General features: G+C 67.3%; 36 protein-coding genes. 18 read left to right on the top strand and 18 right to left on the bottom strand.

The features are described 5' to 3' along the window. Positions 1-136 precede the first annotated feature (136 nt). Together AB0I51_RS44340 and dnaB are read right to left on the bottom strand one after the other, a co-directional pair. On the bottom strand, positions 137-1522 hold the full coding sequence (locus AB0I51_RS44340; protein ID WP_362984519.1) for a serine hydrolase domain-containing protein: 1386 nt from the start codon (positions 1520-1522) through the stop codon (positions 137-139). Positions 1523-1607: 85 nt separating this feature from the next. Then, a complete protein-coding gene (gene dnaB, locus AB0I51_RS44335) occupies positions 1608-3086 on the bottom strand; it encodes a replicative DNA helicase (protein WP_200713270.1) in 1479 nt (492 codons plus the stop codon). A gap of 460 nt (positions 3087-3546) precedes the next feature. Between dnaB and AB0I51_RS44330 the strand changes: the two genes are divergently transcribed. Continuing rightward, entirely contained in the window at positions 3547-4884 is a 1338-nt protein-coding gene (locus AB0I51_RS44330; protein ID WP_362984517.1) for an MATE family efflux transporter, read from the top strand. A gap of 198 nt (positions 4885-5082) precedes the next feature. Here AB0I51_RS44330 and rplI read toward each other — a convergent pair whose 3' ends face one another. The 4 genes from rplI to rpsF all read right to left on the bottom strand — a co-directional run bounded on the left by rplI (position 5083) and on the right by rpsF (position 6812). Continuing rightward, positions 5083-5529 carry a 50S ribosomal protein L9 gene (rplI, locus tag AB0I51_RS44325; RefSeq protein ID WP_019073380.1) on the bottom strand — a complete coding sequence of 149 codons (447 nt, stop codon included), beginning with the start codon at positions 5527-5529 and terminating at the stop codon, positions 5083-5085. Between the two features lie 18 nt (positions 5530-5547). After that, positions 5548-5784, bottom strand: coding sequence for a 30S ribosomal protein S18 (rpsR, locus tag AB0I51_RS44320; RefSeq protein WP_006381652.1), 237 nt, complete (start codon positions 5782-5784; stop codon positions 5548-5550). A gap of 57 nt (positions 5785-5841) precedes the next feature. Then, the gene (locus tag AB0I51_RS44315; protein WP_362984515.1) at positions 5842-6444 is read right to left on the bottom strand and encodes a single-stranded DNA-binding protein; all 603 of its coding nucleotides are present in this window, start codon (positions 6442-6444) and stop codon (positions 5842-5844) included. Between the two features lie 77 nt (positions 6445-6521). Further along, positions 6522-6812 (bottom strand): 30S ribosomal protein S6, encoded by a 291-nt coding sequence (gene rpsF / locus AB0I51_RS44310; RefSeq protein ID WP_006604399.1) that lies wholly within the window; start codon positions 6810-6812, stop codon positions 6522-6524. A 279-nt stretch (positions 6813-7091) separates the two neighbouring features. Between rpsF and AB0I51_RS44305 the strand changes: the two genes are divergently transcribed. From AB0I51_RS44305 to AB0I51_RS44295, 3 genes are all read left to right on the top strand, one after another. Then, positions 7092-7406 (top strand): hypothetical protein, encoded by a 315-nt coding sequence (locus AB0I51_RS44305; RefSeq protein WP_362984513.1) that lies wholly within the window; start codon positions 7092-7094, stop codon positions 7404-7406. Between the two features lie 178 nt (positions 7407-7584). Further along, positions 7585-8706, top strand: a complete 1122-nt coding sequence (femX, locus tag AB0I51_RS44300) for a peptidoglycan bridge formation glycyltransferase FemX (RefSeq protein WP_362984511.1) — start codon at positions 7585-7587, stop codon at positions 8704-8706. Between the two features lie 90 nt (positions 8707-8796). Then, positions 8797-9828 (top strand): alanine racemase, encoded by a 1032-nt coding sequence (locus tag AB0I51_RS44295; RefSeq protein ID WP_043676063.1) that lies wholly within the window; start codon positions 8797-8799, stop codon positions 9826-9828. Between the two features lie 82 nt (positions 9829-9910). Here AB0I51_RS44295 and AB0I51_RS44290 read toward each other — a convergent pair whose 3' ends face one another. Together AB0I51_RS44290 and AB0I51_RS44285 are read right to left on the bottom strand one after the other, a co-directional pair. Beyond that, on the bottom strand, positions 9911-11410 hold the full coding sequence (locus tag AB0I51_RS44290; protein WP_362984508.1) for a glycosyltransferase 87 family protein: 1500 nt from the start codon (positions 11408-11410) through the stop codon (positions 9911-9913). A gap of 137 nt (positions 11411-11547) precedes the next feature. After that, a complete protein-coding gene (locus AB0I51_RS44285; RefSeq protein WP_362984506.1) occupies positions 11548-13794 on the bottom strand; it encodes a transglycosylase domain-containing protein in 2247 nt (748 codons plus the stop codon). A gap of 741 nt (positions 13795-14535) precedes the next feature. On the opposite strand from AB0I51_RS44285, the gene AB0I51_RS44280 reads away from it, so the two are divergent. The 4 genes from AB0I51_RS44280 to AB0I51_RS44265 all read left to right on the top strand — a co-directional run bounded on the left by AB0I51_RS44280 (position 14536) and on the right by AB0I51_RS44265 (position 18364). Continuing rightward, positions 14536-15222, top strand: coding sequence for a helix-turn-helix transcriptional regulator (locus AB0I51_RS44280; protein WP_362984504.1), 687 nt, complete (start codon positions 14536-14538; stop codon positions 15220-15222). Between the two features lie 44 nt (positions 15223-15266). Beyond that, complete coding sequence (locus AB0I51_RS44275) at positions 15267-16349, top strand: inositol-3-phosphate synthase (RefSeq protein ID WP_093627941.1); 1083 nt, start codon at positions 15267-15269, stop codon at positions 16347-16349. A 75-nt stretch (positions 16350-16424) separates the two neighbouring features. Further along, complete coding sequence (locus AB0I51_RS44270; RefSeq protein WP_362984502.1) at positions 16425-17702, top strand: MFS transporter; 1278 nt, start codon at positions 16425-16427, stop codon at positions 17700-17702. Between the two features lie 119 nt (positions 17703-17821). After that, entirely contained in the window at positions 17822-18364 is a 543-nt protein-coding gene (locus tag AB0I51_RS44265) for a hypothetical protein (RefSeq protein WP_362984500.1), read from the top strand. A 103-nt stretch (positions 18365-18467) separates the two neighbouring features. Here AB0I51_RS44265 and AB0I51_RS44260 read toward each other — a convergent pair whose 3' ends face one another. Next, positions 18468-19934 carry a CCA tRNA nucleotidyltransferase gene (locus AB0I51_RS44260; protein ID WP_362984498.1) on the bottom strand — a complete coding sequence of 489 codons (1467 nt, stop codon included), beginning with the start codon at positions 19932-19934 and terminating at the stop codon, positions 18468-18470. 257 nt (positions 19935-20191) lie between these two features. Here AB0I51_RS44260 and AB0I51_RS44255 point away from each other — a divergent pair, with 257 nt between their 5' ends. The 7 genes from AB0I51_RS44255 (at position 20192) to trxA (ending at position 29942) form a co-directional block, all read left to right on the top strand. Next, the gene (locus AB0I51_RS44255) at positions 20192-22594 is read left to right on the top strand and encodes a DUF6049 family protein (protein WP_362984496.1); all 2403 of its coding nucleotides are present in this window, start codon (positions 20192-20194) and stop codon (positions 22592-22594) included. Between the two features lie 46 nt (positions 22595-22640). Further along, positions 22641-24899, top strand: coding sequence for a murein biosynthesis integral membrane protein MurJ (gene murJ / locus AB0I51_RS44250; protein ID WP_362984494.1), 2259 nt, complete (start codon positions 22641-22643; stop codon positions 24897-24899). A gap of 118 nt (positions 24900-25017) precedes the next feature. After that, positions 25018-26733: a serine/threonine protein kinase gene (locus AB0I51_RS44245; RefSeq protein ID WP_362984492.1), complete on the top strand. Its 1716-nt coding sequence runs from the start codon at positions 25018-25020 to the stop codon at positions 26731-26733. Positions 26734-26760: 27 nt separating this feature from the next. After that, positions 26761-27489: an RNA polymerase sigma factor SigM gene (sigM, locus tag AB0I51_RS44240; protein ID WP_362984491.1), complete on the top strand. Its 729-nt coding sequence runs from the start codon at positions 26761-26763 to the stop codon at positions 27487-27489. Positions 27490-27500: 11 nt separating this feature from the next. Further along, positions 27501-28427 carry a hypothetical protein gene (locus tag AB0I51_RS44235; RefSeq protein WP_362984522.1) on the top strand — a complete coding sequence of 309 codons (927 nt, stop codon included), beginning with the start codon at positions 27501-27503 and terminating at the stop codon, positions 28425-28427. A gap of 171 nt (positions 28428-28598) precedes the next feature. Then, complete coding sequence (gene trxB / locus AB0I51_RS44230) at positions 28599-29567, top strand: thioredoxin-disulfide reductase (RefSeq protein WP_362984490.1); 969 nt, start codon at positions 28599-28601, stop codon at positions 29565-29567. Between the two features lie 42 nt (positions 29568-29609). Beyond that, entirely contained in the window at positions 29610-29942 is a 333-nt protein-coding gene (gene trxA, locus AB0I51_RS44225; protein ID WP_007383275.1) for a thioredoxin, read from the top strand. A gap of 74 nt (positions 29943-30016) precedes the next feature. Here trxA and AB0I51_RS44220 read toward each other — a convergent pair whose 3' ends face one another. The 9 genes from AB0I51_RS44220 to rpmH form a co-directional block, all read right to left on the bottom strand. Further along, positions 30017-30634 (bottom strand): GNAT family N-acetyltransferase, encoded by a 618-nt coding sequence (locus AB0I51_RS44220; RefSeq protein WP_362984489.1) that lies wholly within the window; start codon positions 30632-30634, stop codon positions 30017-30019. A gap of 322 nt (positions 30635-30956) precedes the next feature. Then, a complete protein-coding gene (locus AB0I51_RS44215) occupies positions 30957-32057 on the bottom strand; it encodes a ParB/RepB/Spo0J family partition protein (protein WP_362984488.1) in 1101 nt (366 codons plus the stop codon). Further along, positions 32054-33127, bottom strand: a complete 1074-nt coding sequence (locus AB0I51_RS44210) for a ParA family protein (protein ID WP_078532690.1) — start codon at positions 33125-33127, stop codon at positions 32054-32056. Before AB0I51_RS44210 ends, AB0I51_RS44215 begins: the two co-directional genes overlap by 4 nt. Positions 33128-33390: 263 nt before the next feature. Then, positions 33391-34107 carry a 16S rRNA (guanine(527)-N(7))-methyltransferase RsmG gene (gene rsmG, locus AB0I51_RS44205; protein ID WP_362984486.1) on the bottom strand — a complete coding sequence of 239 codons (717 nt, stop codon included), beginning with the start codon at positions 34105-34107 and terminating at the stop codon, positions 33391-33393. A gap of 135 nt (positions 34108-34242) precedes the next feature. Then, positions 34243-34758, bottom strand: a complete 516-nt coding sequence (locus AB0I51_RS44200; RefSeq protein WP_019073357.1) for a R3H domain-containing nucleic acid-binding protein — start codon at positions 34756-34758, stop codon at positions 34243-34245. A gap of 15 nt (positions 34759-34773) precedes the next feature. Beyond that, positions 34774-36066: a membrane protein insertase YidC gene (gene yidC / locus AB0I51_RS44195; protein ID WP_362984484.1), complete on the bottom strand. Its 1293-nt coding sequence runs from the start codon at positions 36064-36066 to the stop codon at positions 34774-34776. A 3-nt stretch (positions 36067-36069) separates the two neighbouring features. Next, positions 36070-36423: a membrane protein insertion efficiency factor YidD gene (gene yidD, locus AB0I51_RS44190; RefSeq protein ID WP_019073355.1), complete on the bottom strand. Its 354-nt coding sequence runs from the start codon at positions 36421-36423 to the stop codon at positions 36070-36072. Further along, positions 36420-36791, bottom strand: coding sequence for a ribonuclease P protein component (rnpA, locus tag AB0I51_RS44185; RefSeq protein ID WP_078532680.1), 372 nt, complete (start codon positions 36789-36791; stop codon positions 36420-36422). The genes yidD and rnpA overlap by 4 nt, the downstream gene beginning before the upstream one ends. A 21-nt stretch (positions 36792-36812) precedes the next feature. Next, positions 36813-36950, bottom strand: coding sequence for a 50S ribosomal protein L34 (gene rpmH / locus AB0I51_RS44180; protein ID WP_006381191.1), 138 nt, complete (start codon positions 36948-36950; stop codon positions 36813-36815). A gap of 399 nt (positions 36951-37349) precedes the next feature. Here rpmH and dnaA point away from each other — a divergent pair, with 399 nt between their 5' ends. The 3 genes from dnaA to AB0I51_RS44165 all read left to right on the top strand — a co-directional run. After that, positions 37350-39314 carry a chromosomal replication initiator protein DnaA gene (gene dnaA / locus AB0I51_RS44175; RefSeq protein WP_362984481.1) on the top strand — a complete coding sequence of 655 codons (1965 nt, stop codon included), beginning with the start codon at positions 37350-37352 and terminating at the stop codon, positions 39312-39314. Between the two features lie 1108 nt (positions 39315-40422). Further along, a complete protein-coding gene (gene dnaN, locus AB0I51_RS44170) occupies positions 40423-41553 on the top strand; it encodes a DNA polymerase III subunit beta (RefSeq protein ID WP_362984479.1) in 1131 nt (376 codons plus the stop codon). A gap of 149 nt (positions 41554-41702) precedes the next feature. Then, on the top strand, positions 41703-41959 hold a 257-nt coding region (locus AB0I51_RS44165), incomplete at its 3' end, for an NAD(P)-binding domain-containing protein (RefSeq protein WP_362984477.1).

Below are 41959 nucleotides of genomic sequence, written 5' to 3'. Positions count from 1 at the left end.
CCCCACCCTCCCATCTACCTATCCCCCACCATTTTGCCAAAAACCCACCACAAATCAACATAAAACCCCACACCCGCCCCACTCCGGGGGGGCTTCGTGTTTCACGTGAAACACGACGCCTCCCCGAGCATCACGGCTAGCGGATCCCCCGCCACCCCTCCGGGTCCACCCCACCCGGCACAGAAGCGCCCTCGTCGTACGGCTGACGGGTGAAGACGAACGATCCGAGGTCGAGGTGGCTGACAGACCCGTCCGGGCGCCGTACGGGCCGTAGGAGCTCTCCGGCGTAGTAACCCTCTAGTCCGGTCCAGGTGCCGTCACCGTTGGCCCGGAAACGTGAGCGGCGGCCCTTGCCCGCCAATGGCTCCAGCGATGCCCTCCCGTCTGCGGTTAGCCGCAGGGCGAACCCATGCGTACCCCAGTACCACTGCCCGGCCAACTCCAGTGCGGCTGCCTCGACTTCGGGCATCGGGCGCCACGGCTCGGGAATCCTCGGTTCGGCCTCGGCGACGATACGGACGAGGTCGGCGCCCAGCGATGACAGCAGCGGTCCGGACGTGCAGTTGGCCAGTACCACCGCCGAGACGTCGTCCTCCAGGCTGATGGTGAGGTTCGCCAGGAAGCCTGGCAGCGATCCGGAGTGTCCGATGAGCAGGCGGCCGTCGCGGTGCTGAATCTGCAGCCCGAGGCCGTAGGCGGCACCGTCCACGACGTCGGCTGCCTCGGCCGGTGCCGCGGGGGTACGCATCTCGCGCACCGACTCCGCGCTCAGGACCCGGTCGTCCCCGTTGGCCAGGAAGACGGCGAACCGCGCCAAGTCATCGGTGGTGGACCAGAGTTGACCGGCCGGCGCCATGAGACCGAGGTCCACGGCGGGTTCCGGAAGCAACGCGTCGGCCCATGGATGCACCGCCCAGCCACCCGCGTGGGGCGCCTGCGGCTGAGCACTCGTGCGATGGAGGCCCAGAGGTTCGAGCACTTCCCGCCGGAGTACGTCCTCCCAAGGCGCACCGCGCAGTTCCTCGACGAGCGCGCCCAACAGCGTGTATCCGGGGTTCGAATAGTGGAACCGGCGGCCGACCGGATGCAGCAGGGGGTGCTCGCCCAGCACATCGCGGAGTTCGGGGCGCAGGGAACCGGGCGTCCGTTCCCACCAGGGCGCGGGTGACTCGGCTGCCAACCCGCTTGTGTGCGCGAGCAGTTGGGCAATGGTGGACTCCCCCGCGCCGGTGCCCGGCAGATGCTTCTCCAGGGGGTCACCGAGATCGAGGAGGCCTCCGTCGCGCAGCCGCAGTACCAGGACGGCGGTGAACGTCTTGGTGATCGAGCCGATCCTGTACTGCACGTTCTCGTCCGGCCCGTGCCCGTCCACCGAGGTCCGCGCACCGTGCCATACCGCCCGCCCGTCCCGCACCACCGAAGCGACCAACGACGGTGCCCGCCCCTCGGCCTGGGCCACGGCGATCCGATGCAGCAACGCCCGGCGGGTAGCGGGAAGCAGGTCGTCCTGAGATGTCGTCATGCCCCCAGTCCATCCGGCGGGACTGCCCTACGTCGAGCACATTTCCCGGGACACGGAACCGGGTCGGCCGCCTAGGGTCGCCCGGTCACGTCTGCGCCATGTCCACGAAGCGCGAGTAGTGGCCCTGGAAGGCGACGGTGATCGTCGCCGTCGGGCCGTTACGGTGCTTGCCCACGATGATGTCGGCCTCGCCGGCGCGCGGCGACTCCTTCTCGTAGGCGTCCTCGCGGTGCAGCAGGATCACCATGTCGGCGTCCTGCTCGATGGAGCCGGACTCACGCAGGTCGGACACCATCGGCTTCTTGTCCGTGCGCTGCTCGGGACCACGGTTGAGCTGTGAGAGCGCGATCACCGGGACCTCCAGCTCCTTCGCCAGGAGCTTGAGGTTTCGGGACATGTCCGAGACCTCCTGCTGACGGCTCTCTTGGCGCTTGGAGCCACCTGCCTGCATGAGCTGCAGATAGTCGATGATCACCAGCTTGATGTCGCTGCGCTGCTTGAGGCGGCGGCACTTCGCACGGATCTCCATCATCGACAGGTTCGGGGAGTCGTCGATGTAGAGCGGCGCGGACGACACCTCGGGCATCCGACGGGCCAGCCGGGTCCAGTCCTCGTCGGTCATGGTGCCGGAACGCATGTGGTGCAGGGCGACGCGCGCCTCGGCTGACAGCAGGCGCATCGCGATCTCGTTGCGCCCCATTTCGAGGGAGAAGATGACGCTTGGCAGGTTGTGCTTGATCGATGCCGCCCGCGCGAAGTCCAGCGCGAGTGTGGACTTGCCCATGGCGGGACGGGCGGCGATGACGATCATCTGGCCCGGGTGCAGACCGTTGGTGAGGGAGTCGAGGTCCGTGAACCCGGTGGGCACACCTGTCATCTCGCCGCTACGTGAGCCGATCGCCTCGATCTCGTCGAGCGCGCCCTCCATGATGTCGCCGAGCGGGAGGTAGTCCTCGCTGGTCCGCTGCTCGGTGACCGCGTAGATCTCGGCCTGGGCCCGGTTGACGATCTCATCGACGTCGTCGTCGGCCGCGTATCCCATCTGCGTGATGCGCGTACCGGCCTCGACCAGGCGGCGCAGTACGGCACGCTCGTGGACGATTTCGGCGTAGTACTCCGCGTTCGCCGCCGTCGGCACGGTCTGAACGAGCGTGTGCAGATACGATGCGCCGCCGACCTTGTTGATCTCTCCGCGCTTGGTGAGTTCGGCCGCGATGGTGATCGGGTCGGCCGGCTCGCCCTTGGCGTAGACGTCGAGGATCGCCTGATAGATCGTCTCGTGCGCGGGCTTGTAGAAGTCATGGCCCTTGAGGACCTCGACGACGTCGGCGATGGCGTCCTTGGACAGGAGCATGCCGCCGAGTACGGACTGCTCGGCATCAAGATCCTGCGGCGGCACACGCTCGAAGGCCGAGCCCGCGCCCTCCCACTCGCCGCCTTCCCGACCGCGGTCGTGCTGTTCATCGCGGCCCCGGCCTCCGTCACCGCGCCGTCGGGAAGCAGGCAGACGATCACTTGGACCGCTCTCGGCCCACGGGTCGTCCAAGGGCTCGGAAATACTCAACCGAGCCACCTCCTCCCGTCCGCCGAGCGGACCTCGCCGTGCCCCTCATTTCTACGGCACGGCACTGACAAATGAGACGCCCAACTCCGGTACGGGCGCGTCGGTTTTGTGATGGTTTTCAAGCCGACGGACGGAGCGGGCGCCGGTCCACCGTAGGCCCGCGGGCACCGTCAGCCAATCTGGTTATCCACAGGCCATGTGGACGACGGCCCGGATGCTGTGGAGAACCCGCCAAAACCTGTGCACGACCCGGTGGACAGCCCTGTGAACAAGACCCGATTCTTCCAAGCACGACCAGCCTGACCTGCCATTTCCCCATCCGCCGGCTGTGCAGAAGAAAAACTTCTCCAGTCGGGCCACGATCGCTTCGAACAGTGCGCGGGAGGACACGAGGCGACATCGGAGGTAAGGGTCACATGACAATTGCATCTCTTACCTGTGGACGATTAGATTAGTGCTCATGACACAGGCTCCCGCGACCACCAAGGCCACCCGACGCCGACACGACCGCGAGATCGTCATGCTGGCCGTTCCGGCCTTCGGCGCACTCGTCGCCGAGCCCCTCTTCGTCATGGCCGACAGCGCGATCGTGGGCCATCTCGGTACGGCACAACTCGCCGGTCTCGGCGTGGCTTCCGCCCTCCTGACGACAGCCGTGAGCGTCTTCGTCTTCCTCGCCTACGCCACCACGGCTGCCGTCGCCCGACGCGTCGGCGCGGGTGATCTCCAAGCCGCCATCCGCCAGGGCATGGACGGCATCTGGCTCGCCCTGTTGATCGGTTCCACCGTCATCGCTGTCGTTCTCCCGGCGGCACCCGCCCTCGTCGGCCTCTTCGGTTCCTCGAACACGGCGGCCCCCTATGCGACGACCTATCTTCGGATCTCCTCCCTCGGCATCCCGGCCATGCTGATAGTGCTCGCCGCCACCGGAGTCCTGCGCGGACTGCAGAACACAAAGACACCGCTGTACGTCGCCATCACCGGCTTCATCGCCAACGGCGTCCTCAACCTGGGACTCGTCTACGGCGCCGACCTCGGCATCGCCGGTTCCGCCTGGGGCACCGTCATCGCCCAGTGGGGAATGGCTGCCGTCTATCTCGTCGTGGTCGTCCGTGGGGCTCGCCGTCACGGCGCCTCGCTCCGCCCCGACTCGACAGGGATCCGAGCCTCTGCGCAAGCGGGTGCACCTCTCCTGGTGCGCACACTCTCCCTGAGAGCGATCCTCCTGATCGCGACGGCGGTCGCCGCCCGCCTCGGGGATGCCGATATCGCCGCCCACCAGATCATCCTGTCGCTGTGGTCTCTGCTGGCCTTCGCACTCGACGCCATCGCCATCGCGGGCCAAGCCATCATCGGCCGCTACCTCGGTGCCGACGATCCACAAGGTGCCCGAGCCGCCTGCCGCCGCATGGTGCAGTGGGGCATCGCCGTCGGAGTGGTGTTCGGCTTCCTGTTGATCGTGTCCCGGCCACTGTTCCTCCCCTTGTTCACCAGCGACTCCACCGTCAAGGACACCGCCCTGCCCGCCCTGATCATGGTGGCGCTCTCGCAGCCGATCTGCGGTGTCGTCTTCGTCCTGGACGGAGTACTGATGGGGGCGGGAGACGGGCCGTATCTCGCAGGAGCGATGTTGGTGACCCTCGCGGTCTTCGCTCCAGTGGCCCTTCTCGTGCCGGCCCTCGGTGCCGGACTGACCGCTCTCTGGGGAGCGATGACCTTGATGATGACGGTGCGCATGCTGACGCTCCTGCTGCGCACCCGCTCGGGCCACTGGGTCGTCACGGGCGCGACCCGCTGACCGTTTCACGTGAAACATCGCGGCAGCCGCGTTTCACGTGAAACATGCGCGCCGTGGCATCGCCCGAACCGATGCGCGCCCTGCGGTCTGCACACCCCGAGACCGATGTCCGGGCCATGGCCTGCCCATCCCGGGCACGGCGGAGGGGCCGCACCCCAACGGGTACGGCCCCTCTCTCAGCTGTGCCGAGCGCAGCGGTCAGGCCGCGATGACCTCGATGTTGACCTTGGCGGCAACCTCGGGGTGCAGACGCACGGACGTCTCGTGGGCGCCCAGGGTCTTGATCGGGGCAGACAGCTCGATACGACGCTTGTCGACCTCGGGGCCACCGGAAGCCTTGATCGCCGAAGCGATGTCGGCCGGGGTGACGGAACCGAAGAGACGACCGGCGTCGCCGGAGCGGACGGCCAGACGAACCTTGACGCCTTCGAGCTGGGCCTTCACAGAGTTGGCCTGCTCGATGGTCTGGATCTCGTGGATCTTGCGAGCACGGCGGATCTGCTCGACGTCCTTCTCGCCACCCTTGGTCCAGCGGATAGCGAACTTCCGCGGAATCAGGTAGTTGCGAGCGTAACCGTCCTTGACGTCGACGACGTCGCCCGCGGCACCGAGGCCGGAGACCTCGTGGGTGAGGATGATCTTCATTGGTCGGTCACCCTTCCCTTATCGCGCGGTGGAGGTGTAGGGCAGCAGCGCCATCTCACGGCTGTTCTTCACGGCCGTGGCGACGTCACGCTGGTGCTGCGTGCAGTTGCCGGTCACGCGGCGGGCACGGATCTTGCCGCGGTCGGAAATGAACTTCCGCAGCATGTTCGTGTCCTTGTAGTCCACGTACTGGACCTTGTCCTTGCAGAATGCGCAGACCTTCTTCTTCGGCTTGCGCACAGGCGGCTTCGCCATGGTGTATCTCCTGTGTGATCAAGAAGTGTGGGTACGACCCACCCTCGGCCCGAAGGCCTAGAAGGGGGGTTCGTCCGAGTAGCCGCCGCCACCGCCGGCACCGCCGGAGTTTCCACCCCAGCCGCCACCGCCGCCGCCCTGGTTGCCACCGGCGGGAGCGCCGGTTGCCCACGGGTCGTCGGCGGGAGCACCGCCGGCCGGCTGCCCGCCGCCGGAGTTTCCACCCCAGCCGCCGCCACCCTGGCCGCCACCACCGCCGCCGCCGAAGCCGCCGCCCTGGCCACCGCGAGCGCCACCGGCGGTCTTGGTGACCTTGGCCGTGGCACTGCGCAGGCTGGCGCCGACTTCTTCGACGTCCAGTTCGTAGACCGTGCGCTTGACGCCCTCACGGTCCTCGTAGGACCGCTGCTTCAACCGGCCCTGCACGATGACGCGCATGCCTCGCTGGAGCGATTCGGCGACGTTCTCCGCCGCCTGACGCCAGACCGAGCAGGTGAGGAAGAGGCTTTCGCCGTCCTTCCACTCGTTCGTCTGGCGGTCGAAGGTGCGGGGAGTGGACGCGACACGGAACTTCGCGACCGCCGCACCAGAAGGGGTGAAGCGCAGCTCGGGGTCGTCGACAAGATTGCCGACGACCGTGATGACGGTCTCGCCTGCCATGGGGGAACCTCTCGGCGGGTTTGCTGCTGGCTGCTTGGTGCTGCTACTCGAATCCCGAGATCGGCTGAGCTAGATGCTCAGTGGGTCTCGGGGCGGAGGACCTTGGTCCGGAGGACCGACTCGTTCAGGTTCATCTGGCGGTCGAGCTCCTTGACGACCGCAGGCTCGGCCTGCAGGTCGATGACCGAGTAGATGCCCTCGGGCTTCTTCTTGATCTCGTACGAGAGACGACGACGGCCCCAGGTGTCGACCTTCTCGACCTTTCCGTTGCCCTCACGGACGACGGAGAGGAAGTTCTCGATCAGGGGGGAGACAGCGCGCTCCTCCAGATCGGGGTCGAGGATGACCATCACCTCGTAGTGACGCATGTGGAACCCACCTCCTTTGGACTCAGCGGCCACGGTCGATCCGTGGCAGGAGGGTTGTGATGCGTAAGCAACAGTGTGTGCCAGTAAAACAGCCGCCACTGACATCGGGTGCCCCTTGCGGAGATTCCGATCCGTGACGACGTGGACAGACACCAGTGCAGAGGGTACAGAGTACCCGCACACCGGCTTCCGGTTGAAATCCGGTGGCGGAGAGCGCCAATCTGTACACATCGGGTGTGTCCGGCGCGACGACGCGCCGCCTTCCGCAGGAGGTGCCACATGGCACAGGCATTGCGACCCAACACCGCCGGTTCCCTTTTCGCCACGGACGGCAAGCCCCATCCGCTCCAGGACACGCTGCTCGCGGTGACCCTGGTGCTCGGGCTGACCGCGTTCGTCACGGGCTTCTTCCACAACCTGCATCTGCTCAGCTCATGGACCGGCCTGGTGGGGATCCTCACCGGCGCGTACGGCCAGTGGATCTCCGAGACGACAAGGGAGCGCTTCGGGCTGATCCTGGGTCTCGGTGCCGCGGGTGTCGGGTTCTTCCTCGGCATGGCGCACGGCGGACTGTTCGGCGGTGTCATCAGCTGACGCTCCGGCACCACGGTCCGAACACCGCGTAAAACACCACGGAACGCCTCGGCGACCTACAGGCCGAGGCGAAGGTTGCATACGCCCAGTCGGGGCGCTCGCAAGGCGCAGTAGGCTTCGGCGCGAGAGCCGGAGCCCCTGTACCCATGGGGACACACCAGCCCGAGGAGCGCCCCGAATGAGCCTGACCCTGAGGACCATCAGCCGAGAGCAGCATCTGGCATTCATCCAGAGCCTGCCGTCGGCTAGCCACATGCAGGTCCCGGCATGGGCTGATGTGAAGGCGGAGTGGCGCTCCGAGAACCTCGGCTGGTTCGACGAGAAGACCGGCGAGCTGGTCGGTGTGGGCCTGGTCCTCTACCGCCAACTCCCCAAGATCAAGCGCTACTTGGCCTATCTGCCCGAGGGCCCGGTCATCAACTGGTTCGCGCCGAATCTGGACGACTGGATCCAGCCGATGCTGGCCCACCTGAAGCAGCAGGGCGCCTTCTCGGTGAAGATGGGCCCGCCGGTTATCATCCGGCGCTGGGAGGCCACTTCCATCAAGGCGGGCATCCAGAACCCGGATGTGAAGCGGCTGCGTGACATCGAGGCCGACTACATCGAACCGCGCGCCTTCGAGGTGGCCGACAAGCTGCGCCGTATGGGCTGGCAGCAGGGCGAGGACGGCGGCGCCGGCTTCGGCGACGTCCAGCCGCGCTACGTCTACCAGGTGCCGCTGGCGAACCGCTCGCTCGAAGAGGTCCACAAGAACTTCAACCAGCTGTGGCGCCGCAACATCAAGAAGGCCGAGAAGGCCGGTGTCGAGGTCGTGCAGGGCGGCTACCACGACCTTGAGGAGTGGCAGCGGCTGTATGAAATCACGGCCGTGCGCGACCACTTCCGGCCCCGCCCGCTGTCGTACTTCCAACGCATGTGGACGGCCCTCAACACCGAGGACCCCAACCGGATGCGTCTGTACTTCGCCCGGCACGACGGGGTGAACCTGTCGGCGGCGACGATGCTCGTGGTCGGCGGACACGTCTGGTACTCCTATGGTGCCTCCGACAACATCGGGCGTGAGGTCCGGCCCTCGAACGCGATGCAGTGGCGGATGCTGCGCGACGCCTACGCGCTCGGCGCCACTGTCTACGACCTGCGCGGCATCTCCGACTCGCTGGACGAGACCGACCACCTCTTCGGTCTGATCCAGTTCAAGGTGGGCACCGGTGGACAGGCCGCCGAGTACCTGGGCGAGTGGGACTTCCCGCTGAACAAGTTGCTCCACAAGGCGCTCGACATCTACATGTCGCGCCGCTGACCTCACGGTCCTCGCTTCGATAACGTCGACAGCCCTCAGCTCTCATACTCCTGATACACCGCAGCCACCAGAAAGGTTCCAGGTCCGGCCATGGCGCTCACGCTCTACGTCGACACTGCGCGCTGGCGGGCGCATCACAAGCACGTGGCCGAGCAGTTCCCGGGGCTCGTCCCGGTCTGCAAGGGCAACGGCTACGGCTTCGGGCACGAGCGGCTGGCGGAGGAGGCGACGCGTCTCGGCGCGGACGTCCTCGCCGTCGGCACGACGTACGAGGCCGCCCGGATCAAGGACTGGTTCGGGGGCGACCTGCTGGTGCTGACGCCCTACCGCCGCGGCGAGGAGCCCGTTCCGCTGCCGGACCGGGTGATCCGCTCGGTGTCGTCCATCGACGGTGTGTACGGCCTCGTGGGCGCCCGTGTGGTCATCGAGGTGATGTCCTCGATGAAGCGGCACGGTGTCAGCGAGCAGGAACTGCCGCAGTTGCACTCGGCCATAGAGAACGTCCGCCTGGAGGGCTTCGCCATCCACCTCCCGCTGGACCGGACCGACGGCTCGGACGCCGTCGAGGAGGTCATCGGCTGGATGGACCGGCTGCGGGCCGCGCGGCTGCCGTTGCACACTATGTTCGTCAGCCACCTCAAGGCCGAGGAACTCGCCCGGCTGCAGCAGCAGTTCCCGCAGACCCGCTTCCGGGCCCGTATCGGCACCCGGCTGTGGCTGGGGGACCACGAGGCCACCGAGTACCGCGGGGCGGTCCTGGACGTCACCCGGGTCTCCAAGGGCGACCGCTTCGGCTACCGGCAGCAGAAGGCCGCCTCCGACGGCTATCTGGTGGTCGTGGCGGGCGGTACGTCGCACGGGGTGGGCCTGGAGGCCCCCAAGGCGCTGCACGGCGTCATGCCGCGCGCCAAGGGCGTCGCCCGCGCCGGCCTTGCCACGGTGAACCGGAACCTTTCTCCGTTCGTCTGGGACGGCAAGCAGCGCTGGTTCGCCGAGCCTCCGCACATGCAGGTCTCGATCCTGTTCGTGCCGGCGGAAGCGGCCGAGCCGAAGGTCGGCGAGGAGCTGGTGGCCCATCTGCGGCACACCACAACCCAGTTCGACCGCATCGTCGATCGCTGAACGTCCCCAAGCTCAGCCGAAAGGCCGTACACGGAACCTCCCGTGTACGGCCTTTCGCGTGGTCTCGCCGGATGCTGTTCGCTCAGAGCGAACGGCCTGTCGGGCCCTCGCTGCCCCACTCCACCTGCGGTCCTTCGAAGGGGGCCGCGTGCCGTCCGGGACGGGCCGCGGCCCCGAACACGAACATGTCCTCCGCCCGGTCGAGCACTCCGCCCGAGGGGTCGTCGTCGCCCGCCAGGCGCACCACGTCCCGTTCCGGCATGAGGATGTCGCGCACGATCACGGCGCACAGGTAGAGCGTGCCCAGGATGTGCAGGCCGATGGCCAAGTGGTAGCCGTCGGTCGGCAGGCCCTTGTGGGCGTTTCCGCTGGTCGTGTAGGCGAGGTACATCCAGATGCCCAGGAAGTACGCCACCTCGCACGCCTGCCAGATCAGGAAGTCCCGCCACTTCGGCCGGGCCAGCACGGCCAGGGGGACCAGCCACAGCACGTACTGCGGGGAGTAGACCTTGTTGGTCACGATGAACGCCGCGACGATCAGGAAGGCCAGTTGGGCGAAGCGCGGCCGACGAGGAGCGGTCATCGTGAGCGCCGCGATACCTCCGCAGCACAGCAGCATCAGCAGCGTGGCGAACGTGTTGACGGTGTCGGTGCTGAGCGGGTCGGTGGACTTCTGGGCCATGATCAGCCAGAAGGACCCGAAGTCGACGCCCCGTTCCTGGCTGAACGTATAGAACTTCGACCAGCCGTCGAAGGCGAAGAGCATCACCGGCAGGTTCACAGCCAGCCAGGCGACGACGGTCCCGCCGAACGCCTTCCCGAAGTCCCGCCATTTGCCCGCGCGCCAGCACAGCAGGAACAAGGGGCCCAGGAGAAAGACGGGATACAGCTTGGCGGCCGTGGCAAGGCCCAACAGGACGCCGAAAGCGAGGGAACGGCCCCGGGACCACATCAGCATCGCCGAGGCCGTCAGAGCGACGGCCAGCAGGTCCCAGTTGATGGTGGCGGTCAGCGCGAAGGCAGGCGCCAGGGCGACCAGCAGTCCGTCCCAGGGGCGCCGGGCGTGCGTGCGGCTGACGCATACGACGATGACGGCGGCGCACACCATCAGCATCCCGGCGTTGACCATCCAGTACCACTGTTCCTGGTGCTGGATGCTGCCGCTGCCCGGTGTGAGCCAGGCGGCCACCTCCATGAACACCCCGGTCAGCACCGGGTATTCGAGGTACTGCATGTCGCCGGGGAGCTTGTCGAAGTACGGGACGAGCCCGTCGGCGAAGCCGCGCCCCTGGTAGAGGTGCGGGATGTCCGAGTAGCAAGCGTGCGTGTACTGCGAACTCGCGCCGAAGAACCAACCGCTGTTGTAGCAGGGCGCCTTCTGGACCAGGCCGAGGGCGAACATACCGATCGCCACCAATGCGATGACCCGTACGGGAGTCCACCAGGACGTCCCGAGGAGGGCGCGCCGGCCGATGGGGCCACCGATCAGTTCGCTACCGGCGGCGGCGACCTGGTCGACCTTGGTCGGCTTTACCGGATCCGGCTTGTGCACGCTCGTGGGCGTCAGTTCTGCACTGGGCATGGGGCACATCCTGCCGTACACACCTAGGAATACGCCGAGGGCCGCCGCAACCCGGTGGGTGCGACGGCCCCTGTTTCACGTGAAACCGTCCACGATGGGTGTTTCACGTGAAACACCCATCGTGGACGGTATGGCGGCTAACCGTTTGCGCCTCCGAAGATGCCCCCGTTGCCGTTGCCGTTATTAGTGCCGGTGGACTCCGTCGCAGTGGCCGTGTCCGTCGGCGTGGACGTCGTGCCTCCGGTGGTGCCGCCGTTGTTACTGCACTGCCAGCTGAACCGGCAGGACTCGGTTGCCGACGGCGTCGAACTCGGCGTCTCGCTCGGCGTCTCGCTCGGCGTCTCACTGGGTGTCTCGCTGGGCGTCACCACGGGCGTCGGACTGGGAGACGGTGCGCCGTCCTCGTTCTGGACCTTGTCAATCTTGGTGGCCTCCGGGAAGCCCGGGTCGGAGGCCCCCTTGAGTGCGGCCTCCATGTACTCGGTCCAGATCGATGTCGGGATGTCACCACCGTGAATGGACGCCACGCCCGCCGTACCGTTCATGGAGAGCAGTTCGGCGTCCTTGGGGTTCTCCCTGAACATCGCGATCGACGTCGAGAGCTGCTGGGTGTAGCCGACGAACCAGGCCGACTTGTTGCTGTCGGTGGTACCGGTCTTGCCGGCCGCCGTGCGGCCCAGAGCCTTCGCGTTCTCCGCCGTACCGTTCTGGATGACGTTCTCCAGGGTGTCCGTGACGTTGTTCGCCACGTTCTCCGGCATCGCCTGCTTCACAGCGGGCTTGTCGAAGCCGGACACCGGCTGTCCGCCTTGCTTGACGGCGGTCACCGAGTACGGGTCCGCCTGCTTGCCAGAGGCTGCGAACGTCGCGTAGGCGTCGGCCATCCGGATCGCGCTGGGTGTCGACGTACCGATGGCGAAGGACGCGTTGAGATCCTTCGCCATACTGGCGTCCAGGATGCCCGCCGACTGGGCGACGGCCTTCACCTTCGTCATCCCGACGTCCATACCGAGCTGCACGTACGGCGTGTTGATGGACTGCTCCATCGCCTTGCGGAGCGTGATGTAGCCCCAGGGATAGTTGCTCTCGTTGTTCTGGTAGAACGTCGAGCCGTCCTTGTTCAGGACGTACGAACCGTCCTGGTTTTCGACCTTGAGGTGATCGTCGCCGTTGTATTTACTCAGCGGCGAGATACCCACGCCATCGGTCTTGTACGTTCCGTACTCCATGGCTGCGGCGAGCACGAACGGCTTCCAGGTCGAGCCCACGGGGACACCCGAAGTGTCGGCGTTGTTGGTGAAGTGGCCGTTCTCGTATCCGTCACCTCCGTAGAGGGCGACGATCGCTCCGTCCTTGGGCCTCACCGACGCCGCGCCGAACTGGACGTACTTGTCCAGACTGCGCTTCTTCGGGTCGATGCGCTCCTTCTGGACCTTCTTCACGGCCGCGCTCAGCTCGTTGACCTTGTCCTTCTCGAAGGTCGTGTAGATCTGGAAGCCACCCTTGTCGAACTCGGTCTGTGAGATGTTCGAGTGGTTCAGGACGTACTTCTTGGCCGTGTCGACCAGGTAGCTGATCTGGCCGGTCATGCCCTTGGTCGCCTTCAGGCCCTGGGGCTCGGGGTACTTCTTTATGGCCGCCTGGTACTCGGCGTCCGTGATGTGCTTGTCGTTGTGCATCTGCTCGAGGATCCAGCTCCAGCGGGCCTCGGAACGTTTGCGGTTGGCGTCGGACGTCGCCGCGGGGTCGATGTTCGTGGCGCCGATCGGGTCGTAGTACGTCGGACCCTTCAACAGTGCCGCCAGGAAGGCGCACTGACTCGGCGTCAGCTTGACCGCGTCCACACCGTAGTAGGTCTGCGCGGCGGCCTGTATGCCGTAGGCGCCACGGCCGTAGTACGAGGTGTTCAGGTAGCCCTGGAGGACCTGCTCCTTGCTGAGCGACGTGCCCACCTTGATGGAGATGAACATCTCCTTGAACTTGCGGCTGACCGTCTGTTCCTGGCTCAGGTAGGTGTTCTTGACGAACTGCTGGGTGATCGTCGAACCACCCTGCGTCTCACCGCCCCGGGCCATGTTGACCAGGGCCCGGGCGATACCCATGGGGTCGACGCCCGAGTCCGTGTAGAAGCTCTTGTTCTCGGCCGAGATCACCGACCACTGCATGGCCTTCGGGATGTCGGCGATGGTGATGTTCTGACGGTTGGCGCCGGTGCCCGTGGCGACCATCTGGCTGCCGTCGGACCAGTAGTAGACGTTGTTCTGCGACTTGGCCGCAGTGTTCTCGCTGGGGATGCTGACCATCGCGTAGCCGACACCCACCGCGGCCACGATGCTGCCGAAGAACAACAGGCACAGCGTGGAGACAAGCCGCCAGGAAGGCACCCAGCGGCGCCATCCGTACTTGTCGAAGCGCGGATAGTCGATGAACCTCTTCTTGCCGGGCGCGGGACCGCGTCCTCTGCCCCGGCCGGGCCCGTTCGGGCCACCGGGACCACGCCCTGCCGGCTCGGCCCCTCTACGACGGCCGCCGCCTCTCTGCGCGGCCCGACGGGCTTCGGCACGGCTGCCGTACTGGCGGTCGTCACCCCCCGAATCGGCGGAGTTCGACCCATAGGAATCGGATGGAGACCCGGTGGTGGCGCCTCGCGGTGCCGCGCGGCGGCCGGAGGTCGGTCCGGACTGGCCGCGTCGGTCCGCGGCACGTCCGCCTCCCTGCGGCTGCGGCGGTTTGCGACGGTGCTCGCTCATCGAACGATTACTCCTCGGGCAGGCGCACCCGTGCGCGCCTGGAAACGGCGGCTGGTTTCCGGTCCCCCCGAAGTACGGATGTGGTCGGTTCTGCATTCATCCGTACCGCACCGGGGACGTTGACGCCCCCACGCGTCACTTGGTTCCCGGTGGTGTGCATGCCGCACAGACTACGCACCGTCAAAACCTGCTTAGCCCCGAAGTTCACCCCAAATCAGGCAACTTGCTTCCAACGAATCAGTGATGTGACGCCGCTCACCATCTCCCCACTTGTCGCATCCGGAAGGCCGTTCTATCGTCTGGATGTATCGAGTCGATACATCAGCTCGGCATAAAGACCGTCACGGTCGGACCGCGGACAGAGAGGAGGCGACGATGAGCCGACGTTCCGGCATCCTCGAGTTCGCCATCCTCGGGCTGCTCCGCGAATCCCCGATGCACGGCTATGAGCTGCGCAAACGACTCAATACGTCACTGGGTGTGTTCCGTGCGTTCAGCTACGGGACGCTCTATCCCTGCCTCAAGACGCTGGTCGCCAACGGCTGGTTGATCGAGGAGGCGGGGAACACTCCTGAGGACGCCCTCACGGCCACACTCGCGGGGCGTCGCGCCAAAATCGTCTACCGGTTGACGGCTGAAGGTAAGGAGCACTTCGAGGAGCTGCTCTCGCAGACGGGGCCCGACGCGTACGAGGACGAACATTTCGCCGCTCGTTTCGCCTTCTTCGGGCAGACGTCACGCGACGTACGCATGCGCGTCCTGGAGGGTCGCCGCAGCCGGCTGGAGGAGCGTCTGGAGAAGATGCGTGCCTCCCTGGCGCGGACCCGGGAGCGCCTCGACGACTACACCCTTGAGCTCCAGCGCCACGGAATGGAGTCCGTGGAGCGCGAAGTGCGCTGGCTGAACGAGCTCATCGAGAGCGAGCGGGCCGGACGTGACCTGAAGGGTCCCGTTCCGGACGGCACCGCTCAGCAGGACAGCACATCCGGGGAGTCGGGCGGCCTGCCCCGGCTCGGGGGTGCCACCCCCGGGCCGGATCCGTCCGACGAAACCACCACATGAGGTCCAGTCAGGGCCTCACCTCGCACACACAGGGAGCAACCGGAATGGGTTCGGTTCGCGTAGCCATCGTCGGCGTGGGCAACTGCGCCGCCTCACTGGTACAGGGCGTCGAGTACTACAAGGACGCCGATCCGGCGGCCAAGGTGCCAGGCCTGATGCACGTCCAGTTCGGCGACTACCACGTCGGTGACGTCGAGTTCGTCGCCGCGTTCGACGTCGACGCGAAGAAGGTCGGCCTCGACCTCGCCGACGCCATCGGTGCCAGCGAGAACAACACCATCAAGATCTGCGACGTCCCGAACAAGGGCGTCACGGTCCAGCGCGGCCACACCCTCGACGGCCTGGGCAAGTACTACCGCATGACGATCGAGGAGTCCGACGAGACCCCGGTCGACGTGGTCCAGGTCCTCAAGGACAAGCAGGTGGACGTCCTCATCTGCTATCTGCCCGTCGGCTCCGAGGACGCGGCGAAGTTCTACGCCCAGTGCGCCATCGACGCCAAGGTCGCCTTCGTCAACGCCCTCCCGGTCTTCATCGCCGGCACCAAGGAGTGGGCGGACAAGTTCACCGAGGCCGGTGTCCCGATCGTCGGCGACGACATCAAGTCGCAGGTCGGCGCCACCATCACGCACCGTGTGATGGCGAAGCTGTTCGAGGACCGCGGTGTCCGTCTTGAGCGCACGATGCAGCTCAACGTCGGCGGCAACATGGACTTCAAGAACATGCTGGAGCGCGACCGCCTCGAGTCCAAGAAGATCTCGAAGACCCAGGCCGTCACCTCGCAGATCCCGGACCGCGACCTGGGCGAGAAGAACGTCCACATCGGCCCGTCGGACTACGTCCAGTGGCTCGACGACCGCAAGTGGGCCTACGTCCGCCTCGAAGGCCGTGCCTTCGGCGACGTCCCGTTGAACCTGGAATACAAGCTGGAGGTCTGGGACTCTCCGAACTCTGCTGGTGTCATCATCGACGCCCTGCGCGCCGCGAAGATCGCCAAGGACCGCGGCATCGGCGGCCCGATCCTCTCCGCGTCGAGCTACTTCATGAAGTCCCCGCCGGTCCAGTACTTCGACGACGAGGCCTACGCCAACGTCGAGAAGTTCATCAAGGGCGAGGTCGAGCGCTAGGACCCGCCGGTTCGGTCGTCGAGGGTCCCCAGGGCATTCCGCCCGGGGACCCTCCTCGTATGTGAGGCTGTGCCCATGGCCGTCGTCCGTGACCTGCGCGTCCTTCTGCGCTTCCAGGGCTTCCGCCGCCTGCTCGCCGTACGACTCCTCTCCCAGGGCGCCGACGGCGTCTACCAGGTCGCACTCGCCGCCTACGTCGTGTTCTCCCCGGAGAAACAGACCTCGGCCGGCGCGATCGCCTCCGCGATGGCGGTCCTGCTCCTCCCGTACTCCCTCATCGGCCCCTTCGCCGGCGTCCTCCTGGATCGCTGGCGCCGCCGCCAGGTCTTCCTCTACGGCAATCTGCTGCGCGCCCTGCTGGCCGCGGCCAGCGCCGTCCTGATGGTGAGTCATGTCCCGGACTGGCTCTTCTACGTCTCCGCGCTGTGCGTCACCGCCGTCAACCGCTTCGTCCTCGCCGGCCTGTCCGCCGCGCTCCCTCGCGTGGTCGACGACGAACGGCTCGTCCTCGCCAACTCCCTTGCCCCCACGGCCGGAACACTCGCGGCGACCGCGGGCGGCGGCCTCGCCTTCGTCGTCCGGCTACTGGTCGCGGACACCGACGCCACCGTGGTCCTGCTGGGTGCCGCCCTGTATCTGTGCGCGGCCCTCACGTCATTGCGCATGGCCCCCGAACTCCTCGGCCCCGACCTCGCGTTGACCCGACCCCACCTGGCAACGGCCCTCGTCGGCACTGCCCGGGACCTGCGCGCGGCGCTACAGCATCTCGCCGCGCCACAGCGCCGGATGGCGGTCCGGGCCCTCCTCGCGATGACACTGATGCGCTTCTGCTACGGCGCCCTGACGGTCCTGGTGCTGATGCTCTGCCGGTACGCCCTGTCGTCAACCCCGGACGACGGACTGCGGCTCCTGGGGCTGGCGTTGGGGGTCTCCGGCGCCGGTTTCTTCGTGGCGGCCGTCGTGACACCCTGGGCCGCCGGACGCCTGGGCCCCGGCCGCTGGATCGCCGTGTGCGCCGCGGCCGCCGCGGTCCTGGAACCGGCCCTCGGCCTCCCGTTCACCACCGCCCCGATGCTGGCAGCGGCCTTCGTCCTGGGCCTGACCACACAGGGCGCGAAGATCGCCACGGACACGATCGTGCAGTTCTCGGTCGACGACGGCTTCCGCGGCCGGATCTTCTCCGTCTACGACGTCCTGTTCAATGTCGCCTTCGTCGGCGCGGCGGCGATGGCCGCCCTGGTGCTGCCGCCGGATGGCCGCTCGGTGACGCTGGTGGTCACAGTCGCCGTTATCTACTCGACGGTTGCTGCGGCTATGGCCCACTTTGAGCGCCGGAAAGTGTCACATCACTGACACGGAGTCGGTCCGGGTCACAGCGGTGTCAGTGGGTGCCGGTAACTTACGTGCGTCTTACTTCGCACCATGCCGCGTGCCATGCCGCGTCATGCGCCCACGTTCCAGGGGGGACCCCGATGACAACTCCGCCGCCTCAGAGCCCGAACCCATACGCCCAGGGCCAGCAGCCCTACGGCCAGCCCCAGGCGCAAGCTCCGTACCCGCCGCAGGGCCAGGCCCCGTATCCGCCCCAGGGCGGCTACCCGCAGCAGCCGGGCCAGCCCGGGTTCCCGCCGCAGGGCGCGGCTCCGTTCGCCCCGGTCCCGCCGCAGCCCAGGCGCCGCTTCAGCCCCAAGCTGATCCGGCTCGCCATCATCATCGTGATCGGTATCGGCGCAGCCATCTACGGCGTCATATCGAGCCAGAACGACCCCGACACCGCCAAGGTCGGCGACTGCATGCACCGCGGCAGCACCAGCGACACCAACCCGGACCTCAAGGTCGTGAAGTGCAGCGACGCAAAGGCCCAGTACGAGGTGCTGGCCAAGATCAGCGGAAACTACTCCGAGGCTGAGGCGCAGACCAAGTGCACGGCGGCCGCGAAGGACTTCCAGTACTCGTACACCGAGAGCGGTGACGGCAGCGACTTCCTGCTCTGCCTGAAGGACTACAAGAAGTAAGGCAGTTACAGCGCGGGGCGGTGTCTCATGTTTCACGTGAAACACCGCCCCTGATGCTGTCCGGGGTCATGTTTCACGTGAAACATGACCCCGTTTCACGACCTCAGCTCCCGGAGGCCCACCACTCCTTGAGCGCGGCCACCGCCGCCTCATGCTCCATCGGCCCGTTCTCCAGCCGCAGTTCCAGCAGGAACTTGTAGGCCCGACCGATGACCGGCCCCGGCGTCACGCCCAGGATCTCCATGATCTGGTTGCCATCGAGGTCGGGACGGATCGAGTCCAGCTCCTCCTGCTCCTGAAGCTGCGCGATACGTTCTTCCAGCCCGTCATACGCACGGGACAGCGCGGCAGCCCTGCGTTTGTTCCGCGTGGTGCAGTCCGAGCGGGTCAGCTTGTGGAGTCGCTCCAGGAGCGGGCCGGCGTCGCGGACATAGCGCCGGACTGCCGAGTCGGTCCACTCGCCGGTTCCGTAGCCGTGGAAACGCAGGTGGAGTTCGACGAGACGCGAGACGTCCTTCACCAGCTCGTTGGAATACTTGAGCGCCAGCATGCGCTTCTTGGTCATCTTCGCGCCGACCACCTCGTGGTGATGGAAGGAGACCCGGCCGTCGTCCTCGAAGCGGCGGGTGCGCGGCTTGCCGATGTCGTGCAGCAGGGCGGCCAGCCGAAGGGTCAGGTCGGGACCGTTCTCCTCCAGTTCGATCGCCTGCTCCAACACGATCAGCGTGTGTTCGTAGACGTCCTTGTGCCGGTGGTGCTCGTCGCTCTCCAGGCGCAGGGCGGGCAGCTCGGGCAGGACATGATCGGCGAGACCGGTGTCGACGAGCAGCGCCAGGCCCTTGCGGGGGTGCGTGGAGAGGATCAGCTTGTTCAGCTCGTCCCTTACCCGCTCGGCCGAGACGATCTCGATCCGCCCGGACATCTCCTTCATCGCCGTGACGACCTCGGGAGCGACCTCGAAGTCGAGCTGCGCGGCGAAGCGGGCCGCTCGCATCATCCGAAGGGGATCGTCCGAGAAGGACGCCTCGGGAGTACCCGGGGTACGCAGCACCCGGGCGGCGAGGTCGCCGAGACCGCCGTGCGGGTCGATGAACTCCTTCTCCGGGAGCGCGACCGCCATCGCGTTCACCGTGAAGTCGCGCCGGACAAGGTCCTCCTCGATGGAGTCGCCGTACGACACCTCGGGCTTGCGCGAGGTCCGGTCGTACGCCTCCGACCGATAGGTGGTCACCTCGATCTGGAAGCTCCGGTCGACGTCTCCGACGCGGGCGTCCTTCTGCACCCCCACCGTTCCGAAGGCGATCCCGACCTCCCACACGGCGTCCGCCCAAGGCCGGACAATCTTCAGCACATCCTCGGGTCGTGCGTCCGTCGTGAAGTCCAGGTCGTTGCCGAGCCGGCCGAGCAGCGCGTCGCGTACCGAGCCGCCGACCAGGGCGAGGGAGAACCCGGCCTCCTGGAAGCGGCGGGCGAGGTCGTCGGCGACGGGAGCCACCCGCAGCAGTTCGCTCACCGCGCGATGCTGCACCTGGCTCAGGGCACTGAGGTTGTCTTCGTTGGCGTTCGGCACAAGAAAAAAGGGTACGTGGCCCGGGCGACCCCGAGCGCCTCCATTAAACGTCTACAGACACGTCCGTCGATATCAGCGCAAGCCGAGCTTTTGCGACTTACTGGATTACTCATCCCTATACCGCATATACGGGGCGCACCGATATCGATCTGCGATCTTGTGGAGCAGTCCGCGGCACTTCCCCTCAGCGCGCATCGTTACCATGCGTGGACGCACATTGCGACGACCACTGACGACGACGAGGGACGGGCGAGCGCGTGGCCGAGGCGGCAGACTTCCAGGGGACGTGTCCCTCACCTGCCCGCCGGTGGCTGCGGCGCACCGGCGCACTGCTCGCCGGGGCGCCTCTGCTGGCCGGCCTCCTCCAGATGTCCGTCGCCGCGCCCGCCGGTGCGGCCGAACAGACCTCCGCGCGGGCCGCCTCCGGCTCGCAGACGGTGTCCGTCTCCGTGGACACGCTCACCCCCAGTGTCCCCACGGACGGGGACACGGTGACGGTCTCCGGGACGGTGACCAACAACGGCAAGCAGGCGGTCACCGATGCCCACGTGGGCCTGCGTCCGGGACAGGCGCTGAGCACCCGCTCGGCGATCGACAGCGTCGCTCAGCGCACCGACTTCGTCCAGGGTGTCGACGGCTCGGAGATCGACGACAAGTACTCGCAGAAGTTCTCCAAGCTCACTCCGGGCGTCGCCGAGCCTTTCAGCCTCTCCGTGCCAGTCGACAAGCTGGACCTCGGCGAAGACGGCGTCTACCCGCTCGGTGTATCGCTCTCCGGCCAGACTTCAGCCCAGCCGTGGGACCAGGTGCTGGGCATCCAGCGGACGTTCCTGCCGTGGCAGCCCGACGACGCGGACACGAAGACGAAGACGACGTTTCTGTGGCCGCTCGTCTCCGACGTCCACATGACGGCACAGACGGGTTCCAACGAACAGCAGACGCCGGTCTTCCTCAACGACGACCTCGCCAAGGAGATCGCCCCGGGCGGCCGACTCGACCAGATGCTCTCTCTGGGCAAGGACCTCGACGTCACTTGGGTGATCGACCCTGACCTGCTGGCCTCCGTCGACGCGATGACGCGCAGCTACAAGATCCAGGGCGCCGGCAACACCACCACGACCGGCACCCACCAGGCGGTCGCCAAGGCGTGGCTGGCCCAGCTGCAGTCGGCGGTGGCGGACAAGGAGGTCGTCGCCCTTCCCTTCGCCGACCCGGACCTGGCGTCCCTCGCCCACAACGGCACCAGCGTCACCGGCTCGCTGAGCCACCTCAAGGACGCCACGGACGTCGCCGCGACCACCGTGGAAACGGTGCTCCACGTGACACCGACCACCGACTTCGCGTGGCCGGTGAGTGGCGCCGTGGACCCGTCGATCATCAAGGTCGCCACCTCGGCCGGCGCCGACAAGGTGATCGCCCGCAGCGACAGCCTCCAGGAGACCGGCGGCCTGCCGTACACGCCCTCCGCTGCCCGCCCCATCGGTGGCGGTACGACGGCGGTGGTCGCCGACGCGCGCCTCTCCACGGCGTTCGAGGGCGATCTGACGAAGGCCGGGGCGGCCACGCTCGCCGAGCAGCAGTTCCTGGCCCAGAGCCTGGCGCTGGACCTGCAGACGGACAAGCAGCGCAGCATCGTCGTCGCGCCGCAGCGCATGCCGACCGCGAGCCAGGCCCAGGCGATGGCCGAGGCACTGACGGCCCTTCAGGGCAGCACCTGGACCGAGTCCCAGGATCTCGCGGCGGCGGCCAAGGCCAAGCCGGACCCGGGTGCCACCACGAAGATCCCGTCGTCCTCCAGGTACCCCTCCTCGCTGCGCAAGCAGGAGCTGCCGAGGTCGGCCTTCGAGGAGATCGCGACGACTCAGGACAAGCTCGACAACTTCCAGGTGATCCTCAGCAACGAGGCCCGCGTGGTGACCCCCTTCGGGCGGGCCATGAACCGCGAGATGTCCACGTCGTGGCGCGGCCGAGCAGGAGAGGCGGAGAACTTCCGCCAGGGCGTGCTGAGTTATCTCGACGACCTCACCGAACAGGTCAAACTGATCGACAAGTCAGAGACCAAGCTCTCGGGCCGCAGCGCCACGATCCCCGTGACCGTGCAGAACAACCTGGTGCAGGGCGTCGACCACCTGATCCTGCGCCTCACCTCGACGAACCCCACGCGCCTCAAGATCGGCGGCAAGGCCTACACGGAGCAGCGGGTCACGGTCAACGGCGGGCACAGCCAGTCGGTGAAGTTCACCACGACGGCCAACGCCAACGGCAAGGTGGGCGTGGTCGCTCAGCTGTACACGGAGGACGGCCAGGAGTACGGGCAGGCCGTCAACTTCGACGTGAAGGTCACCGAGGTCACCGCCACGGTGATGCTGGTCATCGGCGGCGGTGTCCTGCTGCTCGTCCTGGCCGGCTTCCGGATGTACACGCACCGCAAGCGCGCCGCCGCCCGTCAGGCCGAGGAGGAGGGTCCCGACGGGCCCGACGACGCGGCGGGCGAAGCACCCGGGGGCCCGGAGAACCCAGAGGGCCCGCAGGACCGTCTCCAGGAGGAGTCCGGCACCCCGTCCCGGGCAGACGACCCTGAGCACCCGAGTGACCCGACACCGGACACCGCACCGGAAAGCGCCGACCCGTCCGGCACGGGTGAGAGAGTGGACCGTTGAGCGATGTCGTGGCCGGTGGGCCCGGGGACGATGAGGTGGGGTAACCATGAACGCGCCGTACGAGGGTGACCGCGGTCAGGGCGCGGGCAGCTCGGGCTACCCCGAGGGTCCGCCGCCCGAACACGGCCAGGTGCCGCCGCAGCCCCCTGCGGACATGTACCTCCAGGACGCCTACGACCAGGACCCCTACCGGGCGCAGGACCTCTCCGCCCAGGACCCGGTCGCCGAGGCGCTCTACGACCGCGCCGCCCACCCCCCGCCGCCGCCGGGCACGTACCAGCCGCAGCCCCCGCTCTACGCCCAGCCGCCCCAGTCCCCGTACGCCCCCGATCCCCGTGTGTGGGCGCAGACCCCGGCGCCCGAGCCGGAGGGCCCGACCCAGTACCTGCCGTACGGCGACGACGCCCGGACGACCCAGTTCGTGGGCGTGGACGACCTGGTGACCGGGGCCGGCGAGGAGTACCACGAGCCGGATGCCTTCGCTCATCTCTTCCGGGACCAGGGACAAGGCCAGGGCGGCGGACGCCCGCCGATGGACTCCCCGGCGGTCCCGGGCCCGTCCCCGGCACCACCCTCGGGTCACGGTCCCACCACGCCGCCCCCGGCACCGGTGTCCGACGCCACGATGCAGCTCACTCCTACGGCACCTGCAGCGGCGCCTGCGGCCGCGAAGGGCGGTCGGGCCACGGGGCTGTTGAAGTCGAGTGCCGTGATGGCGGCGGGCACGATGGTCTCCCGCCTGACGGGCTTCGTCCGTTCCGCGCTGATCGTCTCGGCATTGGGCCTCGGCCTGCTCGGTGACTCTTTCCAGGTCGCCTACCAGTTGCCGACCATGATCTACATCTTGACTGTCGGCGGTGGCCTCAACTCGGTCTTCGTGCCGCAGTTGGTGCGCGCCATGAAAGACGACGAGGACGGCGGTGAGGCCTTCGCCAACCGCCTGCTGACCCTTGTCGTGGTGGCCCTCGGTGGCCTCACCATCCTCGCGATGTTCGCGGCGCCGCTCCTGGTGCGCATGCTCTCGACATCGGTCGCCAACGACCCCGCCGCGAGCGAAGTCGCCGTCACCTTCACCCGCTACTTCCTGCCCTCGATCTTCTTCATGGGCATCCACGTGGTGATGGGCCAGATCCTCAACGCCCGCGGCAGGTTCGGCGCGATGATGTGGACCCCGGTCCTGAACAACATCGTCATCATCGTGACGCTGGGCATGTTCATCTGGGTCTACGGCACCGCCGGCAGCTCCGGCATGACCGCCGGGAACATCCCGGCGGAGGGCCAACGCCTCCTGGGAATCGGAGTTCTCCTCGGGCTCGTCGTACAGGCCCTGGCGATGATCCCGTATCTGCGGGAGACGGGATTCCGCCTGCGACTGCGTTTCGACTGGAAGGGCCACGGCCTCGGCAAGGCCGCGATGCTCGCCAAGTGGACAGTCCTGTTCGTCCTCGCCAACCAGGCGGGCGCCATGGTCGTCACCCAGTTGTCCACAGCCTCCGGCAAGGACTCCGGCGTCCTGGGCACAGGCTTTGCCGCCTACGCCAACGCCCAGCTGATCTGGGGTCTGCCGCAGGCCATCATCACCGTCTCCCTGATGGCCGCCCTGTTGCCCCGTATCTCGCGTTCTGCAGCCGAGGGCGACAGTGGAGCCGTCCGCGACGACATCTCCCAGGGCCTCCGTACGACCGCCGTCGCGATCGTGCCCATCGCCTTCGGGCTCCTCGCCTTGGGCATCCCGATGTGCACCCTGATCTTCGGCTCCTCCGGCACCAGTTCGGCCACGAACATGGGGTTCATGCTGATGGCCTTCGCCCTCGGCCTGATCCCGTACTCGGTGCAGTACGTCGTCCTGCGTGCCTTCTACGCCTACGAGGACACCCGGACGCCCTTCTACAACACCGTCATCGTCGCCGCGGTCAACGCGGGTGCCTCGGCGGTCTGCTACTTCGTGCTCCCGGCCCGCTGGGCCGTGGTCGGCATGGCGGCCTCGTACGGCCTCGCGTACGCGATCGGTGTCGGCGTTGCCTGGAACCGGCTGGGCAAGCGGCTGGACGGCGACCTGGACGGCGCCCGGGTGCTGCGGACGTACGCTCGGCTCTGTATCGCCTCCGTGCCGGCCGCACTGCTCAGTGGTGCGGCCTGCTACGGGATCGGACATACGCTCGGCCAGGGGGTCGTCGGCTCGTTCGCCGCCCTTCTGGTGGGCGGTGCCGTACTGCTCGGAATCTTCTACGTCGCCGCCCGGCGCATGCGCATCGAGGAGCTCAACTCCCTCGTCGGCATGGTGCGCGGGCGCTTGGGGCGCTGAGGCGGGGGCACACGCACAACCATCGTCCGCCGCTGTGTGTCGTGCATAGCGGCAGACTGTGGGCACAATTGGTTTCGGCGTCGGACAGCGTGCAACGGATGGGGAGGCAGGAGCGGCGGTGGCGGAACGGAGCACGGCTGCCGTCGACGTGGCAGACAACAGCGGCGACGAGCCGCTGACCGCCAAGGCGGACCAGTCCACGGCCGACGGGGTGGCCCAGAACCCGGAGCGGGACACGGACAACGACGAGGCACAGGGGAGTGGCGGGATCGAGGAAACCGGGAAGGCCTCACCTCCCGAACTGCACAGCGGACACAAGCTCGCCAGACGCTATCGCCTCGAAGAGTGCGTCACCCGTCTGGACGGCTTCAGCAGTTGGCGCGCGGTGGACGAGAAGCTCCGCCGTGCCGTCGGTGTGCACATCCTGCCCGCGGACCATGCGCGGGCCCGCTCGGTGCTGGCCGCGGCCCGTTCCTCGGCACTGCTGGGTGATCCCCGTTTCGTCCAGGTCCTGGACGCCGTGGAGGAGAACGACCTCGTCTACGTCGTGCACGAATGGCTGCCCGACGCCACGGAACTGACGGCACTTCTGGCGCCCGCCCCGCTGGAGGCGCATGACACCTACCAGATGGTGAGTCAGATCGCCTCCGCGATGGCAGCCGCCCACCGCGAGGGCCTCGCCCATCTGCGCCTGAACCCGAACGCGGTGCTGCGCACCTCGTCCGGTCAGTGGCGCATCCGGGGCCTTGCCGTCAACGCCGCGCTGCGCGGCATCAGTTCGGACACCCCTCAGCGCACGGACACCGAGGCGATCGGCGCCCTGCTGTACGCCGCTCTCACCCAGCGCTGGCCGTACGAGAGCGACGCCTACGGCCTGTCCGGGCTGCCCAAGGGCGTCGGTCTCATCGCCCCCGACCAGGTGCGCGCAGGTGTCCACCGAGGCCTCTCGGAACTCGCCATGCGGGCGCTCGCCAACGACGGTGCCACGGCCTCCCGGCACGAAGCGGCGTGCACCACTCCGGAGGAGCTGGTGAAGGCGATCGGCGAGATGCCCCGCATCCGCCCGCCGGAGCCCGCGTTCACCGCGCCTCCCGAGTACCAGCGCACGACCTACCAACAAGGCTCGTACGGCCGCCCCGCGCCGCGTCCCGGGGCCACTCAGGCAGTGCCGACCCCGCCGCCCCCGCTGCAGAGCCGCACCGGCAAGGTACTCAAGTGGGCCGTGTCCGCGCTGCTGATCGCCGCGCTGGGTCTGGGCAGTTGGCAGCTCGCGGACGCTCTGATGGATCAGGGCAACAAGTCCGACGACACGAAGCAGACGCAGCCGACGGACGGGAACGACAAGAGCGGCGACAAGACCAAGCCGGTCAAGACGCTCTCCATCCAGGCCGCCCAGGAGTTCGTAGCAAAGGGCGACGCCCAGCACCCCAACGACGTCGGCAAGACGTACGACGGCGATCCGTCGACGTACTGGCGGACCTCCAGCTTCATAGGGGGCCCGGTGCTCGCGCCGTACAAGCCGGGCGTGGGCATCGTCTACGACCTCGGTTCGGCGCAGAGCGTCTCCACGGCGACCATAGGGCTCTACTACCGCGGCGATCACACGACGGTGAAGCTGTACGCGGCCGGCTCGCTGTCGCCCTCCTCCCTGGACTCCATGACGCAGATCGGCAGCGTGACGACGACGGGGACCAGTGCGACGGTGAAGGTCACCAAGCAGGTGAAGACCCGGTACGTTCTTGTCTGGCTCACCGCTCTGCCCCACGCGGCGAGCGACCGATACAGCGATGCCGGCTACAAGCAGGCCATCACCGACGTGAAGTTCACGGGCTGACGTCTCACCGGAGGGGGAGGGGATCCGATGGCGGAAGGCGCCGGGCACGACGGCATGAGCGATCAGGATCTGCTCGCCCGTCATGTCGAAGGCGACCCGGACGCCTTCGGTGAGCTCGTACGGCGTCACCGGGACCGTCTCTGGGCCGTGGCCCTCCGCACGCTGGGCGACCGCGAGGAGGCCGCTGACGCGGTCCAGGACGCCCTGGTCTCCGCCTACCGGGCCGCCCACACCTTCCGCGGCCAATCGGCCGTCACGACCTGGCTGCACCGGATCACCGTGAACGCCTGCCTGGACCGTGCACGCAAAGCCGCCTCCAGGAAAACGTCTCCGGTCGACGACACCGAGCGCCTCGAACAGCTCCTGGAACCGCACGAGTCGGCCGCTGCCCCCGCAGAGCGCAACGACCTGCACCGCCAACTGCTGGAAGCCCTCGGTACCCTCCCGACAGACCAGCGCGCCGCCCTCGTCCTCGTGGACATGCAGGGCTACCCGGTCGCCGAGGCCGCCCGCATGCTCGATGTGCCGACGGGCACGGTGAAGAGCCGCTGCGCACGCGGAAGAGCCAGGCTGCTTCCGCTCCTCACGCATCTGCGGCCGGAAAGAGCCGCTGACGACGAGGAACCGGGTGCACGACGGAACCGGGCGCAGGGGACATCCGTCCCACCGGCAGCGGGACCACGCGAATCGTCGGGTCCCAAGGATGCAGGGCCGAGCGATTCAGCTGCGGTGAAGGGCGGAGGTGGGCGAGCGTGACATCCACGGACATGGCCGGGCACCCGGACGTCGCGGAGATCTCCGACCTCACCGAGGGCCTCCTCCCGCCGTCCAGGACGACCGAGGTACGACAGCATCTGGACGAGTGCGAGCTCTGTGCGGATGTCTTTGACTCGCTGGAGGAGATCCGAGGGCTGCTGGGCACACTGCCCGGCCCACCGCGGATGCCGACCGAGATCGCGAGCCGTATCGACGCGGCCCTCGCCGCGGAGGCCCTGCTGGGTGCCACCACCCCCGAGACCTTGGCCGCGCCGACCTTGGTGAGCGCATCCCGATCCGTGTCCGGCGAGGACACCGCGACGCATGTTTCACGTGAAACATCGCCTTCGGCGGACCGCCCGTCAGGACGTGCGCATGCGGCAACCGGTCCCGGACGCAAGGACCGTAGTCGCGGCGGTCGCCGCGGGAGGATCGTCCTGGGAGCCGTGTTCACGGCAGCCGTCCTCGGAGCCGGCTCTCTGTTCCTCCAGTCGCTCGGGGACCACAAGACGTCCGACGCGGCTCATGGGAACCCGACCAACGCCGCAGACACGTTCTCAAAGGGAAAGTTGGAGAGCGAGGTCGCGGATCTTCTCTCCGCTAAGACCGCCACGAGTCGGGGTGCCGGCACAGGGGACTCCTGGAACGCCGCAAGTGTGCCGGACGGTCCGAAGTCCTCTGCCAAGACCCCTCAAACCCTGATCCAGCCCTCCGGCACCATTCCGAACTGCATCAGGCAGGGCATCAACCGCGGCAACGAAGATGTCCTCGGGGCCAAGAAGGGCACCTACAACGGGAACGCCGCGTATCTCGTGGTGCTACCCGATGCCTCCGACAGCACTCGGGTCACGGCGTACGTCGTCGACGCCGCCTGTGTCAGTGGGCAGACATCCGCCCCTGGCAAGGTTCTCCTGACGCGGTCGTACGCCCGTTCCTGACTTCGGACGCCTCATCGCCGACCGGTGTGGTACATCCCTGCTGTGTGCCGTCTCCGTATGCCCGGACACAGCGGGAATGCGGGCCCCGTAGGATCCGTTGGGTGGGGTGGAGGCTCCGACAGGGGCTCCCACCGGTCGTACTGACGCAGTCCAGAGACGAGGAACCAAGCCGTGAGCGACGTCCGAAACGTGATCATCATCGGCTCAGGGCCCGCCGGCTACACGGCGGCGCTCTACACCGCGCGCGCGTCGCTGAAGCCGCTGGTGTTCGAGGGCGCCGTCACCGCTGGTGGCGCGCTGATGAACACCACCGAGGTGGAGAACTTCCCGGGCTTCCAGGACGGCATCATGGGCCCCGAGCTCATGGACAACATGCGCGCCCAGGCCGAGCGGTTCGGCGCCGAGCTGATCCCGGACGACGTGGTCTCCGTCGACCTGACCGGTGAGATCAAGACCGTCACCGACACCTCGGGCACCGTGCACAAGGCGAAGGCCGTCATCGTCACCACTGGCTCGCAGCACCGCAAGTTGGGCCTGCCGAACGAGGACGCGCTTTCCGGCCGGGGTGTCTCCTGGTGTGCCACCTGTGACGGATTCTTCTTCAAGGACCAGGACATCGCCGTCATCGGTGGTGGCGACACGGCGATGGAGGAGGCGACCTTCCTCTCCCGCTTCGCCAAGTCCGTGACGATCGTGCACCGCCGGGACAGCCTGCGTGCCTCCAAGGCGATGCAGGAGCGTGCCTTCGCCGACCCGAAGATCAAGTTCGTCTGGGACAGCGAGGTCGCCGAGATCGAGGGCGACCCGAAGCTGGCCGGCCTAAAGCTGCGCAACCTGAAGACCGGGGAGCTCTCGGACCTAGCGGTGACGGGTCTGTTCATCGCGATCGGCCACGACCCCCGCACGGAGCTGTTCAAGGGCCAGCTGGACCTGGACGGGGAGGGCTACCTGAAGGTTGAGGCACCCTCGACCCGGACCAACCTGACCGGTGTCTTCGGCGCCGGTGACGTCGTCGACCACACCTACCGCCAGGCGATCACCGCCGCCGGCACCGGCTGCTCCGCGGCTCTTGACGCCGAGCGTTTCCTCTCCGCCCTCGCGGACGAGGAGAAGGCAGAGCCCGCGAAGACCACCGTCTGACCCCCATCCGCCCCACCGCACGATCAAGTTAAGGAGCCCGCCGTGGCCGGCACTCTGAAGAATGTGACCGACGATTCCTTCGAGCAGGACGTCCTCAAGAGCGACAAGCCCGTCCTCGTGGACTTCTGGGCCGCCTGGTGCGGTCCGTGCCGTCAGATCGCTCCGTCCCTCGAAGCCATCGCCGCCGAGTACGGTGACAAGATCGAGATCGTCAAGCTCAACATCGACGAGAACCCGGGTACGGCCGCCAAGTACGGCGTGATGTCCATCCCGACCCTGAACGTCTACCAGGGTGGCGAGGTCGCCAAGACCATCGTCGGTGCGAAGCCGAAGGCCGCGATCGTCCGCGACCTTGAGGACTTCATCGCCGAGTGATGTTTCACGTGAAACATGGATGGGCCGACTCCCCGGAGTCGGCCCATTTGCTTTGGAGCTGTTCCTGACTGTTCCTAGAGCGGTCGCAGCGCTGGTTCCTTCTGTACGGCCCCCAACAGCCGGTCGAGTGCCAGCTCCACGTCCTCCTTCCAGGAGAGCGTTGTACGCAGCTCCAGCCGCAGCCGTGGATTGGTGGGATGCGGGCGGACCGTCTTGAAGCCCACAGCTAGCAGATGGTCGGCAGGCAGTATGCAGGCAGGCTCTTTCCAGCGAGTGTCGCCGAAGGCCTCGATCGCCTTGAAGCCCCGCCTCAGCAGATCCTTGGCGACCGTCTGGACCATGACCCGACCCAGCCCCTGTCCCTGGTAGCCCGGCATGATGAACGCCGTCATCAGCTGTACGGCGTCCGGCGACACGGGGCTCGTGGGAAACGCCGTGGAGCGGGGAACGTAGGCAGGGGGCGCGTACAGGACGAAGCCCACCGGGACGTCATCGACGTAGACGACCCGCCCGCAGGAGCCCCAGTCCAGTAGGACGGCGGAGATCCAGGCTTCCTTCTCCAGGGCCGTCGTGCCCGCTCTTACCGCGGCCTGGCCGCTGACGGGGTCCAGCTCCCAGAAGACGCACGACCGGCAACGCTGGGGAACGTCCGGGAGGTTGTCCAACGTGAGCGGTACGAGCCGACGCCCCATGAAGGCTGATCCTCGCTTCCTTCGCCCGCAGCATCGCGGGCGGCTGTCAGGGCGCTGCGTTCCCTGAGCAGACTGCCGACGAACCCGCCGACCGCCCCCAGGCCCAGACCCGCGCTCACCAGTCCGGTGCGGCTCACCGTTCGCATGGCCCCTGCCTCCCCTAAGAGGTGCTGCCAGGTGGATGCGCCATACCCGAACGCATCGTATCCATGATGCGATTCCATCGATACCGACAGAAAGCAAAGAGCGAGCCGTGTTCCGGTACACACCGGACACGGCCCGCTCTGCAGGTCGAACGAAATCCAGGCCGTAGACGGACGGATCAGACCTCGTCCTCCGAGTCGTCGTCCAGCAGGCTGCGCTGCAGGACCGGCCCCTCACCCGGAGCCAGCGAGCCGAGGATCCGCTCAAGGTCCTCCATCGAGGCGAACTCGACAGTGATCTTGCCCTTCTTCTGCCCCAGGTCGACCTTCACCCGGGTCTCGAAGCGATCCGAGAGGCGCGTGGCGAGGTCGGACAGCGCTGGGGAAACCAGAGCGCCGGCCCGCGGTCCCTTGGAGCGCTGAGCGGTCTGGGGCCGTGAACCCATCAGGGTCACGATCTCCTCGACGGCCCGCACGGAGAGCCCCTCCGCCACAATCCGGTGAGCCAGCCGGTCCTGTTCCTCCGAGTCGTCGACGGAGAGTAGCGCCCGGGCATGACCGGCAGAGAGCACGCCGGCCGCGACCCGACGCTGGACCGACGGCGAGAGCTTCAGCAGACGCAGGGTGTTGGAGACCTGCGGGCGGGAACGCCCGATACGGTCCGCCAGCTGATCGTGCGTGCAGTTGAAGTCCTTGAGCAACTGATCGTAGGCAGCCGCCTCTTCGAGCGGATTCAGCTGGGCGCGGTGCAGGTTCTCCAGGAGGGCGTCCAGGAGAAGCTTCTCGTCGTCCGTGGCCCGCACGATCGCCGGGATCGCATCAAGACCTGCTTCACGGCAGGCCCGCCAGCGCCGCTCGCCCATGATGAGCTCGTAGCGCGTCGGGGCGATCTGCCGTACGACGACGGGCTGGAGAAGGCCGACCTCCTTGATGGAGGTGACGAGCTCCTGCAGCGCATCCTCGTCGAACACCTCACGGGGCTGGCGCGAGTTCGGCGTGATGGAGTCGAGAGGCAGCTCGGCGAAGTGGGCACCGATGGGAGGCGCGAACGTCTCCACGGCGCCGTACGACGGCTCCTCTGTGTCGTAGGAAGCCGGCGGCAGGGTGGTGACTTTCGCCGCGGCCACTCCTCGGTCGCCGGTGATGACCGGAACGGCCGTGGGGGACGCGGAAGCAGTGCCGCCTCCCATGGCGGCCGGAGCCACCGTCTTCTCCCCGGTCGGGGCTGCGGGGATCAGTGCGCCGAGCCCACGGCCCAAACCCCTCCGTCGCTCGCTCACTGAATGCCCTCCACCATGCTCTGGTCGCTCTGCGCGCCGATGTGCGCATGTGGTGCGTCGTAGCTGACGCCCACACCCTTCAGTGCGATTTCCCTTGCTGCTTCAAAGTAGGAGAGGGCACCGCTCGATCCGGGATCGTAGGTCAGTACCGTCTGCCCATAACTCGGCGCCTCGGAGATACGAACCGAGCGGGGAATGCTCGTCCGCAGCACCTCGTCGCCGAAGTGGCTGCGCACCTCGTCCGCGACCTGGGACGCGAGACGTGTCCGGCCGTCGTACATGGTAAGCAGGATGGTCGACACATGCAGGTTGGGGTTGAGGTGCCCCCGCACCAGGTCGACATTGCGGAGCAGTTGTCCGAGGCCCTCCAGCGCGTAGTACTCACACTGGATCGGGATGAGCACCTCCGCACCGGCAACCAACGCATTGACCGTCAGCAGGCCGAGCGAGGGCGGACAGTCGATGAGGATGTAGTCGAGCGGCTGCTCGTAGGCCTGAATCGCCCGCTGCAGTCTGCTTTCTCTCGCCACCAGGGACACCAGCTCGATCTCCGCACCGGCGAGATCGATCGTGGCAGGGGCGCAGAAGAGACCCTCGACATCGGGAACTGGCTGAACAACCTCGGAGAGAGGCCTGCTGTCGACCAACACGTCATAGATGGAAGGAACTTCCGCGTGATGATCGATCCCCAGTGCCGTGGAGGCATTGCCCTGTGGGTCGAGGTCGACCACCAGAACACGGGCACCGTGCAGTGCCAGCGAAGCGGCAAGATTGACGGTCGTCGTCGTCTTGCCCACCCCGCCCTTCTGGTTGGCGACAACCATGATTCGGGTCTGCTCGGGTCGTGGCAGACCCTCGCCCGCACGACCTAGGGCTTCCACAGCCAGTTGGGCAGCACGACCGATGGGAGTGTCGTCCATAGGGGGCGGTGTTTCACGTGAAACATCCTCCCCCATCGACTCGGTACGGGGACCGGGGACCGGATCGGTCATCGGTCCCGCGATGTTGGCGTCGGACCGCAAGGATTCACTCTCCTCGACTTCAGGCTCGCAATGAACAGAGCCTCCCATGTCTTCAGGGTCGTGAACCAGTGAGGCCTGTTGTTCTGTGGAGAATTCCACCTCTGTGGACAACTCCGTGCCCTCTCCGAGTGATCCGAGAGGCTTCCGATCGCGGGGTTCGGCCGCGCGGCTGCGGCTGATGATGCCGTGGAGCAGTGAGCGACGTTTCACGTGAAACACGATGCACAGCAGCCGAGGCCGAACTGTCCGCGACACTCCGGCATGCGTAGGTTAGGCAGCTTGTGTGGAGTAAGTCTCGTCGTCAGGACGGATCAGCGACGACGCCGGGTCCGTCCGGTGCGAGCCGCCTTCGCGCGTTTGGCGGCGAAGCGCACGCCGCCGGGACTCTCCCCTACTTCGACGCGCACGACCGTGGACAGCGGATCCACGACGCCCTCGCCCACATGGAGGATGGACGTCTCCACAGCACCGAGCTTGCTCAGGGCTGTTGCCGCCGCCTTGAGCTCTTCCTCGGCGGTGTCGCCTTTGAGGGCAAGCATCTCTCCGTAGGGACGCAGCAACGGGATACCCCAGGTGGCCAGCCGGTCCAGCGGTGCCACGGCCCGGGCCGTCACCACATGGACGGGCTGCAGCTTGCCCATGACCTCTTCGGCCCGACCCCGCACCACGGTCACATGGTCCAGGCCCAACAATTCGACGACCTCGGCGAGGAAGTTGGTCCGACGCAGCAGTGGCTCCAGGAGCGTGATCTTCAGATCCTCCCGGACAAGCGCCAGGGGAATGCCTGGCAGGCCGGCTCCCGAACCGACGTCGCAGACGGTCACGCTCTCCGGCACGACCTCCGAGAGCACCGCACAGTTCAGGATGTGCCGTTCCCACAGGCGGGGCACCTCACGTGGGCCGATGAGACCACGCTGCACGCCCGCGTCGGCGAGCAGCTCGGCGTATCGGACCGCATCCTCGAAGCGATCGCCGAACACCTCGCGCGCCTGCTCGGGCGCAGGGGGAAGCTCCGCTGCCTCCGTCACGGGGGACCGTCCTTCCGTACCGCAAAAGCGCATGGGGCGCTGACCATCAGGACCACCAGAACTACAGGACTATCAGGCTGACAAAGTTCGGCCCCGTCTGCTCAACAGACGGGGCCGGTGGAACGTGGGGACAGATCAGGCGGGAAGTACGACGACGAAGCGCTGCGGCTCCTCGCCCTCCGACTCGCTGCGCAGTCCCGCGGCCTTGACGGCGTCGTGCACGACCTTGCGCTCGAACGGGGTCATCGGGTTCAGCTTCACCGGCTCGCCGGTGTTCTTCACATCGGCCGCGGTCTTGGCGCCCAGCTCGGAGAGCTCGGTCCGCTTCTTGGCGCGGTAGCCGGCGATGTCCAGCATCAGCCGGCTGCGGTCCCCCGTCTCCCGGTGGACGGCCAGGCGGGTGAGCTCCTGGAGTGCTTCCAGCACCTCACCGTCACGGCCGACGAGCTTCTGCAGGTCGCGGCCGCCGCTGTCGCTGATGATCGACACAGCGGCGCGGTCGGCCTCGACATCCATGTCGATGTCGCCGTCGAGATCGGCGATGTCGAGCAGACCCTCAAGGTAGTCCGCCGCGATCTCGCCCTCCTGCTCCAGGCGGGACAGGGTGTCTGCACCCTCGGCAGCGGCGGAGGTGGTGGTGCCTTCCGTCACGGGATGGACTCCTTCTTACTTCTTGGACGGGGACTTGGGCCGCTGCGGACCCTTGCGCTGTCCGGACTGGGCCTTGCTGCGGGTACCGCCGGCGGGCTTCGGGGCGGCCTTCTTGGCAGCGGTGGCGGGCTTGGCGTCCTCGGGTTCGTCCGACTTGCTCAACGAAGTCTTCGGCTCGGCGTCGTCGGGCGTGTTGCCGGCACTGTCCTCGGCCGCCTTCGCGGCGGCGGACTGGCGCTGGGACTTGGTCTGCCGCTTGGGCTGCTGGCGCCGGGGAGCGGCCGTGGTCGGCGTACCGTCCTCGGACTCCACCGCGGCCTCGCCCTTCACCACAGTGCCGTCGGCCTGGGCCACGAGGCCCACCTTGGTCAGGCTGTTGATGAACTTGCGCTCGAACTCGTTGCGTTCGCGGCCCTTGGAGACGATCGCCTTGATGATGGCCTTCTCGCCCCGGCTGCGGGTCTTCTCGTGGTGCGTGACGTGCTTGGTCAGGCGCTCCAGGTAGGCGGCCTGGGCCTTGGAACCCGGCGTCGGGTTGTTGTGGATCACGTACATCTGCTGGCCCATGGTCCACACGTTGGTGGTCAGCCAGTAGACGAGGACACCGACGGGGAAGTTGATGCCGAAGATGGCGAACATGACCGGGAAGACGTACATCAGCATCTTCTGCTGCTGCATGAACGGGGTCTTCACCGTGGTGTCGACGTTCTTCGTCATCAGCTGGCGCTGCGTGTAGAACTGCGACGCGGACATCATCACGATCATGATCGCGGTGACGACCCGGACGTCGGTCAGCGTGGCGCCGAGCGCCTCGACCTTGCTGCTGCTGTCCGTGAACTTCGCGGCGAGCGGAGCGCCGAAGATGTGCGCCTTACGCGCGCTGGCGAGCAGCGAGTCGTTGATGACGCCGATCGTCGAGCCCGTCGCGATGCCGTTGAGCACGTGGTACAGGGCGAAGAAGAACGGGGACTGCGCCAGGATGGGAAGGCACGAGGAGAGCGGGTTGGTACCCGACTCCTTGTACAGCTTCATCATCTCTTCGGACTGACGCTGCTTGTCGTTCTTGTAGCGTTCCTGGATCTTCTTCATCTCGGGCTGCAGGGTCTGCATGGCCCGGGTCGCCTTGATCTGCTTCACGAAGAGCGGGATCAGGCAGATGCGGATCAGGATCACCAGGGACACGATGGACAGGCCCCAGGCCCAGCCCGTGTCGGGACCGAAGACCTTCCCGTACACCGAGTGGAACTGGACGATGACCCAGGAAACGGGTGTCGTGATGAAGCTGAAAAGACTGGCAATCGTGTCCACTAATCATGCTCCTTGGGCATGGGACGGTGTCTCTGCGGCCGGGCTCGAAGGACTCAGCCCTTCAGTGGCCGTTTCGGCGGCGGAGGTCCCGCCCTTGTCTGCGCGCCGTGCGCCCCGCAGCATCTCGTGCCACCGCGGACGCTTGCGCGGCGGGACATGGTCCACACCGCCGAGCGACCACGGATTGCACCGCAGGATGCGCCAGGCCGTGAGCGCGGTGCCCTTGATCGCGCCGTGCCGGTCGATGGCCGTATAGCCGTAGTGGGAGCACGACGGGTAGTACTTGCACACCGGCCCGAGCAAAGGACTGATCGTCCACTGGTACAGCTTGATCAGTGCCAGTAGTGGGTACTTCATCGCGCGCCCCCTCCCAGCAGCCGCTGAACGGCGGCATCCAGGTCTTGGGCCAGCTGTGCATGGTCGGCGTCACCCGCTCCGGGCAGCGCTCGTACGACTACCAGGCTACCGGGGGGAAACAGAGCGACTCGCTCACGCATCAGATGGCGAAGTCTGCGCTTCACTTTGTTCCGCACCACGGCGCCGCCCACTGCCTTGCTGACGACGAAACCCGCACGCGTCGGGGGAGCGCTCTCCCCTGGCGCGTGCGGGTCCGTGGCACCGCTACGAAAGTGGACGACGAGAAGCGGGCGGCCGGCCCGGCGACCCCGTCGTACCGCGGTCGCGAAGTCCTCGCGCCGCCTCAGCCGATGCTCGGTAGGCAGCACGACGTCATGACCTGATCGGGATCAGGCGGACAGGCTGGCGCGACCCTTGCCACGACGGTTCGCGAGAATCGCGCGACCGGCACGGGTACGCATCCGCAGGCGGAAGCCGTGGGTCTTGGCCCGACGACGGTTGTTCGGCTGGAAGGTGCGCTTGCTCACGAGGGGGCTCCAGAAATAAATCGGTGGTTGCGGGTGCCGTCCTGGCTGTCACCGTGCGCCCACGAGTAGCTCGCAGTAACGCCCGAGTGCACCGCTGACCGATCACCCACATGCGATCTGTGCCCATCGGAGGCAGGCGGCAGCAGCCATCGACAACTCGACCTGGTCACGGTACGCGGGGCTACGCCATCCGGTCAAACCAGCGGTCACAGCGAGACACTATCCACAGGCTGGGGACAACAACTTGAACCGCACCCGTCGCCCTGACTACCGTGGCTGGACTCTGATTCGTTCCTTTGTCCCCCGCCCCGACACCTTTTTCCCCTGCGTCCCACCCGATTTACATCCCGTCCCGTCCGCGAACCACACGTTCGTGGGACCCGTGAGAGAGCGTGCCCTGTGGCTGACGTACCTGCCGATCTTGCCGCAGTGTGGCCACGAGTGCTGGAGCAACTTCTCGGTGAGGGGCGTGGGCAGGGTGTCGAGACCAAGGACGAGCACTGGATCCGGCGCTGCCAGCCCCTGGCACTCGTCGCAGACACTGCTTTGCTCGCCGTACCGAACGAATTTGCGAAAGGTGTGCTCGAAGGCCGCCTCGCGCCGATCGTCAGCGAGACCCTGAGCCGCGAGTGCGGCCGACCGATCCGTATCGCGATCACCGTCGACGACTCCGCGGGCGATCCCCCGGGACCGCCGACACCCCCCGCCCCGCCCCAGCGCCGCTACGAGGAACCCGAACAGAACCGGGACCCGTACGAGGGCGGCTACGGCCGTCATCGCGCCGAGCCGCTCCCGGGCGGCCCCGGCGACCAGCTGCCCACCGCCCGTCCCGCCTACCCGTCGGAGTACCAGCGGCCCGAGCCCGGCGCCTGGCCGCGGCCGTCGCAGGACGACTACGGCTGGCAGCAGCAGCGGCTCGGCTTCCCCGAGCGGGACCCGTACGCGTCACCGTCCCAGGACCAGTACGCCCCGCCGGCACAGGATCAGTACGGCTCGCCGTCCTCGGAGCAGTACGGAGCACCGTCGAAGGACCAGTACGGAGCGCCGCCCCAGGACTCCTACAAGCCGCAGCAGGACCAGTACGCCCCGCCGACGCAGGACTACCGCCCGCAGTCGATGGAGCGTCCGTCGTACGAGCAGCAGCGCGCGGAGTACGAGCAGTCGCGGGCCGAGTACGAGAAGTCCCGCGCGGAATACAACCAGCGTGACGCGCGCCGCGATCTGTCCGACTCGCGCTCGTCGTCGAACTCCGGCCATGTGCACCGCGGCGGGCCGGGGTCGCCCGGTCCGCTGGGCTCCAAGCCCGCGCCGGCGGCCGGCCCCGGTGAACCGACCGCGCGCCTGAACCCGAAGTACCTCTTCGACACGTTCGTCATCGGCGCCTCGAACCGCTTCGCGCACGCCGCCGCGGTCGCCGTCGCCGAGGCGCCCGCGAAGGCGTACAACCCCCTTTTCATCTATGGGGAGTCGGGGCTCGGCAAGACGCACCTGCTGCACGCGATCGGGCACTACGCGCGGAGCCTGTACCCCGGCACGCGCGTGCGGTACGTGAGCTCGGAGGAGTTCACCAACGAGTTCATCAACTCGATCCGCGACGGCAAGGGCGACAGCTTCCGTAAGCGGTACCGCGAGATGGACATCCTTCTTGTCGACGACATCCAGTTCCTCGCGGACAAGGAGTCGACGCAGGAGGAGTTCTTCCACACCTTCAACACGCTCCACAACGCGAACAAGCAGATCGTGCTGTCCAGCGATCGGCCGCCGAAGCAGCTGGTCACGCTGGAGGACCGGCTGCGGAACCGTTTCGAGTGGGGCCTGATCACCGACGTCCAGCCGCCCGAGCTGGAGACCCGTATCGCCATCCTTCGTAAGAAGGCGGTGCAGGAGCAGCTCAACGCCCCGCCGGAGGTACTGGAGTTCATCGCCTCCCGCATCTCGCGCAACATCCGCGAGCTGGAGGGGGCGCTGATCCGGGTGACGGCGTTCGCGTCGCTCAACCGGCAGCCGGTGGACCTCGGTCTCACCGAGATCGTCCTCAAGGACCTCATCCCGGGCGGCGAGGACTCGACCCCGGAAATCACGGCGTCGGCGATCATGGGCGCCACCGCCGACTACTTCGGCATCACGGTCGAGGACCTGTGCGGCAGTTCACGCGGGCGCCAGCTGGTCACGGCCCGGCAGATCGCCATGTACGTGTGCCGCGAACTGACCGACCTCTCTCTGCCGAAGATCGGCGCGCAGTTCGGCGGTCGCGACCACACCACGGTCATGCACGCCGATCGCAAGATCCGCGCGCTGATGGCCGAGCGCCGCTCGATCTACAACCAGGTCACCGAGCTGACCAACCGGATCAAGAACGGCTGACAGCCGCGGAGTTACGACACCGAAGGGCGCCCAGGGATTTCCCCTGAGGCGCCCTTCGGCTTGCCGGGGCCGGCCGCGGCGGCGCTCGGAGGAGACGGAAGACGCTTCAACGGCCACCGGGGAAGGCGGCCCAAAGGCGTCCGAAGGCGCCACGGAGTCCTCCAGGGCGATCCGCAGCCGTTCCGGAGGCAGTCCGGAGCCGGTCCGAAGGCGATCCGGAGCAAGAGGGGGAGCCGCTTCTAAGCGGTCCAGCGCCCTTCCGAGACCGATCTCGCAGCCCCTCGGGACGTGTCCGCCGCCCATCCACAGCTGTGCGCAGACCGCCCGCTGTTCGAATAGCTGCCGGGTTACGGCCGCCCTCCACAGATTTGGTGACTTTCTTCCGTCCACATCCTGGGGACTGCGAAGTTGTCCAGATCGTGTCCACAGGCGTCTCGGATGCGAGACCATCAGTCCAGGTCAGGTGCTTGTGGATTCGTGGACAAAAGATCTCCACAGGCTGTGGACAAATCCGTGATCCACAGGCTGGGGACGGAGTTGTCCACCGACAACCCACAGGCTGGGGGCGGTTGTCCCCAGTGATCCCCAGCTTCTCCACATCGCTGTCCACTGTTCGGCAACGCGACGCGCCATCTCACCGTGTCGAGTGAAAGGCGTCACACGAAGGTGCCGGGTTGGGCTGTGGGAAAGGTGGGTAAAGCTGGGGACGGCGCTGGGGAGAAGTGGCCCTCGGCTGTGCATGGGGTGTGCAGAACTTTCCGTTCTCCACAGAAACCCGAGGTTGTCCACTGCCGTCACCCACAGGACCGGTGGACAAAATTCCCGCTCTGAGCTGGGAAAACGGGGTTATCCACGGTATCCACAGCCCCTACTACTACTAGCAACTAGAGAGAGCTGGGAAACCGTTTCGAAGCGGGGCCTGTGCACAACTCGCGCTTCGTTGCCCGACCGCCCCTCGTCACGACTTGACCCCGAGAGGCACCTACTGTCAGTGCCGTGCGTCAGACTGTTCCCCGATGTCCTTCCCCTCACAGGGACCGACGACACCGAGACAGACGACGAAGCCAGGCAGGCCGAGAAGCGCCGGCAACAGCAGGAGGCGGCAACAGTGAAGATCCGGGTGGAACGCGACGTACTCGCGGAGGCAGTTGCCTGGGCGGCACGCAGCCTCCCGGCCCGTCCGCCGGCGCCGGTCCTCGCCGGCCTCCTGCTGAAGTCCGAGGAGGGGCAGCTGAGCCTGTCCAGCTTCGACTACGAGGTCTCCGCGCGCGTTTCGGTCGACGCGGAGATCGAGGAGGAGGGCACGGTCCTCGTCTCCGGCCGGCTGCTCGCCGACATCTGCCGCGCCCTTCCCAACCGGCCGGTGGAGATTTCCACAGACGGTGTACGGGCGACGGTGGTCTGCGGTTCCTCCCGGTTCACCCTGCACACACTCCCTGTGGAGGAGTACCCGGCACTGCCGCAGATGCCGGGCGCGACCGGCACCGTCCCCGGTGAGGTGTTCGCCTCCGCCGCTGCCCAGGTGGCCATCGCCGCCGGGCGCGACGACACGCTGCCCGTCCTCACCGGTGTGCGCATCGAGATCGAGGGCGACACGGTGACGCTGGCGTCCACCGACCGCTACCGCTTCGCGGTCCGCGAGTTCCTCTGGAAGCCGGAGAACCCGGAGGCGTCCGCGGTCGCCCTGGTGCCCGCCAAGACGCTCCTGGACACCGCCAAGGCCCTCACGAGCGGCGACAGCGTGATCCTGGCGTTGTCCGGCTCGGGCGCGGGAGAGGGTCTCATCGGCTTCGAGGGCGCCGGCCGTCGTACGACGACCCGCCTCCTGGAGGGCGACCTCCCAAAGTACCGCTCGCTGTTCCCGACGGAGTTCAACTCCATCGCCGTGATCGAGACCGCCCCCTTCGTGGAGGCCGTCAAGCGCGTGGCCCTGGTCGCCGAGCGCAACACGCCGGTGCGGCTGAGCTTCGAGCAGGGAGTGCTGATCCTGGAGGCCGGTTCCAGCGACGACGCACAGGCTGTGGAGCGGGTCGACGCGCAGTTGGAGGGCGACGACGTGTCGATCGCCTTCAACCCGACGTTCCTGTTGGACGGCCTGAGCGCCATCGACTCCCCGGTGGCCCAGCTGTCCTTCACGACCTCGACCAAGCCCGCGCTGCTCAGCGGCAAGCCGGCCCTGGACGCCGAGGCGGACGAGGCCTACAAGTACCTGATCATGCCGGTCCGCCTCAGCGGCTGACCCAATCCGACGAGAACACCGCAGGTCGGGGCATACGGGCGGGTGCTTCTGAGCGCGTATGCCCACAGGTGTGCATGACCGTCCGGGTCTAGGCTCGGACACAGGTACGCAAGTGCCTTCATGCCACGTCGCACCTTAAGGAACAACTGATGGAGCTCGGTCTCGTCGGCCTCGGCAAGATGGGCGGCAACATGCGAGAGCGCATCCGCCGCGCAGGCCACACCGTCATCGGATACGACCGCAACCCGGACCTCGCCGATGTCCACAGCCTGGGAGAGCTTGTGGACAGGCTCAAGGGCCCTCGCGTCGTGTGGGTGATGGTCCCGGCCGGTGCCGCCACCCAGTCGACCGTCGACGAGCTGGGCGAGCTCCTGGAGCCCGGTGACGTCGTCGTGGACGGCGGCAA

Source organism: Streptomyces sp. NPDC050549 (assembly GCF_040655035.1).
In the GTDB taxonomy this organism is placed as follows: domain Bacteria; phylum Actinomycetota; class Actinomycetes; order Streptomycetales; family Streptomycetaceae; genus Streptomyces.
Note: the sequence above shows the minus strand (reverse complement) of the source record. Positions and strands in the feature narration are given on the sequence as shown.

What these genes read in the sequence shown, in the direction of transcription:
- AB0I51_RS44340 (WP_362984519.1), bottom strand. Translation starts at nt 1,522, where the DNA reads ATGACGACATCTCAGGACGACCTGCTTCCCGCTACCCGCCGGGCGTTG.
- AB0I51_RS44330 (WP_362984517.1), top strand. Translation starts at nt 3,547, where the DNA reads ATGACACAGGCTCCCGCGACCACCAAGGCCACCCGACGCCGACACGAC.
- rplI (WP_019073380.1), bottom strand. Translation starts at nt 5,529, where the DNA reads ATGAAGATCATCCTCACCCACGAGGTCTCCGGCCTCGGTGCCGCGGGC.
- rpsR (WP_006381652.1), bottom strand. Translation starts at nt 5,784, where the DNA reads ATGGCGAAGCCGCCTGTGCGCAAGCCGAAGAAGAAGGTCTGCGCATTC.
- AB0I51_RS44315 (WP_362984515.1), bottom strand. Translation starts at nt 6,444, where the DNA reads ATGGCAGGCGAGACCGTCATCACGGTCGTCGGCAATCTTGTCGACGAC.
- rpsF (WP_006604399.1), bottom strand. Translation starts at nt 6,812, where the DNA reads ATGCGTCACTACGAGGTGATGGTCATCCTCGACCCCGATCTGGAGGAG.
- AB0I51_RS44305 (WP_362984513.1), top strand. Translation starts at nt 7,092, where the DNA reads ATGGCACAGGCATTGCGACCCAACACCGCCGGTTCCCTTTTCGCCACG.
- femX (WP_362984511.1), top strand. Translation starts at nt 7,585, where the DNA reads ATGAGCCTGACCCTGAGGACCATCAGCCGAGAGCAGCATCTGGCATTC.
- AB0I51_RS44295 (WP_043676063.1), top strand. Translation starts at nt 8,797, where the DNA reads ATGGCGCTCACGCTCTACGTCGACACTGCGCGCTGGCGGGCGCATCAC.
- AB0I51_RS44290 (WP_362984508.1), bottom strand. Translation starts at nt 11,410, where the DNA reads ATGCCCAGTGCAGAACTGACGCCCACGAGCGTGCACAAGCCGGATCCG.
- AB0I51_RS44280 (WP_362984504.1), top strand. Translation starts at nt 14,536, where the DNA reads ATGAGCCGACGTTCCGGCATCCTCGAGTTCGCCATCCTCGGGCTGCTC.
- AB0I51_RS44275 (WP_093627941.1), top strand. Translation starts at nt 15,267, where the DNA reads ATGGGTTCGGTTCGCGTAGCCATCGTCGGCGTGGGCAACTGCGCCGCC.
- AB0I51_RS44270 (WP_362984502.1), top strand. Translation starts at nt 16,425, where the DNA reads ATGGCCGTCGTCCGTGACCTGCGCGTCCTTCTGCGCTTCCAGGGCTTC.
- AB0I51_RS44265 (WP_362984500.1), top strand. Translation starts at nt 17,822, where the DNA reads ATGACAACTCCGCCGCCTCAGAGCCCGAACCCATACGCCCAGGGCCAG.
- murJ (WP_362984494.1), top strand. Translation starts at nt 22,641, where the DNA reads ATGAACGCGCCGTACGAGGGTGACCGCGGTCAGGGCGCGGGCAGCTCG.
- sigM (WP_362984491.1), top strand. Translation starts at nt 26,761, where the DNA reads ATGGCGGAAGGCGCCGGGCACGACGGCATGAGCGATCAGGATCTGCTC.
- AB0I51_RS44235 (WP_362984522.1), top strand. Translation starts at nt 27,501, where the DNA reads ATGGCCGGGCACCCGGACGTCGCGGAGATCTCCGACCTCACCGAGGGC.
- AB0I51_RS44220 (WP_362984489.1), bottom strand. Translation starts at nt 30,634, where the DNA reads ATGGGGCGTCGGCTCGTACCGCTCACGTTGGACAACCTCCCGGACGTT.
- AB0I51_RS44210 (WP_078532690.1), bottom strand. Translation starts at nt 33,127, where the DNA reads ATGGGAGGCTCTGTTCATTGCGAGCCTGAAGTCGAGGAGAGTGAATCC.
- yidD (WP_019073355.1), bottom strand. Translation starts at nt 36,423, where the DNA reads ATGAAGTACCCACTACTGGCACTGATCAAGCTGTACCAGTGGACGATC.